At 72.3% G+C, this 56,646-nt stretch carries 48 protein-coding genes and 6 pseudogenes (1 of these 54 only partly in view); 21 read left to right on the top strand and 33 right to left on the bottom strand.

Going from position 1 to position 56,646, the window contains the following annotated elements; all coding sequences use genetic code 11:
• The 4 genes and pseudogenes from EEJ42_RS28535 to EEJ42_RS28520 all read right to left on the bottom strand — a co-directional run.
• Window positions 1-126 carry the start of a carbohydrate ABC transporter permease gene (locus EEJ42_RS28535; protein ID WP_123104386.1) on the bottom strand. It extends 765 nt beyond the left edge of the window, so the window shows 126 of its 891 coding nt (coding positions 1-126); it begins with the start codon at window positions 124-126; the stop codon falls past the left edge of the window.
• 58 nt (window positions 127-184) lie between these two features.
• A complete protein-coding gene (locus EEJ42_RS28530) occupies window positions 185-1,105 on the bottom strand; it encodes a carbohydrate ABC transporter permease (RefSeq protein WP_123104365.1) in 921 nt (306 codons plus the stop codon).
• A gap of 10 nt (window positions 1,106-1,115) precedes the next feature.
• Window positions 1,116-2,420, bottom strand: coding sequence for an extracellular solute-binding protein (locus tag EEJ42_RS28525; RefSeq protein WP_123104363.1), 1,305 nt, complete (start codon window positions 2,418-2,420; stop codon window positions 1,116-1,118).
• 161 nt (window positions 2,421-2,581) lie between these two features.
• Window positions 2,582-2,940 (bottom strand): annotated as a pseudogene (locus tag EEJ42_RS28520) (hypothetical protein); the annotation flags it as partial.
• Between the two features lie 222 nt (window positions 2,941-3,162).
• On the opposite strand from EEJ42_RS28520, the gene EEJ42_RS28515 reads away from it, so the two are divergent.
• Entirely contained in the window at window positions 3,163-3,642 is a 480-nt protein-coding gene (locus EEJ42_RS28515; protein ID WP_123104361.1) for a hypothetical protein, read from the top strand.
• A 4-nt stretch (window positions 3,643-3,646) separates the two neighbouring features.
• Here EEJ42_RS28515 and EEJ42_RS28510 read toward each other — a convergent pair whose 3' ends face one another.
• Window positions 3,647-3,880, bottom strand: coding sequence for a hypothetical protein (locus tag EEJ42_RS28510; RefSeq protein WP_123104359.1), 234 nt, complete (start codon window positions 3,878-3,880; stop codon window positions 3,647-3,649).
• A 158-nt stretch (window positions 3,881-4,038) separates the two neighbouring features.
• Between EEJ42_RS28510 and EEJ42_RS28505 the strand changes: the two are divergent.
• The 4 pseudogenes from EEJ42_RS28505 to EEJ42_RS28490 all read left to right on the top strand — a co-directional run.
• Window positions 4,039-4,736: pseudogene (locus EEJ42_RS28505) on the top strand (GntR family transcriptional regulator).
• A gap of 63 nt (window positions 4,737-4,799) precedes the next feature.
• Window positions 4,800-5,550: pseudogene (locus tag EEJ42_RS28500) on the top strand (PIG-L deacetylase family protein).
• A pseudogene (locus tag EEJ42_RS28495) lies at window positions 5,547-6,092 on the top strand (4-carboxy-4-hydroxy-2-oxoadipate aldolase/oxaloacetate decarboxylase); the annotation flags it as partial. The pseudogenes EEJ42_RS28500 and EEJ42_RS28495, both read left to right, overlap by 4 nt.
• 7 nt (window positions 6,093-6,099) lie before the next feature.
• Window positions 6,100-6,279, top strand: a pseudogene (locus EEJ42_RS28490) (MFS transporter); the annotation flags it as partial.
• Window positions 6,280-6,286: 7 nt separating this feature from the next.
• Here the strand turns inward: EEJ42_RS28490 and EEJ42_RS28485 are convergent.
• Genes EEJ42_RS28485 through EEJ42_RS28455 form a run of 7 tightly spaced genes read right to left on the bottom strand, consistent with a single transcriptional unit; the run spans window position 6,287 to window position 14,507 of the window.
• Window positions 6,287-7,252, bottom strand: coding sequence for an NADP-dependent oxidoreductase (locus tag EEJ42_RS28485; RefSeq protein WP_123104357.1), 966 nt, complete (start codon window positions 7,250-7,252; stop codon window positions 6,287-6,289).
• Window positions 7,253-7,255: 3 nt separating this feature from the next.
• On the bottom strand, window positions 7,256-8,125 hold the full coding sequence (locus EEJ42_RS28480) for an ATP-binding cassette domain-containing protein (RefSeq protein ID WP_123104355.1): 870 nt from the start codon (window positions 8,123-8,125) through the stop codon (window positions 7,256-7,258).
• Complete coding sequence (locus EEJ42_RS28475) at window positions 8,122-9,963, bottom strand: dipeptide/oligopeptide/nickel ABC transporter permease/ATP-binding protein (RefSeq protein ID WP_123104353.1); 1,842 nt, start codon at window positions 9,961-9,963, stop codon at window positions 8,122-8,124. Before EEJ42_RS28475 ends, EEJ42_RS28480 begins: the two co-directional genes overlap by 4 nt.
• Window positions 9,960-10,901: an ABC transporter permease gene (locus tag EEJ42_RS28470; RefSeq protein ID WP_123104351.1), complete on the bottom strand. Its 942-nt coding sequence runs from the start codon at window positions 10,899-10,901 to the stop codon at window positions 9,960-9,962. The genes EEJ42_RS28475 and EEJ42_RS28470 overlap by 4 nt, the downstream gene beginning before the upstream one ends.
• A 28-nt stretch (window positions 10,902-10,929) precedes the next feature.
• A complete protein-coding gene (locus tag EEJ42_RS28465; protein WP_123104349.1) occupies window positions 10,930-12,435 on the bottom strand; it encodes an ABC transporter substrate-binding protein in 1,506 nt (501 codons plus the stop codon).
• Between the two features lie 35 nt (window positions 12,436-12,470).
• On the bottom strand, window positions 12,471-13,358 hold the full coding sequence (locus tag EEJ42_RS28460) for a sugar phosphate isomerase/epimerase family protein (protein WP_123104347.1): 888 nt from the start codon (window positions 13,356-13,358) through the stop codon (window positions 12,471-12,473).
• A gap of 45 nt (window positions 13,359-13,403) precedes the next feature.
• Window positions 13,404-14,507 (bottom strand): Gfo/Idh/MocA family protein, encoded by a 1,104-nt coding sequence (locus tag EEJ42_RS28455; protein ID WP_123104345.1) that lies wholly within the window; start codon window positions 14,505-14,507, stop codon window positions 13,404-13,406.
• A gap of 203 nt (window positions 14,508-14,710) precedes the next feature.
• Between EEJ42_RS28455 and EEJ42_RS28450 the strand changes: the two genes are divergently transcribed.
• On the top strand, window positions 14,711-15,958 hold the full coding sequence (locus tag EEJ42_RS28450; RefSeq protein ID WP_184503316.1) for an ROK family transcriptional regulator: 1,248 nt from the start codon (window positions 14,711-14,713) through the stop codon (window positions 15,956-15,958).
• 27 nt (window positions 15,959-15,985) lie between these two features.
• On the opposite strand, the gene EEJ42_RS28445 is transcribed toward EEJ42_RS28450, so the two are convergent.
• The 7 genes from EEJ42_RS28445 to EEJ42_RS28415 form a co-directional block, all read right to left on the bottom strand.
• Entirely contained in the window at window positions 15,986-16,792 is an 807-nt protein-coding gene (locus EEJ42_RS28445) for an IclR family transcriptional regulator (RefSeq protein WP_184503313.1), read from the bottom strand.
• A gap of 117 nt (window positions 16,793-16,909) precedes the next feature.
• The gene (locus EEJ42_RS28440; RefSeq protein ID WP_123104340.1) at window positions 16,910-17,959 is read right to left on the bottom strand and encodes an LLM class flavin-dependent oxidoreductase; all 1,050 of its coding nucleotides are present in this window, start codon (window positions 17,957-17,959) and stop codon (window positions 16,910-16,912) included.
• Entirely contained in the window at window positions 17,956-18,978 is a 1,023-nt protein-coding gene (dmpG, locus tag EEJ42_RS28435) for a 4-hydroxy-2-oxovalerate aldolase (RefSeq protein ID WP_123104338.1), read from the bottom strand. Before dmpG ends, EEJ42_RS28440 begins: the two co-directional genes overlap by 4 nt.
• Window positions 18,975-19,922: an acetaldehyde dehydrogenase (acetylating) gene (locus tag EEJ42_RS28430; RefSeq protein ID WP_123104336.1), complete on the bottom strand. Its 948-nt coding sequence runs from the start codon at window positions 19,920-19,922 to the stop codon at window positions 18,975-18,977. Before EEJ42_RS28430 ends, dmpG begins: the two co-directional genes overlap by 4 nt.
• A gap of 3 nt (window positions 19,923-19,925) precedes the next feature.
• Window positions 19,926-20,732, bottom strand: coding sequence for a 2-keto-4-pentenoate hydratase (locus EEJ42_RS28425; RefSeq protein WP_123104334.1), 807 nt, complete (start codon window positions 20,730-20,732; stop codon window positions 19,926-19,928).
• Window positions 20,729-21,055 (bottom strand): ferredoxin, encoded by a 327-nt coding sequence (fdxA, locus tag EEJ42_RS28420; RefSeq protein WP_123104332.1) that lies wholly within the window; start codon window positions 21,053-21,055, stop codon window positions 20,729-20,731. The genes EEJ42_RS28425 and fdxA overlap by 4 nt, the downstream gene beginning before the upstream one ends.
• A 1-nt stretch (window position 21,056) precedes the next feature.
• On the bottom strand, window positions 21,057-22,079 hold the full coding sequence (locus EEJ42_RS28415) for an NAD(P)/FAD-dependent oxidoreductase (RefSeq protein WP_123104330.1): 1,023 nt from the start codon (window positions 22,077-22,079) through the stop codon (window positions 21,057-21,059).
• Window positions 22,080-22,217: 138 nt separating this feature from the next.
• On the opposite strand from EEJ42_RS28415, the gene EEJ42_RS28410 reads away from it, so the two are divergent.
• Window positions 22,218-23,195, top strand: coding sequence for an ABC transporter substrate-binding protein (locus EEJ42_RS28410; protein ID WP_123104328.1), 978 nt, complete (start codon window positions 22,218-22,220; stop codon window positions 23,193-23,195).
• Here the strand turns inward: EEJ42_RS28410 and EEJ42_RS28405 are convergent.
• Genes EEJ42_RS28405 through EEJ42_RS28375 form a run of 8 tightly spaced genes read right to left on the bottom strand, consistent with a single transcriptional unit; the run spans window position 23,192 to window position 29,438 of the window.
• Window positions 23,192-23,605 (bottom strand): hotdog family protein, encoded by a 414-nt coding sequence (locus EEJ42_RS28405; RefSeq protein WP_123104326.1) that lies wholly within the window; start codon window positions 23,603-23,605, stop codon window positions 23,192-23,194. The genes EEJ42_RS28410 and EEJ42_RS28405 overlap by 4 nt on opposite strands.
• Window positions 23,602-24,129 (bottom strand): FAS1-like dehydratase domain-containing protein, encoded by a 528-nt coding sequence (locus EEJ42_RS28400; protein WP_123104324.1) that lies wholly within the window; start codon window positions 24,127-24,129, stop codon window positions 23,602-23,604. Before EEJ42_RS28400 ends, EEJ42_RS28405 begins: the two co-directional genes overlap by 4 nt.
• The gene (locus EEJ42_RS28395; RefSeq protein ID WP_123104322.1) at window positions 24,126-24,911 is read right to left on the bottom strand and encodes an IclR family transcriptional regulator; all 786 of its coding nucleotides are present in this window, start codon (window positions 24,909-24,911) and stop codon (window positions 24,126-24,128) included. The genes EEJ42_RS28400 and EEJ42_RS28395 overlap by 4 nt, the downstream gene beginning before the upstream one ends.
• A 13-nt stretch (window positions 24,912-24,924) precedes the next feature.
• Window positions 24,925-25,788: an alpha/beta fold hydrolase gene (locus tag EEJ42_RS28390; RefSeq protein ID WP_123104320.1), complete on the bottom strand. Its 864-nt coding sequence runs from the start codon at window positions 25,786-25,788 to the stop codon at window positions 24,925-24,927.
• Complete coding sequence (locus EEJ42_RS28385) at window positions 25,785-26,747, bottom strand: DODA-type extradiol aromatic ring-opening family dioxygenase (RefSeq protein ID WP_123104318.1); 963 nt, start codon at window positions 26,745-26,747, stop codon at window positions 25,785-25,787. The genes EEJ42_RS28390 and EEJ42_RS28385 overlap by 4 nt, the downstream gene beginning before the upstream one ends.
• Window positions 26,744-28,087 carry a M20 family metallopeptidase gene (locus EEJ42_RS28380; protein WP_123104316.1) on the bottom strand — a complete coding sequence of 448 codons (1,344 nt, stop codon included), beginning with the start codon at window positions 28,085-28,087 and terminating at the stop codon, window positions 26,744-26,746. The genes EEJ42_RS28385 and EEJ42_RS28380 overlap by 4 nt, the downstream gene beginning before the upstream one ends.
• Window positions 28,084-28,206 (bottom strand): hypothetical protein, encoded by a 123-nt coding sequence (locus EEJ42_RS53925; protein ID WP_257232441.1) that lies wholly within the window; start codon window positions 28,204-28,206, stop codon window positions 28,084-28,086. Before EEJ42_RS53925 ends, EEJ42_RS28380 begins: the two co-directional genes overlap by 4 nt.
• Window positions 28,203-29,438, bottom strand: coding sequence for an aromatic ring-hydroxylating oxygenase subunit alpha (locus EEJ42_RS28375; RefSeq protein ID WP_123104314.1), 1,236 nt, complete (start codon window positions 29,436-29,438; stop codon window positions 28,203-28,205). The genes EEJ42_RS53925 and EEJ42_RS28375 overlap by 4 nt, the downstream gene beginning before the upstream one ends.
• A gap of 239 nt (window positions 29,439-29,677) precedes the next feature.
• Between EEJ42_RS28375 and EEJ42_RS28370 the strand changes: the two genes are divergently transcribed.
• The 6 genes from EEJ42_RS28370 (at window position 29,678) to EEJ42_RS28345 (ending at window position 37,221) form a co-directional block, all read left to right on the top strand.
• On the top strand, window positions 29,678-30,550 hold the full coding sequence (locus EEJ42_RS28370; RefSeq protein WP_246097448.1) for an ABC transporter ATP-binding protein: 873 nt from the start codon (window positions 29,678-29,680) through the stop codon (window positions 30,548-30,550).
• Entirely contained in the window at window positions 30,547-31,380 is an 834-nt protein-coding gene (locus tag EEJ42_RS28365; RefSeq protein WP_123104312.1) for an ABC transporter permease, read from the top strand. The genes EEJ42_RS28370 and EEJ42_RS28365 overlap by 4 nt, the downstream gene beginning before the upstream one ends.
• Window positions 31,377-32,330 (top strand): quinone oxidoreductase family protein, encoded by a 954-nt coding sequence (locus EEJ42_RS28360; RefSeq protein ID WP_123104310.1) that lies wholly within the window; start codon window positions 31,377-31,379, stop codon window positions 32,328-32,330. Before EEJ42_RS28365 ends, EEJ42_RS28360 begins: the two co-directional genes overlap by 4 nt.
• Before the next feature lie 86 nt (window positions 32,331-32,416).
• Window positions 32,417-33,283 (top strand): alpha/beta fold hydrolase, encoded by an 867-nt coding sequence (locus EEJ42_RS28355; RefSeq protein ID WP_123104308.1) that lies wholly within the window; start codon window positions 32,417-32,419, stop codon window positions 33,281-33,283.
• Window positions 33,284-33,319: 36 nt separating this feature from the next.
• A complete protein-coding gene (locus EEJ42_RS28350) occupies window positions 33,320-35,665 on the top strand; it encodes a CaiB/BaiF CoA-transferase family protein (RefSeq protein ID WP_123104306.1) in 2,346 nt (781 codons plus the stop codon).
• On the top strand, window positions 35,662-37,221 hold the full coding sequence (locus EEJ42_RS28345) for an AMP-binding protein (RefSeq protein ID WP_246097447.1): 1,560 nt from the start codon (window positions 35,662-35,664) through the stop codon (window positions 37,219-37,221). Before EEJ42_RS28350 ends, EEJ42_RS28345 begins: the two co-directional genes overlap by 4 nt.
• Here EEJ42_RS28345 and EEJ42_RS28340 read toward each other — a convergent pair.
• A complete protein-coding gene (locus tag EEJ42_RS28340) occupies window positions 37,196-37,990 on the bottom strand; it encodes an alpha/beta fold hydrolase (protein WP_123104304.1) in 795 nt (264 codons plus the stop codon). The genes EEJ42_RS28345 and EEJ42_RS28340 overlap by 26 nt on opposite strands.
• A 221-nt stretch (window positions 37,991-38,211) precedes the next feature.
• Between EEJ42_RS28340 and EEJ42_RS28335 the strand changes: the two genes are divergently transcribed.
• Window positions 38,212-41,184: an ATP-binding SpoIIE family protein phosphatase gene (locus tag EEJ42_RS28335; RefSeq protein WP_246097446.1), complete on the top strand. Its 2,973-nt coding sequence runs from the start codon at window positions 38,212-38,214 to the stop codon at window positions 41,182-41,184.
• A gap of 84 nt (window positions 41,185-41,268) precedes the next feature.
• Complete coding sequence (locus tag EEJ42_RS28330; RefSeq protein WP_123104302.1) at window positions 41,269-42,024, top strand: NPP1 family protein; 756 nt, start codon at window positions 41,269-41,271, stop codon at window positions 42,022-42,024.
• A 14-nt stretch (window positions 42,025-42,038) separates the two neighbouring features.
• Here the strand turns inward: EEJ42_RS28330 and EEJ42_RS28325 are convergent, their stop codons facing one another.
• The gene (locus EEJ42_RS28325) at window positions 42,039-43,877 is read right to left on the bottom strand and encodes a glycoside hydrolase family 15 protein (RefSeq protein ID WP_123104300.1); all 1,839 of its coding nucleotides are present in this window, start codon (window positions 43,875-43,877) and stop codon (window positions 42,039-42,041) included.
• Window positions 43,878-43,952: 75 nt separating this feature from the next.
• A complete protein-coding gene (locus EEJ42_RS28320; RefSeq protein WP_123104298.1) occupies window positions 43,953-46,454 on the bottom strand; it encodes an ABC transporter permease in 2,502 nt (833 codons plus the stop codon).
• A 222-nt stretch (window positions 46,455-46,676) separates the two neighbouring features.
• Between EEJ42_RS28320 and EEJ42_RS28315 the strand changes: the two genes are divergently transcribed.
• Window positions 46,677-47,885 carry a sensor histidine kinase gene (locus EEJ42_RS28315; RefSeq protein WP_123104296.1) on the top strand — a complete coding sequence of 403 codons (1,209 nt, stop codon included), beginning with the start codon at window positions 46,677-46,679 and terminating at the stop codon, window positions 47,883-47,885.
• 35 nt (window positions 47,886-47,920) lie between these two features.
• The gene (locus EEJ42_RS28310) at window positions 47,921-48,637 is read left to right on the top strand and encodes a response regulator (RefSeq protein ID WP_425472969.1); all 717 of its coding nucleotides are present in this window, start codon (window positions 47,921-47,923) and stop codon (window positions 48,635-48,637) included.
• Between the two features lie 60 nt (window positions 48,638-48,697).
• Here EEJ42_RS28310 and EEJ42_RS28305 read toward each other — a convergent pair whose 3' ends face one another.
• The 3 genes from EEJ42_RS28305 to EEJ42_RS28295 are packed head-to-tail and all read right to left on the bottom strand — an operon-like array spanning window position 48,698 to window position 52,244.
• Window positions 48,698-51,238: an FtsX-like permease family protein gene (locus EEJ42_RS28305; RefSeq protein WP_123104292.1), complete on the bottom strand. Its 2,541-nt coding sequence runs from the start codon at window positions 51,236-51,238 to the stop codon at window positions 48,698-48,700.
• A gap of 2 nt (window positions 51,239-51,240) precedes the next feature.
• Window positions 51,241-52,005 (bottom strand): ABC transporter ATP-binding protein, encoded by a 765-nt coding sequence (locus EEJ42_RS28300; protein WP_123104290.1) that lies wholly within the window; start codon window positions 52,003-52,005, stop codon window positions 51,241-51,243.
• Complete coding sequence (locus EEJ42_RS28295; RefSeq protein ID WP_123104288.1) at window positions 52,002-52,244, bottom strand: hypothetical protein; 243 nt, start codon at window positions 52,242-52,244, stop codon at window positions 52,002-52,004. Before EEJ42_RS28295 ends, EEJ42_RS28300 begins: the two co-directional genes overlap by 4 nt.
• Before the next feature lie 170 nt (window positions 52,245-52,414).
• On the opposite strand from EEJ42_RS28295, the pseudogene EEJ42_RS28290 reads away from it, so the two are divergent.
• The 4 genes and pseudogenes from EEJ42_RS28290 to EEJ42_RS28275 all read left to right on the top strand — a co-directional run.
• Window positions 52,415-53,770, top strand: a pseudogene (locus EEJ42_RS28290) (sensor histidine kinase).
• Window positions 53,758-54,417: a response regulator gene (locus EEJ42_RS28285; protein ID WP_123104286.1), complete on the top strand. Its 660-nt coding sequence runs from the start codon at window positions 53,758-53,760 to the stop codon at window positions 54,415-54,417. Before EEJ42_RS28290 ends, EEJ42_RS28285 begins: the two are co-directional and overlap by 13 nt.
• Window positions 54,418-54,478: 61 nt before the next feature.
• A complete protein-coding gene (locus EEJ42_RS28280) occupies window positions 54,479-56,185 on the top strand; it encodes an IlvD/Edd family dehydratase (RefSeq protein WP_123104284.1) in 1,707 nt (568 codons plus the stop codon).
• A 93-nt stretch (window positions 56,186-56,278) separates the two neighbouring features.
• A partial coding sequence (locus EEJ42_RS28275; RefSeq protein ID WP_184503312.1) for a triphosphoribosyl-dephospho-CoA synthase occupies window positions 56,279-56,646 on the top strand: 368 nt, incomplete at its 3' end.

The following is a 56,646-nucleotide window of genomic DNA, read 5'->3' as shown; positions in this document are numbered from 1 at the left end:
CCACGCCACCGCCATCAGCGCCAGCGCCAGCAGCGTCAGGACGCGGGGGAGGGGGCCCGTCCCGAGCGTGGGATGCCAGGCCCGGCCGCCACCGTGGCGGCGCCGCCGGGCCACCTCCCGGGGCATGGTCGAACGCGGCTTGTCCTGCGTACGGGGTGGGAGAGTCTCGGGGGCCATGGCGTGATCAGTCCTCCCTGCGCGAGAAGATCTTCAACTGGGCGAGCGAGAGGATGATGATGACTCCGAAGAACACGTACGAGACCGCCGAGGCATAGCCCAGCCGGTAGTTGGTGAAGCCGGTGTCGTAGATGTACTCCAGGATCGGCCGGGTGGTCCCGTCGGGGCCGCCCCTGGTCAGCAGGTAGATCTGGTCGAACACCTTCAGCGACGCCATCACCTGCAACACCGAGATCAGCCCGGTGGTCCGGCGCAGTTGGGGCAGCGTGACCGACCACAGCCGGCGCCACGCCCCGGCGCCGTCGAGCGCGGCCGCCTCGTAGAGGTGGTCGGGGATGGCCTGGAGCGCGGCCAGGTAGAGCAGGAAGTTGAAGCCCACCGTCCACCACAGGGTCACCAGCGCGAGGGACCACATCGCGTACTTCTCGTCCGTCAGCCAGCCGATGCCGTCGATCCCGACCAGGTCCAGCAGGCCGTTGAGCATGCCCCGGTCCGGCTGGTACAGCATGTTCCAGATCTGGTAGACCACCGCGACCGGCAGCAGATGCGAGGCGAAGAAGGACAGCCGCCACAGCCACTGCCCCGGCATTCCCGTGTACACCAGCAGGGCCATCACGAGCGCCAGAGCCACCAGGGGGACGGTGGACAGGACGGTGAACCACACCGTGTTGCCGAGGGTCTGCCACACCTGGCCGTCGCCGAGCGCCTCGGTGAAATTGTCCAGCCCGACGAAGGTGCTGCCACCGGCCCCGGTCAGGCTCGCGTCGGTGAAGCTCATCCACAGGCCGATGCCGAGCGGCACGACGAGGAAGAGCCCGAAGAACACCAGGAAGGGGGTGGCGAAGAGCCACCCGGTGGAGCCCGGAGGCCGTGGCGTCGTGGAGCCCCGTGGCCGTGGCGTCATGACGATGCTCCTTTCCGTTGCCATTCCGTCGCCATCAGGCCGGATTCGGCTGGGCCAGCAGGGTGTTGATCTGGGAGACCATCGTCCGCACCGCCTTCGCCGGGGACGAGCCGCCGATCGCGGGATCGAGCGCCTGGGACATCCGCGTCTGGAAGTCCGAGCCGGAGCCCGCGAACCACACGGGCGGGTCGAGCGCGAGCTGCTTCGCGGCGCCCGCGTACTCGGACTGCGGACGCAAGCGGGAGTACGCCGCGGACGAGACCGCCGGTGTGTACGCCGGGATGTGCCCGGCCGCCGCCCACTGGAGCCCGGACCGGACCAGCTCGGCGACGAACTGGTGGGTGCGCCGCCGCCGTTCGGGATCCGGGTCGTCCTGGTGCGGCAGCACCAGCGCATGGCTGTCGGCCGCGCCCGCCGGACGGTCGTAGAAGGTGGGGATGGGGGCACCGCCCAGCCTGTCCTTCAGGGTCGGCTGGTAGGTGGCCATGTCCCACTCGCCCGAGAAGATCATCGGTGAGCGGCCGCCCGCGAAGGCGGCGATCGCCGTCTGGACGTCCATGGTGCGGCTGTCGCGGGCCAGCTCGGCCATGAAGCGCACCACCTCCACGGCGGTGTCCTCGTCGATCTCGGCCCGCTCGCCCGTGAGGTCGAAGGTGGCGCCGGTCTGGCTGAACAGCGACCAGAACATCCGCCAGCTCATCGCCGGGTCGTTGGAGTGGCCGAAGACCGGCCCGAGCTTGCCACCGTCCTTGCGGAGCTTGTCCATCAGCTCCAGGGCGTGCCGCGGCGATTCGAACGGCACCAGCCGCCCTTCGCCGGTGAGCAGACCCGCCTTGTCCAGGACGTCCCGGTCGAAGAAGACCACGAAGGGGTGGGTGTCCAGCGGGATGGCGTACGGGGTGCCCTGGTACAGGCTGCGCTTGACGAGCGTCTGGTTGAGGTCGTCCTGCCTCAACCCGAACTCGGCCAGCAGGTCCATGTCCCACGGGTCGAGCAGCCCGCCGGGGGCGTAGCCCGCCAGCCGGGCGAGGTGCATGATGGCCACATCCGGTGAGCGGCCGCCTGCCGAGGCCATCGCGAGCTTGGTGTAGTACGGCGGGCCCCACTCCAGCACCGTCGTCCTGACCTTGAGACCCTCTACGCGCCTTTCGACGTCCCGCGTCAGGGACTTCATCAGCTCGCCGTCGGGGCCCGTGAACAGGTTCCAGTAGCGGATCTCGTCCGCGCTCGTCACGCTCCCGGCGATCGAACCGCAGCCGCTGAGCGCGGACGCGGTGGCGGCCGCTCCCGCCCCGTACACCGCCCCTTTCAGCAGGCCGCGCCGCGTGAGGCCGGTCATCGTCCCTCCTCGCCGGACGGGCGCTCGAAGGCGGCGGGGCGCAGCTGGGCGGCACGCACCCGCGCCACGTCCAGCTTGGGGCCGCGGGACACCGCGCGGTCGGGATTGATGAACGGTTCGTCCTTGTCAAGACCCGCCATCTGACGGCGGAACGCCTCCGGGTCCTGCTCGTAGCTGGGCGCGCGCAGATGGACCTCGGGCACCGGCTCCAGCCACACCGTCTGCCAGATGCCGGTGGTGCGGGTGTAGCGGCAGGCGCTGTTGGCGTACGCGGTGGCCTGCTTGCCGCGCGCCTGCGGACCGTGCCGGGCGTCCCGGGCCCGTACGACGATCACCACCTCGGCCTCGCCCCCGGCCGCGCCCACCGCATCGCCGAGGTCGGCATGAACCCGCCGCTGTGCGCGAACTGCCAGGTGCCGTTGAGGTTCAGCCAGTCCTCACGGACGAAACCGGGATGCGGGTATTCGGGTCGTGGAACATTGTTCGGTATATCGGGCAGCGGTGTGTCGGCGCGAGGCATGGTCAACTCCGGGGCGCGGGCGGGTGGTTCAGCGGGCAGGGGTATGCCATCACCCGCTTACATCGTTGTAAAGACCTGATGCACCTCGTGTTTCTTGAGCCGGAAGAGGCGTGCCCGGCGGAGTTCATGGACACTCGGCAGCTGCCGACGCAGACTGGCCCAAGCTTCAGGACCACCCCGCACACCCCCGGGGCTCGCCCCGGCCGACCCGCTGGAGGCGTCGTGGCCGTGCAGATCTGTTCGTTGATCGTCGCCGAGCCGCAGGTGATCCCGCCCGGCGGGTATCGCGTGGTGCGGTTCCCCTTCGGCACCGCCGAGTCCTACGACGCGCTGGGCATGCACCAGGTGGTCCAGCCCGACGGGTACAGGATCAAGAACTGGCGCACCGATGACCGCGCGGGGCTGATCTGGCCCTCGGCCGGCGGATGGGGTGCGCTGACGGCGATGATCCAGTGGGAGGCCGACGGGGGCTACAGCGAATTACGGGACCGCTTCGTACGGGATCCGCTCGGGCTGTCGACGGGCCCGGACTCGACCGCCACCGACCACCGGCCGCCGAGCCGCGGCATGCAGTGCTTCACCAAGCACCACGAGATCTTCGTGCATCCGGAGACGCCGCTGGCGCTGATGGTCTCGCACAACAGCGGCTCTTCGGTGCGGTTGGTGCTCGCCGAGTTCAAGCTGGCCATCCATCAGGTCTGAGGGGTCACACCTCGCCCTTCTTCACCTTGTACAGCTCGATGTCCTCGTTCGCGAACAGATGCACATAGCCACAGTCCCAGCAGATCAGCCCGATCGCGGACTCGTTGGCCCAGGCGAGGTTCATGAGCTCCATTCCGGCGCTGTTCAGCTTCACCCGGCGGTCCCGGAAAAGACCGCCCTGGCAGAACATGCACGTGATCCACGTGTCCCCGAGGGCCGCACGCACGGGCTTGGACATGTCCCCCCTTCCCGCCACCGAAGTGGCCTGCTCTCTCCTGCTGTCGGTGCATGATCAGCATAGTCGGGACGCTCTGTCGGCAATGTAGACAACGAAATTGTTGACAATCTTGTTGGCCTAGATTTACCTTCGACACGCACTCACTCAGGGAGAGCACGATGCCGAAGGAAGCCCGTCCAGGCACCGGAGAACAGGCCAAGCAGCATGCGCTGACCCAGCTGCGGCAGGCGATTCTGGCCGGCGAGATGGCACCGGCCCAGCGGTTGGTGGAGAACGAACTCGCCGAGCAGTTCGGGGTGACCCGGGCCAGCATCCGCGCGGCACTGATCGACCTGGCCTCGGAAGGGCTGGTGGAACGGATCCGCAACCGCGGATCGCGGGTGCGGGTGGTGTCCGTCGAGGAGGCNTCCGCAACCGCGGATCGCGGGTGCGGGTGGTGTCCGTCGAGGAGGCGGTGGCCATCACCGAATGCCGCATGGTCCTCGAAGGGCTGTGCGCGGCCAAGGCGGCCGTCGAGGCCAGTGAGGAGCAGCTGACCGAACTGGCCGACCTGGGCACGGCGATGTCCAAGGCGGTCGCCGACGGCGAACCCATGACGTACTCCCGGCTCAACCACGAGCTGCACGGCCGGATCAGGGAGATCTCCGGCCAGCAGGTGGCCGTGGAGCTGCTGGAGCGGCTCAACGCGCAGCTGGTGCGCCACCGTTTCCAGCTGGCGCTGCGGCCGGGGCGTCCCCAGCAGTCCCTGAGCGAACATCTGGCCATGATCGAAGCGATCAGGGCCCGGGACCCGCAGGCGGCCGAGGCGGCCGTCCGCACCCACCTCGCGGGCGTGATCGACGCATTGCGCGAATGACGCGTTGCGTACGGGGCGCGCTCGAGGTGGGCCACCGCCCCGTCCACCGAGGAGATTTCAGCTATGACGCACGGCACGGCGCCCATCGCCACCCGTTCGACGCTGGTGATCAGCGCCCACGCCGGTGACTTCGTATGGCGGGCCGGCGGCGCCATCGCCCTGGCGGCCTCCCGGGGCGAGCAGGTCACCATCGTGTGCCTGTCCTACGGGGAGCGCGGCGAGTCCGCCAAGGCCTGGCGCGCGGGCAAGCCGCTGGAGGAGATCAAGCGCATACGCCGCGGCGAGGCCGAAGCGGCGGCCGCGGCCCTCGGCGCCGGGATCCGCTTCCTGGACGCGGGCGACTACCCCCTGCTCGCCACGCCGGAGCTGACGGACCAGCTGGTGCGCCATTACCGCGACACCCGGCCCGATGTGGTGCTGACCCACCCCCCTGGCCGACCCGTACAACGGCGACCATCCGGCGGCGGCCCGCATGGCGCTGGACGCGAGAGTGCTGGCCCAGGCGATCGGCTACCCCGCCCCCGGCGAGGTGCTGGGCGCGCCACCGGTGTTCTTCTTCGAACCGCACCAGCCCGAGATGTGCGACTTCACTCCGCAGGTGCTGCTGGACATCACCGAGGTGTTCGACACCAAGCGCGAGGCCATGGAGTGCCTTCCGGCGCAAGCACACCTGTGGGACTACTACACCGACCTCGCCAAGCGGCGCGGGGTGCAGCTGGCGCGCAACGCCGGTCCCAACCTCGGCCTGCCGCAGACGGTGTACGCCGAGGCGTATATGCGCCCGTACCCGCAGGTCACGGGGGAGCTGGCATGAGCGGCGTCATCGTCACCAACCCGCCGCGCGCCCGCGCCGAGGACGTCGGAGCCCTGCACGGCTACGGCGTGGCCACCGTGCACGAGGCGATGGGCCGCACCGGAAGCCTCGGCCCCGGGCTGCGGCCGATCCAGCAGGACGTGCGCATCGCGGGCACCGCGGTGACCGTGCTGTGCTGGCCCGGCGACAACCTCATGATCCATGCGGCGGTCGAGCAGTGTGCCGAGGGCGACATCCTCGTCGTCACCACCACCTCCCCGTCCACGGACGGCATGTTCGGTGAACTGTTCGCCACCGCCCTGCACCACCGCGGGGTGCGCGGCCTGGTCATCGACGCCGGGGTGCGCGACACCGCCGAACTGCGCGCCATGGGCTTTCCCGTGTGGTCGGCGGCCGTGTGCGCGCAGGGCACCGTCAAGGCCACGGCGGGTTCGGTCAATGTGCCGGTCGTGCTGGGCGGGCAGTGCGTCCGCCCCGGCGACGTCGTCCTCGCCGACGACGACGGGGTGTTGTGCGTGCCCCGCGAGCGGACCGGCCAGGCCGTGTTGGGCCACTGCCGTCGGCTGGACCTCCGGCATGGGCCGCTTCGGCGCCGTCTTCGGCCCCTGGCTGGGCGGCCGGCTCGTCGACGGCGACGCGGAGGGCTGGGGCTTCACCGTGTTCGCCGTCACCGCGCTGCTCGCCACTGTCCTGATCGCCCTGACCGGCTTGCACCGGGCAAATGCCTGAGGGGGCGTCAGGCGCGGCGCATCTCCAGCACGACCTTGCCCCAGGCGTGGCCGGACTCCACCTCGCGCAGGGCGGCTTCGGCCTCCTCGAAGGGGAAGACCCGGTGCACGCGCGGGTCCAGTCGGCCCGTCGCCACGCGGCGCGCCAGCTCGGTGAGTGTCCGCGGCGAGCTGTTACGGGTCAGCGGCCGGGCGCCGAACCGGGCCGCCGTCCCGGGGTCGGCCACCGTGAGGATGCGGCAGCCGGGCCGGATGAGCGCCGCGACACCGTCCAGGGCGTCCCCGCCCACCAGGTCCAGAATCGTGTCGGGGCCCTGGGGCAGGGTCGCCTTCAGCTCCTCGGCGACGCGGCCGCTGTCGTAGGGGACCGCGGTGGCGCCCAGTGAGGTGACGAACTCCCGCTTGGCCGCGGCCGCGGTGCCGACGACCGACACCCCGGCCTCGTCCGCGATCTGTGCCGCCGCGACGCCCACGCCGCCCCCGGCGCCCAGGATCAGCAGGGTCTCGCCGGGCGCCGGACCGAGCAGGCCCACCGCGTCGTAGCCGGTGCCCGCCGCGATGGGCAGCGCCGCGGCGTCGGTGAAGGAGACTCCGGCGGGCTTCGGCGCCGTCCGGTCCGCCGTCAGGACGGCGAAGCGTGCGTAGCCGCCGCAGCCCGCCGCGCTGCTGCCGAACACCGGGTCGCCGACGGAGAAGCCGGTGACGCCCTCGCCGACCTCCTCGACCACCCCCGCCGCCTCCCGGCCGAGAACGGCGGGCAGGTCGAGGGGGAGGAAGTCGCGGTGCATCCCGGCCCGGACCTTCCAGTCCACCGGGTTGACCCCTGCCGCGTACACCGCGACCAGCAGCTCACCGGGGCCGGGCACGGGCTTCGGCAGATCGAGGAAGGCTTGCGTCTCCGGTCCGCCGTACCGGGTGAAGCCATAGGCGTCGGGCACGGCGTGTCTCCCCGCGTCGGTGGTTTTCACGGACATGTCCTACGACCCCGCTGCCGCGAGGCCGCGGCGCTGTTCCCGGCGGTCCCGCTGCCGGTCCGGGTCGGGCACGAGGGCCGCGAGCATGAGCCGTTGGGTATAGACGTGCTGGGGCCGGGTCGTCACCGCCCGGGTGTCACCGGACTCCACGATCTCCCCGCGGTACATGACGGCCACCCGGTGGCTGATGCGGCGCACCACGGACAGGTCGTGGGTGATGAACAGATACGCGACACCGGTGCGCTCCTGGATCTCGATGAACAGGTCCAGCACCCGGGCCTGCGTGGACAGGTCCAGCGCGCTGACCGGCTCGTCGCACACGATGAGCCGGGGGTCGCGGCACAGGGCGCGCGCGATGGCGATGCGCTGGCGCTGCCCGCCGGAGAACTCCCGGGGAAGCCGGTGCGCGGCGTCCGCGGGCAGGCTGACCTGGTCGAGCAGTTCGCGGATGCGCTCGCCCGCCGCACCGCGGGACACCCCGGCCACCAGCAGCGGCTCGGTGAGGATGTCGCCCACGGTCATCGCCGGGTTCAGCGAGGTGTAGGGGTCCTGGAAGACCACCTGGATCTCGTCGCTGAGCGCCCGCCGCTCCCGCGCGCCCAGCCGCGAGATGTCCCGGCCCGCGTAGGCGATCCGGCCCTCCGTGACGGGGGCCAGGCCGAGCACCGCGCGCCCGAGCGTGGTCTTCCCGGAGCCGGACTCGCCGACCAGCCCCACGGTCTCGCCCGCCCTGATGTCCAGCGAGACCCCGTGCAGCGCCCGGAACGGCGGGGTGCGCCACCCCTTGGCGGGGTACTCCACCACCACCCGGTCCACTTCCAGGACGCTGCCGTGCGCCGGGGTGTCCGGCCGGGGTGTCGGGTTCGTCGTCATGCCTTCTCCTGCACGGTGGTGCGGGCCGGGGTGCCGTCGTCGAGCGGGGTACGGGTCGGGGCGTCCTCCAGCGTCGACGCCAGCAGCATCCGGGTGTACGCGTGGTGCGGGTTGGCGAAGAGCTGCCCGACGGGCGCCGACTCGACCACCTTCCCGGACCGCATGACCACGACGTGGTCGCAGATGTCGGCGACGACGCCGAAGTTGTGGGTCACCAGGATCATGCCCATCCGGCGCTCCCGCTGGAGCTCCCGCAGCAGGTCGAGCACCTCCGCCTGGACGGTGACGTCCAGCGCGGTGGTCGGCTCGTCGGCGATCAGCAGATCGGGATCGCACGAGACCGCACCGGCGATCAGCACCCGCTGCGCCATGCCACCGGAGATCTGGTGCGGGTACGCGTCGTACACGCGCTCCGGCCGGTCGATGCCGACGCGCTCCAGCAGGGCCAGCGCCCGCTTCCGCGCCTCACCGGCCGAGATCTTCAGGTGCAGCCGCATGGGGTCGGCGAGCTGGCTGCCGATGTGGAACGACGGGTCCAGGTTGGACATCGGCTCCTGCGGTACGTACGCGATCCGCCGCCCCCGCAGGCCGTTCATGGCCTTGCCGCCCAGGCGCCGCAGATCCCTTCCGTCGAAGGAGAGGCCGTCGGCCTCGCGACGCGCCTCGGGAGGGAGCAGACCCAGGACGGAGAAGGCGGTCTGGCTCTTGCCCGACCCCGACTCGCCCACCAGCCCGAGGACTTCGCCGTGCCGGACGCTGAGCGACACCCCGTCCACGACCGTGGCCTCGCCGTCCCGGGTGGGGTACGACACCCTCAGGTTCCGTACGGTGAGCAGCGCGTCGCCGTCGTCGTCGCGCGCCGGGGAGCCGGCGGGCGGGGCGTCGGCAGCCGGGGAATCGGCAGCCGGTGAATCGGGTGCCTTCGTACGCCACGGGCGGCGGGCGGGAGCCGCGTGACCGCCCTCCAGCAGGGTGTCCCGCAGGGCGTTGGCGAGCAGCCCGACCGAGGCGACCGTGACGACGATGGCGACTCCGGGCGCCACCAGCAGCGTGGGCTGGATGTACAGGTTGGCGAACGCCTCGTTGAGCATCGCACCCCAGCTGGCCTCGCTCGCCGAGCCCAGACCGAGGAACTCGATGCCCGCCTGGATGACGACGGCGACCCCGAACATCTGCGCCGCCTGGATGATCGTGGGCGCCTGCACCACCGGCAGGATGTGGCGGCGGACGATCCGCAGGTCGTTCAGGCCCGAGACCCGGGCCGCGTCGACGTACAGCTCCTCGCGCACCGAGGTCACCGAGGCGCGCACGAGGCGGAAGACGCCCGGCGCGAGGATGACACCGAGCACGGTCATGGCCGCGTTGGCGTCGGGGCCGATCGCCGCGATGGCCACCAGCAACACCATGATCGCGGGCGCGGCCATCACGAGGCTGGCCACCCAGCTGAACGCGGCGTCGACCCAGCCCCGGTAGTAGCCGCTGACCAGGCCGGTCGGGACGCCGATCAGCAGCGCCACTGCGACCGCGAGGAACGCGCCCAGCAGGCTCACCCGCCCGCCGTACAGCAGCCGCGCCACGACGTCCCGGCCGACGCTGTCGGCGCCGAACGGATGGGCGGCGCTCGGCGAGGCGAACGTGTCGAGCAGCGAAGGACGGGTGGGGCTGTGGGAGGTGAGCAGCGGGGCGAACACACTGGCCAGGACCAGCAGCGCCAGGACCGTCAGACACACCATCGCCACCGGGTTGCGCAGCAGGCGGCGCCCCACACCGGTGCGGCGGGGGAGGACGCCGGGCGCGTTCGGGGTGGCGGGCGTGGTCTCGCCGGGGGGATTGGTCATCGTACGCGCACCTTCGGGTTGAGCCAGCCGTAGGCGACGTCCACCAGCAGGTTGACCGCCACCACGATGAACACCAGATACACCACGACGCCCATGACCAGCGGAGTGTCGCCGTTGGTCGACGCCGTGACGGCCGCCGAACCGACCCCGGGCAGCCCGAACACCTTCTCGGTGATGACGGCGCCCCCGACCAGGCCGATGAACTGGAGCGACAGCACCGTCAGCGCGGGCGGCGCCGCGTTGCGCAGCACATGCCGGAACAGCACCCGGCGCTCACCGATCCCGCGGCTGCGCAGGGTCCGGACGAAGTCCTGGCGCAGCACGTCGATCACCGAGCCCCGGACCTGCTGGGCCGTCGCCGCGATCACACCGATGGACAGCGAGACGGCGGGCAGGGTGATCGACTGGAACCATCCCGAGGGCGACGCCGCGAACGGCACGTATCCCGTGGCGGGCAGCCAGCGCAGCTTGACCGCGACGATCACGGAGAGCGCCAGCGCCGCCAGGAAGCTGGGGACCGCGTAGCCGAGGATCGCCAGCACCTGGACCACCCGGTCGAGCCAGCCGCGCCGGACGGCGGCGGCGACCCCGAGGACGATGCTGAGGACCGTGGCGAGGACCAGCCCCGCCACCACGACCGACAGGGTCACCGGCACCTTCAGGGCCAGGCTGGTGGCCACCGGGTCGCCGCTGAACCAGGAGACGCCGAAGTCACCGCGGACGGCGTGGCCCAGCCAGCTTCCGTACTGGCTGATCCAGGGGCGGTCGAGGCCCAGCTCATGGGTTTTGGCCGCCACTTGCGCCTGGGTGGCCGTGTTCCCGGAGATGTTGCGCACGGCGTCCGTGCCGGTGAGGCTCATCATCGCGAACGCAGCCGTCGCGAGGACGTACAGGAGCACCAGCCCGGCCGCCACGCGGCGTATGAGGAAAGTCAGCATCGCAGCCCTCTCTTTCTGCCGTCGGTCGTCATGAGGCCGGGGTCATCTGGTAGATCGGGATGGCGGACTCGAACGGCTGCGGTGTCACCTTGATGCTGTTCGAGACGCCGTGGACGGAGTCGAGAACGTCCCAGGGGGCATTGAACGCGTTCGTCTGCACATACCGGTTGATCTGCTTGAACAGCTCGTTCTGGCGGGCGCCGGTGGCCTTGCGGGCCGTGGCGATGAGCTTGGCGAGCTTCGGGTCGAAGTCCTTGGCCGGGTTCCAGGCGCCGTCCGCGGTGAGCTGGGTGGAGATGTAGTCCCAGGGCCGGTACGAGGCGAGCTTGAACCAGGACATCGCGTACTTGCCCCGCTGGAGCGCGGTGAACAGCTCGGTGGACGGCACCTTCTTGGTCTTCACCCTGACGCCGATGTCCTCCAGCGCCTGGGTCATCACCGCCTGCTGGGCCGCCGCCACCGAGGACACGTCGGGCATCGTCACCGTGAAACCGTGCGGATATCCCGCCTCGGCGAGCAGCTTCCTGGCCTTCGCGGGGTCGTAGGGGTACTTGCCCTGGAGCGACTTCTCATAGGCGCTGCTCTCCGGGATGGCCATCTGGGAGGTCGCGGAGGCGTATCCCATGTTGATCTTCTTGGCGATCGCGTCGCGGTCGAAGGCGTAGTTCAGGGCCTGGCGGACCTTCACCTTGCCCAGGGCCGGCACGATCTTCCCGGCGCGGTCCCAGATGTACAGGCCCTCGACGGCGTCCACGTGCGAACTCACCTGGAGGCCACGGCCCTTGACCTGGCTCGCGCTCCGGGGGTCGATCCGCGCCCAGTCCACCTGCTCGCCCAGCAGCGCGTTGAGGCGGGCGGTCGGGTCACTGATCGTCCTGATGACGATCTTTTTGAAGGGGAACGCCTTGGTGTTCCAGTAGTCGCGGTTGCGGGTGAAGGTGTAGACGCTGCCGTTGGTCGTGCCGGACTTGTTCAGCACATACGGCCCCGAGCCGACCGGGCCCTTCTTGCCGTCCAGCGCCTTCGGGCTGGCCACCATGCCGGACGGATCGCCCAGGCTGGTGATGAGCGAGGGATCGGGCGCCGACAGATGGATGGCCACCGTGGAGGGGTTCACGGCGTCGACGGTGCGGATGGCCCTCAGCTTGCCCGCGGCCTCGTTCGTGCCCGCCTTGGTGTGCAGCAGGTTGGCCTTCACCGCGGCGGCGTCCAGGGCGGTGCCGTCGGTGAACTTCACGCCCTTCCTGAGCTTCATCGTCAGCACGGTCCGCGAGGTGTCGTACCGCCACGACGTGGCCAGGTTGGGCGTCGCCTCCGCGTTCTTGTCCAGGCGGACCAACGAGTCGAAGACCGGCTCGTAGTAGTTGATGTAGTCCCCCAGACCGGCCGAGGCCAGATCCCAGGGGGTGGCGGTGACCCCCACCGCGAGGGTCAGTGTCCCGTCGCCGTCCCCCATGCCGGAGACCGCGCCGCCACTGCACGCCGTCGCGGACACGAGGGCGAGAGCGGTCCCTGCCAGCCCCACTCGTCGCATCGCGCACCTCCTCACCTTGTGCCGTCGCGCGTCGTTCAGTGCGTCTGCCGGGCCCACTGGCCGCACAGCCGGATGCTTTCCTCGGTGGTGTCCTGCGCACCCCGGTCGACCTCGATGATCAGCCAGCCGTCGAAGTCGGCGGGCAGCTCCGCGAGGAGCCCCGGGATGTCCACCGAGGCGTGCCCCGGCTCGGCCCACAGGCCCGCGAGGACCGTCGTGCGGTAGTCCAGGTCCTCCGCCTTGCCCCGGGCGGCCACATCGGCGTGGTAGTCCTTGATGTGCATCGCCGCCACCCGGTCCCCGTAGTCGCGGAGGAGGCCGGGGACGTCGGCACCGGCCCAGCCCAGGTGGCCGATGTCCGGGCCGAAGGAGAGGGTGTCCGCGGGCACGGTGTCGAGGATGAAGCGGGTCTCCTCCTCGGTCTCCGCCCAGGTTCCCACGTGCGGGTGGAAGGCCGCGGCCACCCCGTTCGCCCGGGTGGTCTCGCCCATCTTCGCGAACACGTCCCGCACCCGCTCCAGCCGTCCGCGGTCGGACTCCGCGCCCACCGCGGGCCGCTTGACCCTGGGCGCCTCCTTGGACATGCCGGTGGCCACGAAGACCGTGGACAGGCCGAGTTCGGCCTGCTGCTCGCTGATCCGGGCCGTCTTGTCCAGATGCGCCCGCAGGCTCGCGTCGTCCTCCGGCAGCGGGCCGGATATGTAGCCCGGGGCGGGCGCGAGACCGTGGTCGGCGAGCAGTGCCCCGTACGCGGCGGCCGTCATGTCCGCGGGTACGTCGGCGTGGACCGCGCGGAGCCCCGCATCGCTGATGATCTTCAGCCGCTCGGGGAGCGGCGGAGCCAAAGTGGGGTCGATCCAGCCGTCCTCGGTCTGCACGAACTGAAGGGGGTTGATCGCGATCTTCTTCGCGCGGATCGTCATGCGGTCTTCTTCCTCACGTGGTGGGTGGCAGGGAGTGCGGGGGCGTCAGACGGAGAAGCGCGGCGCGGGGCGGTCGCAGGTGCTGTCCAGCGTCACGACACGCGTCTGCGTGGAGGCTTCCTCCACGGCGCACATCGCCTCCAGCACATGGAAGGCGAACGGGCCGGTCGCGCGGTGCGGGGAGCCCTCGACCGCGTCCGCGAGGTCGCGCACCCCGAGGCCGCGGCGGGCCTGCTCCTTGGTGCCGACGGCGCCGAACAGGCCGACCACCGGCTCCAGTACGGACCACTCGGCGTCGCCGTGGCGCTTGAGCCGCACCTCGCCGTCGAAGTGGTTCGGGTTCGCCAGGGACAGCGTGCCGCCGGTGCCGTAGATCTCCATGTACGGCAGGTCGGTGTCCCAGATGTCGAAGCTCATCTGCATCGTTCCGATGGCTCCGGAGGCGAAGGTGAGCACGGCCGCGGCGTGGGTGGGGACCGTGACGTCGATGGAGTCGACGGCCCGGTCGGGCGCGGTCACCGTCCGCCGCTCCGCCCCGATCCGGCTCGACCCGGTGACGGTCCGGATGGGGCCCAGCAGGTTGACGAGGAGGGCGAAGTAGTACGGCCCCATGTCCATCACCGGGCCGCCGCCCTCCTGGAACAGGAAGCGCGGGTCCGGATGCCACGTCTCGGCCTTGCTGTGGCTGATGAACGCCGAGGCGCCGACCGGCGTTCCGATGAGCCCGTCGTCGAGGGCCTTGCGCGCCGTCTGGCTCGCGCTGCCGAGGAACGTGTCCGGCGCCGAGCCCAGAACGCGCCCGCTCCGGGCGGTCGCTTCGAGCACGGCCCGGCCCTCCTCGACCGTCGCGGCCAGGGGCTTCTCCACGTAGACGTGCTTGCCTGCCTCGAGGGCGGCGATGGTGGTGCGCGCATGGTGCACCGGCGGGGTCAGGTTGACGACGATGTCCACCGACGCGTCGGCGTACAGCTCCGTGTCATCGCCCCAGGCCGGTATGGAGTGGTCGGCGGCGGCCTGCTTGGCGCGCGCCACATCGATGTCGGCCACGCGCACGATCTCCAGCTCCGGGTGGCGGGCCAGGCCGGTGACGTACCGGCCGAAGATGTTGCCGCTGCCCAGGATGCCGATCCGATGCGTCTGCTTGGCCATGAACGTAGTTCCTCTCCGGAATGCGACGGGGGGTCATGCGAGCTGTGCCGTCCACACCGTCTGTTAGTTCGCCGGGCCAAGGCAAGATGCCGCTTTTAGTTTTTTCTCTTGACTAAAGCTGGTCCAATGTCCAGCCTGTCGGTCAGGCCGGATCGCGGTCGGAACGCCGGTGGGTGCAAGAGGGAGCGATTAGGTACGTGACAGTGCATAAAAGCGAGCGGCGCGCTACCGATACGGCCCTGCTGCCCGCGGTGCCCTCCGCGTTGCGCAGCGTGCTGGATCTCGTGGTGTCGGGTGAGGCGACCAGCCGTGCGGAGATCGCGCGGCGCAGCGGTCTGGCCCGGTCGACGGTCGGACAGCAGGTCGACCATCTCGTGGGGCGGGGCATCCTCCAGGAGCTGGGGTCGAGCGAGTCGGTGCGGGGCCGGCCGCCGAGGGTGCTGACGCTCAGCCCGCGGGCGGGAACCATCGCCGTGGCGGACGTCGACACGCTGGAATCCCGGGTGGCGATAGCGGACCTCACCGGGCGCGTGATCGCCCAGGAGACCGTGGACATCCGGGTCGACGCGGGCCCTGACGCGGTGCTGGAGACGGTGGCCGGGCGGCTGACGAGCCTGCTCGCGGCGCACGAGCGCGACCCGGACCGGGTCCGCGAAGTGGTGATGGGGCTGCCCGGACCCGTGGACTTCCAGCGCGGCTGCCCGGTGCAGCCGACCGGAATGCCCGGCTGGGACGGCTACCCGGTCGCCGAGTGGCTGACCAGGACCTTCCGCGCGCCCGCCGTCGTGGACAACGACTCCAACCTGATGGCACTCGGCGAGGCCGGTCAGGACGGGATGGACACTCCGCTGCTGTGCATCAAGATCGCGACCGGTATCGGGGCCGGGGTCATCACCACGGACGGCGAGGTGTACCGGGGCGCGGACGGAGCCGCCGGGGACATCGGCCACATCCCCGCCGTCGGCGGCGGCGACGCCCTGTGTTCCTGCGGCAACGTCGGCTGCGTCGGGGCGATCGCCTCCCACCGGAGCATCCTGCGCGGCCTCGGCATCCCCGAGTCGACCGACGACGATCCGCTGCACGGCGTGCACGTCCTGGCCGAACGCGTCGCCGACAACGACCCGCCCGCGGTGCGCGCGCTGCGCCAGGCCGCCACCGAGATCGGCGAGATAGCGGCCATGCTGGTCTACATGTTCAACCCGCGCACGCTGGTGCTCGGCGGCCCGCTGAGCGAACTCCGCGACGACCTCCTCTCCGGAGTCCGCGCCGCCGTCTACCAGCGCGCCCTGCCGCTGGCCACCCGCAAGCTGACCATCACCACGGCCCAGCTCGGCAACGGCTCCGGGGTCCACGGCGGCATAGCCCTCGCCACCCGGGACGTCTTCAGCCCCGAGGGCATCGCCCGGATGCTGGTCGAGGACGCCGCGGAAGCGCCCGCGGGCGGGCGCTGACGGGGCCGGAGCGGGGCGCTGACGGCGTCAGAGCGGGGCGCGGTGCGCCTCGAAGATGGCGAGGCGTGAGGTGATGGCGCGCGACGCCTCGGTCAGCGCGGAGTGGATCCGGGGGACGCTGCTGCCCGCCGTGGGGGCGATGACCGCCAGGGCGGCCAGGTACGCGTGGTCCAGGCCGCGCACCGGCACCGCGACGGCGAGGTAGCCGGTACGGGCCTCCTCGACCTCCACGGCATAGTCCTGCTCCCTGATCCGGGCCAGCTCGGCGGGCAGCCGGGCCGGGGTGAGGGTGCGGGGCGTGGGGCGGTCCATCAGCGGGATCACCCTGGACAGCGGGTACTGCTCGGGGAGCATCGCGAGGGTGAGCTTCCCCGCGGCGCTACAGTGCAGCCGCAGGCGCCGCCCGCCCGCGGTGGACCGGGCCCGGTTGCGGTGCCGTCCGGCGTTCTCGATCACCAGCAGTTCCGAGCCGCTGGGCACGGCCAGGTTCACCGCGTTGTCGAGCTTCTGCGCCAGGTTCTCGATGACCGGCCTGGCGGCCTCGCGCAGGGTGCGCTGGCGGGGCGCGCGCAGGCCGATCTCGTAGAGCTGGAGCCCGAGCCGGTATTTGGCGCCCTCCCGCTCCAGGAGATTTCCGGCGACGAGTTCCTGGCACAACCGGTGGACGGTGGCCTTGGCGACCCCGGTACGGGCCGTCAACTCCGCGAGACTGAGGGCGAAGTCGTTGTCCCGGAAAGCGGACAGAATGAGGCCGACCTTGCCGAGAACCGACTTGGGTGTCTCGCCGAGCTGCCGTGGCTCTTTGTCCTTTTCGGCATACACGTACCCAGTCACTGCGCTTGACCTCCTCACGGCCACCAAAGCCGAGGAAGAGAACGATAGGCGCTTTTCAGGGACGCCGGAAGAGAGCGCGATGTGACCCCGCGGCGGGCCTTTTTGTCAATACCCGTGTCAATAGCCGGAAAGGCCGCCGAGAGCCGGCAGCACCTCCGATCCGACCGCCTCGATGAGCTCGGTGGGCGGGTCGTAGGAGCCCACGTGCTGGAGGAAGACCCCGGACACCCCGGCGTCGTGCAGGGCCGTGAGCCGTTCGGCTATCTGCGCGGCGGTGCCGAACAGACAGAATTCCCGGGCGAACCGCACGGCCGCCTCGTCGCTGACCCAGGCCGAACACACGGTGACGGCCGCGTCCCAGTCCTCGGCGTGCACCAGATCCGGGTAGACCCCCTCCACCGTGGCGGGAACGTCCACCTCTATTCCCGCGAGGGCGAGGAAGGGCGCCCCGCCGTTCTGCGCGATCGACGCGCAGATCGGTTTGATCAGCCGCGCCTCGGCCTCGACGTCGTCGGTCACCGCGCAGAACGCGGACACCGTCAGCGGTACCGCGCCAGGCCCCCGGCCCACGGCCTCGGCGCCTTCGCGCACCCGGGCGGCGGCCCCGGCCAGGGTCCTCGGGGACACCCCGCTGAGCAGGATGGCGCCGTCGGCGATCTCGCCCGCCAGCCGCAGGTTCTTCGGCCCGCTCGCCGCGAGGTGGATCGGGATCCGCGGCCCGGGGTCGCGCAGCCGGGAGTGGACACCGCCGCCGAAGTCCCACTCCCGCCCGTCCAGCAGCGTCCGCAGCATGCCCACGCCTTCGCGCATCGCCGCCGAGGTGGTCTGCCGCAGGTTGACTGGGCCGACCGAGCTGTTGCCCACGCCGAGGCCGAGGGTGAACCGGCCGGGTGCCAGCTCCGCAACGCTGCGCGCGGCCGACGCCACGACGGCCGGATGGCGGGTCGCCACATTGGTGACCGCGGTCCCCAGGCCGATGCGCTCGGTGGCGAGCGCCGCGGCGGTCAGGGTGGTGAACACGTCCCGCCACAGCAGCTGGGAGTCGGGAAACCGCACCTGGTCGAAGCCCAGCTCCTCGGCCCGTCGCACGGTCCGGGCCACCCGGTCCGCCCGGTCGCACGGCGGTACCCGGATCCCGATGCGCGGCCGCGTCGCCGGGGCGCTCATGCCCGCCCCTCGGCCAGGTCCAGCGCCACGTCCGTGATCATGTCTTCCTGGCCGCCGACCATGCCGCGCCGGCCGACCTCGACGAGGATGCTGCGCGTGTCCAGGCCGTAGCGGGCCGCCGCCGTCTCGGCGTGGCGCAGAAAGCTGGAGTACACGCCCGCGTAGCCGAGGCTCAGGGTCTCCCGGTCCACCCGCACCGGCCGGTCCTGGAGCGGCCGTACCAGGTCGTCGGCGGCGTCCATCAGCGGGAACAGATCGCAGCCGTGGGACCACCCCAGCAGATCGGCCACCGCGATGAAGGCCTCCAGCGGGCAGTTTCCGGCGCCCGCGCCCTGCCCGGCCAGCGAGGCGTCGACGCGGGTGACGCCGTTCTCCACGGCGACCACGCTGTTGGCCACGCCGAGCCCCAGATTGTGGTGGGCGTGGATGCCCAGTTCCGTGTCGGGCGAGAGGACGTCGCGGTAGGCGCGGAAGCGGTCGCGCACCCCGTCCATGGTGAGCCGTCCGCCGGAGTCGGTGACGTACACGCAGTGGGCGCCGTAGGACTCCATCAGCTTGGCCTGCCGGGCGAGTTCGGCGGGCTCGGCCATGTGGGACATCATGAGGAAGCCCGCGACGTCCATGCCCAGCTCGCGGGCGGCGGAGATGTGCTGGGCGGAGATGTCGGCCTCGGTGCAGTGGGTCGCGATGCGCACCGAGCGGATGCCCATCGCGTGGGCCCGCATCAGGTCGCGCACGGTGCCGATGCCCGGCAGCAGGAGGGTGGTGGGGACGGCGTGGCGGACGGCGTCGGTGACCGCCTCGATCCACTCCCAGTCGGTGTGCGCGCCGACGCCGTAGTTGACGCTGGACCCGGACAGGCCGTCGCCGTGGGCGATCTCGATGGCGCCGACGCGGGCGGCGTCGAGGGCGGCGGCGATGGAGCGGGCCTGGCCTGTGGTGTAGCGGTGCCGCAGGGCGTGCATGCCGTCCCGCAGGGTGACGTCCTGGATGTACAGGGAGGCCTCTGGCGTGGTCACTTGGCTGCCTCCATGGTCCGGTGTGCGGCCAGGCGCTCCGCGGTGCGCAGCGCGGCCGAGGTCATGATGTCGAGGTTGCCCGCGTAGGCCGGGAGGTAGTGGGCGGCGCCCTCGACCTCCAGGAACACCGACACCTTCGCCGCGCCGCGGCGCGCGCCGACGGGGACGAGAGTGCGCAGCGGGTCGTCGTCGGCGATCCGGTCGAACTGCACCTTCTGCTTGAGGCGGTAGCCCGGGACATAGGTCCGGACGCGCTCCACCATGGCCTCGATCGAGGCGGTGACCGCCGCGTCGTCGCACTCCGAGACCAGACAGTGCACGGTGTCCCGCATGATCAGCGGCGGTTCGGCCGGATTGAGGACGATGATGGCCTTGCCCCGGCCCGCCCCGCCGACCTGCTCGATGGCGGAGGCGGTGGTCTCGGTGAACTCGTCGATGTTGGCCCGGGTGCCCGGACCGGCCGAGCGGGAGGCGATGGAGGCGACGATCTCCCCGTAGTGCACGGGGGTGACGGCCGAGACGGCGGCGACGACCGGGATGGTGGCCTGTCCGCCGCAGGTCACCATGTTGACGTTGGAGCTGTCCAGATGGGCGTCGAGGTTCACCGGCGGCACCACGTACGGGCCGATGGCGGCCGGGGTGAGGTCGACCACCGTACGGCCGAGGGCGCGCAGCACCTCGTCGTGGCGGCGGTGGGCACCCGCCGAGGTGGCGTCGAAGACGATCCGCACATCGGCGAACTCGTCCAGCGCGACCAGCCCGTCCACGCCCTCGTGCGTCGTGGCCACCTTCAGGCGGCGGGCGCGCGCGAGGCCGTCGGAGTCCGGGTCGATGCCCGCCATCGCCGCCATCTCCAGGCTGCCGGACAGCCGCAGCACTTTGATCATGAGATCGGTGCCGATGTTGCCGGAGCCGATGACGGCGACCTTGGTACGGGTGCTCATGCCCTACTCTCCCTCCGTCGCGAACTCGACCGTGACCCGGCCCAGTTGACTGATGTGTGCCTCGAACCGCTCTCCGGGGGCCGCGGCCACCATCGGGCCCAGCGCCCCGGTCAGCAGGATCTCCCCGGCGCGCAGCGGATCGCCCTGGGCGGCGACGGCCGAGGCGAGCCAGGCCGCGGCGTTCAGCGGGCTGCCGAGGCAGTCGGCGCCGGTGCCCTCCGAGACCGTCCGGCCGTCGCGGGTCATCGTCATGCGCACCCCGCGCACATCGAGCCCGCTCAGCGGCACGGGGGTGCCGCCGAGCACGTACAGCCCGCAGGAGGCGTTGTCGGCGACGGTGTCCACGATGCCGATGTTCCACTCGGCGATACGGCTGTCCACGATCTCCAGCGCGGGCAGCGCGAACTCGGTCGCGCGCAGCACGTCGGCCACGGTGCAGTCGCGGTGCGGCAGATCGGCGCCGAGGACGAGCGCCACCTCCGCCTCCACCTTGGGCTGGAGCAGCCGCCCGGCCGCCACCACACCGCCCTCCGGGACCGCCATGTCGGCGAACAGCGTCCCGAAGTCCGGCTGGTCCACGCCCAGTTGGGTCTGGACGGCGGGCGAGGTCAGGCCGATCTTACGGCCCGCGATCCGCCGCCCGGCGGCCACGCCGCGCTCGACGTTCACCCGCTGCACCGCGTACGCGGCCCCGATGTCGCCGTCGGCGAGGTACGTGCGCACCGGCGGGCACACCACACCGGTGCGGGTGGCCTCCAGCAGGGTGTCGGCCGCCTTGGACACCTCCGGGGGAAGTCCCTGTCCGGTCATGAGGCGGCTCCCGCGACGAGCGGGGTGTCGACGCCGACGGGGCCGAGGCCGGTGGCGCCGCCCGGGGTGCCCAGCGGCTCCGTACGGCCGGGCAGCGGCTCGGTGAAGAAGCGGCGGTTGTCCTCGCGGTGCTCGGGCCCCGCCAGCCGGTCCACCGCGATCGCCTGCTCGGGGCAGGCGGTTTCGCAGGCGCCGCAGTCGATGCACTCCACCGGGTTGATGTAGAGCTTGCGTTCGCCCTCGTAGATGCAATCGACCGGGCATTCCTCCATGCAGGAGCGGTCCATGATGTCGACGCAGGCCGGGCCGATGACGTAGGCCATGTCAGTTCTCCTTCTCTGTGGAATGCCCGGGGAACAGCATTGCCTCCGGATCGATCACGGTGGCCGCGTTGTTCACGGCGGTGGCGACCTCGCCGAAGCCCACGGCGATCAGCCGCACCTTGCCGGGGTAGTCGGTGATGTCCCCGGCGGCGAACACCCGCGGCAGGCTGGTGGCCATCCGGGTGTCCACGGCGATCCGCCGGGCCTGAAGCTCCAGTCCCCAGTTCTGGAGCGGTCCCAGATCCGCGGTGAAGCCGAGCGCGGCGACGACGGTCTGCGCCGGGAGGGTCCGGGTGTCCTTGGTGAGGCGATGGCGGATCGTCACCTTTTCGAGGTCATCCGCGCCGTGCAGCCCGGTCACCTCGGTGTCGGTGATGATCTCGATGCCGAGGGATCGCACCTTCTCCACGGTCGCGCCATGGGCCCGGAACCGGTCCCGGCGGTGCACCAGTTTGACGGACCGGGCCAGGGGAGCGAGGGTCGCCGCCCAGTCGAAGGCGCTGTCCCCGCCACCGACGATCACGATGTCGTGACCGGTGTGCACGGACGGATCCGGTACGAAGTACACCTGCCCGCGGCCGAGGTAGTCCTCGCCCGCCGGCAGCGGCCGGGGAGTGAACGTCCCGACCCCTCCGGTGATCACGACGGCTCCGGCCCGGACCGTGGTCCCCGTGTCGCTGCGCACCACGGGGTGGCCGTCCTCGTCGCGGGACAGCTCGACCGCCCGCTGACCGAGGAGATAGACCGGGCCGTACGGCTCCGCCTGGGCCACCAGGCCGTCCACCAGATCGCGGCCGCGCACCGAGGGGAAACCGGCGATGTCGAAGATGGGCTTCTCGGGGTACATCGCGCTGATCTGGCCGCCGCACTGGGGGAGGACGTCCATGACCGCCACGCGCAGCCCGCGGAACCCCGCGTAATACGCGCCGTAGAGTCCCGACGGACCGGCGCCGATGATGAGGATGTCGGTGTCCACCACGTCCGCTGCGGACGTGGTGGCCGGAACATCGGTAAGAACGCTCATGAGCCGGGAGCGTAGGGACCGCCGTGGCCGGGCCCAATGAAACCGTTCCGTCTGGCGGGACACCTCGCTTCGGCGGAGGTGCCCGCCCTGGGAACGTGGCGCCACCACAGGGAAATCCCGCGCGGGAGGTCATGACCCATGAACCCGGACAACAGCAGAGCGGGGCGGCTGCTCGTCGCCTGTACGGCGCTCCTCCTCGTCCCCGCCTGCATGGCGGGGACGATGGACTCCGACGCGGGGGAGGTGAAGGGCGGGCCCACGGTGCGCGTCGCCCTCGGCGTGGACGCCTCGTACGCGCCCTTCTACCTGGCGAAGGAGCGGGGGATGTTCGCCAAGGCGGGCGTGAACGTCGAGCTGATGCGGACCGAGGGCGGCCCCACGGCGGGCCAGGCGGTCACGGCGGGCACCGCACAGCTGGCGGCCAACGCCGACTCCACCGCGCTGTCCCTGATGGCGGGCGATCCGGGCCTGCGGGCGCTCGGTGTCTTCCAGTCCTCCGGCCGCTATCTCAAGGTCGTCATGCGCGATGGCATCACCTCCCCGCGGCAGATCAAGACCATGGCGTCCATCCAGGGCCTCGGCCTGTACGCGACCCACGCGTATCTGCGCCGCCACGGCATCGACCCCGCGTCCGTGAAGATCCATCAGAGTTCCCCGCCCGAGATGCCGGGGCTGCTCCAGCGCGGCTCCATCGACGCCTATGTGCTCTACGAGCCGTGGGCCGCCAAGGGCGCCCAGTCGGGCGGCCACATCGCGGGCCACAGCGGCGACTTCGGGGTGACCTATGTGCAGTGGCTGCTGGCGGAAGACCGCTGGCTGAAGAACAACCAGGAGGTCGCGGCCAAGGTCTTCAAGGTCCTCGCCGAGGCGGACCGGATGGTGACCCGCGATCCCGCCGCCGCGGCGGAGGCCACCCACCAGCAGGTGAAGCTGTCCGCCGCGCAGACGCGGAAGGTGCTCCCGGAGATCACCTTCCGCGTCCGCGGACTGACCGGCGCCGACGTCAAGCAGTCCGCCAAGATCACTGGCTTTCTCACCGGGCAGAAGCTCATCAAGAAGTCGCCCGATCTGGACCGCGCCCTGATGAAGGGCTGGTACGAGCGGTACGCCGGTTAGGGGGTGTCGGGGCGGGTCAGCTCGACCGTGCCCGTCACACACGCGGTGCCGTCGTCCTTGAAGACGGACACGTCCAGCGAGACGCGCTGTCCCCCGGCGGCGGGTTCGACCGCGGCGACCGTCGCGGTCCAGGTGAGCGGTTCACCGGCCACGGCGGTCGCCCGGTTGCGCCAGCTCACCCCCTCCAGCCGGGCGTCCGGCCCCGACCAGTCGAGGGCGTACCGGACAAGCACCTCGCCGTGCAGGGTGGACTGCACGACCACATCGGGAAACCCCTCCGAGGCGGCGAACTCCCCGTCGTAGTGGATGCGGTGGGCATTCCAGGACACGGCGCTGAACCGGAACAGCTGCACCCTGCTGTGGGCGTAGCGGCGTGGCGGGCAGACCTGCCCGGCGGCGGGGGTGTTCACGCGGCGACCTCCCTCGGAGCCGTTTCTCCGTCCAGCACGACGATCGTCTCGTCCACGGCCATCAGCTCCCTCCCGTCCTCCGAGGTGAACCGGGTGGTCACGCCCAGCAGGACGAACGCCCCCGAGCGGCCCCCCTTGCGGTCCGCCGAGGTCACCGCCCGGGACGCGGTGATCCGCGCGCCCGCCACCGGGACCCGGCCGAGCCGCACCGACTGGCCTCCGTGCACCTGACGCACCGGCAGGCCCTGGGTACACGGGGACTCCCTGGCGGCCAGGCCGTCCGGGCGCAGGTCGTCCTCGGCCGGACCGTCCTCCCAGCTCATCATCGCCGCGAGGAACAGCGGGGGAGCCTCGACGGGCTCCCCGGCCGCCTCCCGGGCGCGGGCCCGGGCCACGTACGCGTCATCGCCCACGGCCGCCGCGTACCGGCAGAACTCCTTGACCGTCAGCACACCGCAGTCCTCGGACTCCCACCGGCCGATCAGCGTCCGGGCCCGCGCCACCACCTCCTCCAGCGCCGTCACAGGGCGGCTCGCAGCGCCCGGCTGATCCCCAGACCCGCGGTGCGCAGCGCGCCCATGTGGGTGTTGGCGTCGAAGCGGTACGTGGGCGCGGTGATCGACAGCGCGCCCGCCAGCGAACCCCCGCGGGCGAACACCGGCACGGCCATGCTCAGATAGCCCAGCCGGATCTCCTCCGCCTCCGTCGCGATGCCCTGCTCCCGGACCCGCTCCAGCTGGCACAGCAGCCGCGCGGGCGAGGTGATCGTGTAGCGGGTGAAGGGCTTCAGCCCGTTGCCGATCACCTCACCGGCCAGGGACTTCGGCGAAAAGGCCAGGATCGCCTTGCCGGTGGCGGTGCAGTACAGCGGAAGCCGCCCCGCCACCCGCGACTCCTCGCTCAGCCCGCGATGCGGGAGGATCTTCTCCAGGTACACCACGTCGAGGCCGTCGTGGATCGCGAAGTGGATGGTCTCCCGGGTGGCCAGCAGCAGATCCTCCATGTACGGCTGCGCCACCTCGCGCAGGATCCGCTGCCGGTGCACCCGCTGGCCGATCTCGAACAGGCGCAGGCCCAGCCGGTAGTCGCAGCCCGCCCGTTCCAGGAGCCCCCAGACGACCAGCTCCTGCGCGAGCCGGTGCACGGTGGCTTTCGCCACGCCCGTACGGCGCACCAGATCGGCGAGGGAGAGGGTGTCGTCGTCGGCGGTGAACGCCTCCAGGATCGGACGCACCTTGCCCAGGACGGAGTTCATCGAGTCGGAGGACGGCGGCGCTGCCGCGTGGTCGAGCGGGACGACGGTCATGCCGGGCACCCCCTCATCGCGACGCTTCGTCGAGGAAGTCCAGGCTGAGCGGGTTGTAGAGCTCCGCCTTCTCGTGCTGCGGCCAGTGCCCGCACTCGTTGAAGATCTCCAGGCGGGCCCCGGGGATCGCCTCGGTGATGGCCTCGGCCTCCGGCACGGCCCCGAACGGGTTCTTGTTGCCCCACACCACCAGGGTCGGCGCCTTGATCCTCGCCATCCGGTCAGGCCGCAGCAGATTGCGCTCGCGCCGCTCGACCTCCTGGAGCGCCAGCAGGTTGTCCACGTTGGCCTGGAAGTCGGGGTGGTGGTAGATCTCGTAGCGGACCTGGGTCAGCTCCTCGCCCAGCTCCTCGTCCCAGTTCGCCCACAGCAGCTCCAGCCGCTTCCGGGTGTCGGAGACGTCGTCGTTCAGGACGGCATTGCGGGTCGAGGTCTTCAGCCGCTCCATCACCTCCGGGTTGACCTTGGTGCCGCCCATGCACAGCAGCTGGAGCGAGGCCACCCGGTCCGGGTGCTCGCTCGCCAGCCAGGAGCCCACCCAGCCGCCCAGCGACTCACCGACCAGATGCGCGCGCTGCGCCCCCACCGCGTCGAGGTAGGCGATCAGGTGGTCGACGTAGGCGGGGATCTCCGCGGGGTGGTCCGGCTTGCCGGTGTAGCCGTGGCCGAGCATGTCGATGGCGTGGCAGCGGTAGCCCCGCTCGACGTACGCGGGGATGTTCCGCACGAACGCCTCCAGGTGGCCCGTCGTGCCGTGCAGGAACACCACGTGCTCGCCGTCCTCGGGACCCGCCTGGAGGGCCCGGGTGGTGATGTCGCCGGTCTGCACATAGGCGTGCCGGTAGTCGATGCCCGACAGTTCCGTCCAGATGCTCATGGCTGCCTTTCGCTGGTGTGGTGGTGCGTGGGATCGAGGACGGCGACGCCCATGCCGGTGAGCCATTCCGGCAGGGATTCGTAGGACAGCCGCCGTCCGGGGGCGTGGCCGAGCAGGGCCGCCATGAGCAGCCAGGTGCGCACCTCCTGGGCGCCGTTGCCCGCCACTTTCTCCAGTTCCTCGGTGGTGTACCGGGCCACTTCGTGGGTCCGGCCGTTTTCGACCAGGCTCAGGAACTCCTCGTCGAAGTCCTCGTTGATGGCGGACTCGGCGGCCCGGATGATCTCGCGGCGCCTGACGTCGTAGTCCTTCCAGTGGTCGCGGCCGTTCAGCCACGCGCCCACCATGAACTCCTCGTCGTCGCCGTGCGGATCGCGCCAGTCCGGCCACGGCAACCGGTGCGACAGACCGCCGGAGCCGATCACAGCCACCCGGCGGCCCTCGGGGAACGCCAGCACCGCGTCCCGGATGGCCCGGCCCAGCTGCTCGCAGCGTTCGAGCGTGGGCAGCGGATGGGCGAACACGTTGACCACGAGCGGCACGATCTCCACGTCCAGCCCGTCGAGCAGATACTGGATCGCATGCGACTGGCCGTGGTCGATCTGCAATTTGGCCGAGTACGCCAGGTCGAACCGGCCGCCCTCGACCAGGGTGTTCGCGATGTGCCGGGCGAGCGGCACGTCCACCGGCTGCGGACCCTCGGGGGTGCCGGACTCACCGCTGGCCACGCACTCGCCCACGCCGATGGTGAAGCTGGGGATGAGGTCCAGCCAGAAGCCGCGGAAGTGGTTGGAGCCCACCAGGATCACGGTGTCGGGCCGGGCCGCCGCGATCTCGTCGCGCGCCTCCCGCAGCGCGTCGCGGAACCGCTCGGCGCGGTCCTTGTGGAAGGTCTCCTCCCAGTGGGTGTTCATGAGCGTGCTGTGCGACGCGCCCACGCCCAGGACGATGTCGGTCATGACGGTTCTCCTTCCACCTCGTCGCGGGTGCGGGTGACGGTGTCGACGGCGGTACGGACCAGGTGGCGGGTCAGCCGCTCCATGGCCCGCACGTCGACGGTGTTCATCCCCATGGAGAAGTCGATCTCGAAGGGGGCGTCGGTGACCTTCGGCATGCCGACGCGCACCGTGGGCACGCCCCGGCCGCGCAGGATGTTGGCGTCGGTGGCACCGCTGTTGCCGCGGATCACCTCGTGCGGACGGTCCTCCAGCGCCTCCCAGCCCGCGATCGCGCTGCGGCACACCCAGCTGTCCGGATCGGTCCGGGTCCCGGGGATGGCGAGGATCATCTCGGCGGTGACATCGATCCCGGTGTCCTCCCGGATCGCGTCGACCGCGGCCAGGAACTCCCGCTTCGCCCGCATCGGGGTCGTGTCCGGGCCGATCCGCAGATCCACCCTGAGCGTGCAGGCCGCCGGGGTCGTGGCCGCCATGCGCGGCCAACCGCCGCGCACCGAGGCCACCACGCCCTGCGGTGCCACGGTGCCACCGGTGTGGCGGAGCGCGTACTTCTCGAACCACTCCTCCAGGCGCAGCGCGACCGTGCCCGCGTTCGCGATGGCGTTGTCGTACGGCAGGCGGTGGCGCGACCCCACATAGGTGTGCAGGCCGGGCACGGTGACCTCGAACCACACGAGCCCGACCTCGTCCCAGGACACCGTCCAGCCGGGCTTGGCGATCACCGCGTAGTCGGTCCACACCCCCTGCTCCAGCAGGAACGAACAGCCCACGCCCTGGCCGGTGTTGTACCGGACGCCGCCGGGCCGGGCGTTGGTGGGCATGCCGCCCGCGCCGAACGCCGCGACGAGATCGCCGGTGAGCGGGACACCGGACCGGCGGATGGCCTCGGCGGCCATCATCACGCACGCGGCGTGGCCCTTCGGGTTGGACGCCCCGAGCCCGGTCACCAGGTCGCCGTGGACGGTGGCGCGCGGCCGCATGTCGGGGCGCAGCTCGGGGCCGATCCAGGGGACGTCCTCGCTCTCCTCGCCCACCGTGAGGGTGTCGATGGGCGCGTAGAGCATGAGGTCGGGTCCGGTGCCGTCGCCGGTGAGCCGGGCCCAGGCGTTGGCCTGCCGGTCGTCGACCGGCTGCACCCGGGCGTCGCATCCGGCGGCGCCGAGGGTCTCGGCGATGTGTGCGGCGAGCGGTCCCTCGTCGCCCGTCGGGCTCGGGACGTCGACGAGCCCGATGATCAGCTCGCGCAGCCGGTCGGCGGTGATGTGGCGCCACGCGTCGGTGACCCAGGCGCCGCGTCGCTCGTCCAGCCCGGTCAGGCCCGCCGGTCCGCCGCCGGTCACTGGTTGATCCTGTGGACCTGGGTCATGGTGGTGCGCGCGATGCGCTTCCTGGCCAGCGGGAGGCTCACGGCGATCGCGGCCCCGGCCAGCAGGGTGAGCAGGGTACGGCCCATGGTCATGCCTTCTTGTCGCGGGTGGAGTGGGGTGTTTCGGGGGCGTCGGCGCCGACCGCGGCCAGCTTCTTGCCGTACTCCTCCTCGCTGAGGTTCCGCCAGGAGGTCAGCGAGACATCGGGGCGGTAGAGCTTCTCCGGGGGCGCGTCGGTGACGTCGACCATCCAGGCGTCCTGGCCGGAGAACTGGCCGTGGAACAGCCAGCGGACGGCGCCCAGGTACTTGGCGTAGAAGCCGAGCGTCTTCCATCCCTCGGTGAAGTTGACCATCACGCCCACGTAGCGGTGGTTGTCGTCGTCCACCGGGACGTAGAACTCGTAGTGGATGAACTTCGGGTAGGCGATGCGCAGGACACCCGGCATCGACAGGGACGCGAAGCCGGGGAACTCCTGCGCCTCGATCGTCGGGTTGATCTTGTCGGCCTTGCCGGTGTTGCCGATGTTGAAGGTTTCCTTCGGCGGCTGCATCTTCCACCAGCGCTTGTTGGACCAGTGGCCCACGCCGGGGTAGTCGGCCTCCCAGTGGACCTCGTCCTGCACCCGGAAGATCCAGCGCCCCTTGGGCACGATCCGGGTGATGTTCCAGGTGGGCATGGGCTTGAACAGGCGCCACAGGGCCGTCCGGTGCAGATACTTCGCGTGGCCCTCGTCGAAGCCGTTCTCGCAGGCGAAGCGCCAGTTGCCACCGCGCGGCTCGATCCGGCCCCCCATCACGAAGCCGTTGCCGACGAGTTCCTCGGGCAGCTGCGAGTCGATCGGGTGCGGCTCCTCGTCGGCGATCGGGATGTACACCCACACCATGCCGAGGCGCTCTTCCACCGGGTACGTCCGCACCCCGACCTTGCCGGTCAGCCGGCAGCCGGGCCCGTCGGTGATGACCGCGGACAGCTTGCCGGTGGGCAGATCGAACGTCCACCCGTGGTACGGGCAGCTCACGGTGCCCGGAAACTGCTGGTCACCCTCCGAGAGCGGCACCCCGCGGTGCGGACAGCGATTGTGCAGGGCGTACGCCGTGCCGCCGTCCCGGATCAGCGTGATCTTCTCGCCGCAGAGGGTGAACGGGAGCGGCTTGCCGGTGATGTGGCTGGACCAGGTGACCGGGTACCAGTACCCGCGGAAGCCCGACCCCGCCGCATCGTAATGGGGCCAGGAGGCCCAGTCCTGGCGGCCGGGTTCCCCCGCTGTTCTGCCGCGGCCCCGGCCGGTGTTCTTGGTATCGGGCGAGCCCTCGACCGTCATCGTGCGTGTCCTCCCGCTGCCGTACGAACCATGGCACCGAGAATGCGCGGCCGCGCCGGGTCTGCCTACGGACTCGTCCCGCTCAGCAGAACGCCCGGTGTCGCGGGAGCCGCGCGGCCACCCGGCGAGAGATCCCCCTGAAAGGGCGCCGGACCGCGGCGTCCCGCTCAGCGGAACCCCCTCCATGCGCGGGCGCGCCGCCGCGGTCTACCGTGCGCGCACTCGGCGAAGGGACCACGATGACGAAGACCATCGCAACCCCCCGGCCCCCGGACGGCTCGGCCCCCGGTGGTGGCGGAACTCGCGGTGCGGCCCTGTCCGCCACCGGGGTGGGCATCCGGTTCGGCTCCTTCGAGGCCGTACGGGACATCTCGCTCGACATCGCCGCCGGTGAGTTCCTCTGCCTGCTCGGACCGAGCGGCTGCGGCAAGTCCACCCTGCTGTCCGCCATGGCCGGGTTCGTGCCGGTGGCCGCGGGCGGCCTCACCGTCGACGGCACCCCGATCACCGGCCCCGACCCCGACCTCGGCATGGTCTTCCAGAGCAGCGAGGCCCTGTTCGACTGGATGACCGTGCGCCAGAACGTGGCCTTCGGCCCGCGGATGCGCGGACGGTCCCGGGCGGACCGTGCCGAACTGGCCGACACCTACCTCGGCCTGGTGGGGCTGCGCCACTGCGCCGACCGGTTTCCCGGCCAGCTCTCCGGCGGCATGCGCCAGCGGGTGCAGATCGCCCGGGTGCTGGCGGGCGAGCCGCGCGTGGTGCTGATGGACGAGCCGTTCGGCGCGCTCGACGCCCAGACCCGCCAGGTGATGCAGGACGAGATGGGCCGCATCTGGAAGGCCTCGGGATGCACCGTCGTCTTCGTCACCCATGACATCGACGAGGCGATCCTGCTGGCCGACCGGATCGCGGTGATGACCGCGGGCCCGGCCGCCTCGGTCAAGGCCGTCTACCCGGTCGACCTGCCCCGGCCCCGCGACGAGACGGATCCGGCCGCGGTCGAACTCCGCCGCGCCCTGCGGGAGGACATCGGCGAAGAAGTGCGCAAGGCCCTGCGCGACCAGGGACTCGACCTCGAGGGAGACACGATGACCGAGGAGACGCGATGACCACCGCCACGGCCGACACCTCCGCCACCCCGCGCCCCGGGAGACACCCCGGGGCGCGCCCCGGTCGCGCCACCGCCGGACGGCTGCGCGCGGCCGGGCTGTACACGGTGTCGGTCCTCGCCGGTGTCGCCGTCTGGCAGCTGCTGGCGGTGACGTACGGCTCCGCCCTGGTCGCCTCCCCGAGCGAGACCCTGTCGGCGGCCAGGGAGCTGGCTGCCGACGGCACCCTGTTCAACTCGGTCGTCGCCTCCGGCCGCCGCATCCTGATCGGCTGGGGCCTCGGCCTCGCCGTGGGCGTACCGGTCGGCCTGCTGATCGGGCAGATCCCGCTGGTGCGGCATCTGCTCGACCCCTACATCGAGTTCTTCCGCTTCATCCCTCCGGTCGCGTTCGTGACCCTGGCGGTGGTGTGGCTGGGCATCGGCGAATCGTCGAAGGTGGTCCTCATCTTCTACACGTCGGTCTTCATCGTCACCCTGAACACCAGCGCCGGCGTCATGGCCGTGAACGAGTCGAAACTGCGCGCCGCGGCGAGCCTGGGCGCGAGCCGCCGCCAGATCCTGCGCTGCGTCGTGCTGCCCTCGACCGTGCCCCACATCGTCACCGGGGCGCGGCTGGCGATGGGCAACAGCTTTCTGACCATCGTGTCCGCGGAGATCGTTGCCTCCCAGGTCGGCCTGGGATCGTTGATCTGGACCTCCCGCAACTACGGCCGCATCGACTGGGTCTTCGTCGGGATCATCACCCTGGGCATCCTCGGGTTCGTCTACGACCGCGTACTCCGCGTCGTCGCCTCCCGTGCCCTGAGTCGTTATGGAGTGAAACTGTGAGCAGCCAGATGTCCCGCACCCTCGTCCTGGAGCGCTTCGGCACCCTGCCCCGGCTGGCGGAGCGGCCGGTGCCGGAGCGGCAGCCGGGCCAGACGCTCGTACGGGTGCAGGCCGCGCAGGTGGGCCACCTGGACCTGAACATCGTGGACGGCGCGTTCGGCATCCTGCCCGATCTGCCCACCGTGCCCGGCACCACGGGGTGCGGCGTCGTCCTGGCCTCCGACACCCACTCCGAGGGCGCCCTGGTCAAGATCAACGGCAAGGGCCTGGGGATGCGCCGGGACGGCAGCTGGGCCGAGCACGCCGTGGCGCCCGACGCGGCCGTGTCCCCCGTCCCCGAGGGCACCGACCCCGCCCTGGCGTGCAGCTACTTCTCCCCGGCGGGCTCCGCCTGGGCCGCGGTGCACTCGGTCGCCGGGATACAGCCGGGGGAGCGGGTGCTGGTGACCGGCGCGGCGGGCGCGGTCGGCGCCCTCACCGTGCAGGTCGCCGCGCGGGCCGGGGCGGAGGTCATCGGCGTGGTCGGCCGCCCGGCCAAGCTCGCCCACGTCCCGGCCCCCGGCAAGGCGGTCCTGGCCTCGGACCTGTCGCCCGAGGCCGTGGGCGGGCCGGTCGACGCGCTCATCGACACCGTCGGCGGCCCGGTGCTGCGGGACGCCCTCGGGCTGGTCCGCCCGCGCGGCCGGGCCGTGCTGGTCGGCTACACCGCCGGACGGGAGCTGGCCATCGACATCGCGGACTGGCTGCTGGCCGACGTGGCGCTGCTGCCCGTCAACCTGATGTCGCGGGGCAAGGAGGTCGCCGCCGACACCGACGCGATGCTCGGCGACCTGATGTCCGGGGAGCTGACCCTGCCGATCGAGCGCTACACACCCGACCGGCTGGCCGAGGCGGTGGAGCGACTGCGCACCGGAGCCGCGGTGGGCAAGGTGGCGCTCGACCTGTCCTGACCCGCGTACTGACGGGCCGCCCCGGCGGCCCGCTCAGCGGACCGGATCGCTTGGGCGGACCGCCCCGGCCAGCACACCATCGGTGCATGGACCTCATGGACATCCAGGCGCCCCCGGCGGGCGCCTACGCGGAAGCGGACGGCGACACGTACCACTACATCGAGACGGGGCAGGGCAGCCCCACCGTCTTCCTCCACGGGGGCGGCCCCGGGTGCACCGGCTGGTCGGACTTCGGCCAGGTGTCGCGGCTCTTCGCCGCGGACCGCCGGTGCTTCCTGGTGGACATCCTCCAGTACGGCAAGTCCGCGAAGCCGGTCATCAAGGGCCCCATGTGGGACTACCACGCCGCCAAGACCGTGGCGCTGATGGACACCCTCGGCCTGGAGCGCGCCGACTTCGTGTGCAACTCCTGGGGCGGCACCATCGCGCTCAATCTGGCCGCCGTGTACCCCGAGCGGGTCCGGTCCCTCGTCATCACCGGCAGCATGCCCGTCTTCCACGGCCCGCTCGCCCCGCTGCCGGAAGGCGGCCGCCGCGGGCGCAACGCCCGCGACGTGTACTACGGGGGGACCGGCCCGTCGTGGCAGAAGATGCGCGAGCTGATGGCCCGCCTGGAGTGGTACGACCCGGAGGCCATCCCCGACGCCACGGTGACGATGCGCTACGAACAGAGCCTGGACCCGGAGGAGACCGCGCTCGCCGGGGCCTCCGACAACCCGCGCGGCGACTGGCAGGACCTCACCGGCGCGCTCGGCCGCATCCAGGCGCCGACGCTCTTCATGTGGGGCATGTACGACGCCTTCCTCACCCCGGACTATCCGCTGATGCTGGCCCGCATGATCCCCAAGGGCAATCTCCACGTGATGAACGACGTCTCGCACCACCTCCAGGAAGAACGCCCCCACGACTACTACACCGTCGTCTCCGGCTTCCTGAACCAGCAGCACATCTGACAGCACCGAACACGGCTGACACAGCGCGGAGGAAACGTGACCGAGCCTGCCCTGCGGGTCGTCGAACTCACCAGCCCGTTCGCCCGGTTCGCGGGCCGGCTGCTGGTCGGACTGGGCTACGAGGTGGTGCTGGTCGAACCACCCGAAGGCGACGCCACCCGGCGTGAGGAGGGCGGCGACGCGTTCGCCCACTGGCACGCCGGGAAGCGTGTCGTGACCCTCGATGTGGCCGCGCCCGAGGGCGCGGCGGGGCTGCGCCGCCTGCTGGAGGGCGCCGACATCCTGCTCGACGGAACCCCCGGCGGCGCGGAGGCGAGCGCCGACGGCCTCGGCCACCTGGTGCACGTACGCGTCACCCCCTTCGGCCTGACCGGGCCGCGCAGCGGCTGGCACGGCAGCGACCTCGTGGTGGCGGCGCTGGGCGGGATGCTCGCGCAGGTGGGCGACCCGGACGGACCGCCGCTGCGCATGCCCGAGGGGCAGGCGGAACACCTCGCGGGCGTGGGCGCGGCCATCGCCGCCCTGCTCGGGCTGCGGGCCCGGCGGCACGGCCCGGGCCAGCTCGTCGACGTCTCGGCGCAGGCGTGTGTCGCGGCCGCCCTGGAGGCGGGCACCCTGGCCTACCTCCACGAGGACCGGGTTCCGGGCCGCCCGGGACGGGTGCATCCGCTGGTGCCGCACGGGCTGTTCCGGGCCGCCGACGGCTATCTCGGCGGCGGGCTCGGGGGCAGCCCGCGCATGTGGGACGCGCTGCTGGAGTGGCTGCGCGAGGAGGGCGCGGAGGCCGATCTCGCCGAGCCGCGGTGGCAGGACCCGGTGGAGCGCAAGAAGCACCAGGAGCATGTGTTCTCGGTGGTCCAGGACTTCCTGAGCCGCCGGCCCAAGGCCGAGTTCGCGGAGCAGGCCCAGGCCAGGAAGCTGCCCTGGGCGGCCGTCGACCTGCCGCACGAGCTGCCGGACAATCCGCAGCTCGCCGCGCGCGACTTCTTCACCCGGCTGCGGACACCGCAGGGGGAGCGGACCGATCTCGGCTTCCCCTTCGCGTTCCCCGAGGGTTACCGGCCCGGGAAACTCGACGTGCCCGCCCCCGGCGCCGATCAGGGCCTGCTCGACGAGCGCCGCCCGGCCCGCCCGGTGGCCGCCGCCGAGGAGCCGGTGCGCCCCGCGCTGGACGGCGTCCGGGTCCTGGACCTGACGTGGGTGCTGGCCGGTCCGTACTGCACCAAGGTGCTGGCCGACCACGGCGCCGAGGTCATCAAGGTGGAGTCCGCGGGCCGCCCCGACCCCACCCGGTTCGCCCCCTTCATGCACCTCTCGCGGGGCGACCACACCGACCCGAACACCAACGGCTACTTCAACGAGGTCAACCGCAACAAGCAGAGCATCGCCCTCGACACCCGGACCGAGGACGGCATCGCGGTACTCCGCGAACTCATCGCGTCCTGCGATGTCCTGGTCGAGAACTTCAGCTCCACCGTCATGAAGAAGCTGGGCCTCGGCTACGAGGCGCTGCGCGAGATCAACCCGGGCATCGTGTACGTGAGCATGTCCGGGATGGGCCACACCGGGCCGCGCAACGGCTGGGTGTCGTACGCGGACACCGTGTCCGCGAGCAGCGGGCTGACCGGCCTCACCGGCTGGGGACCGGACGACGTGGTCGGTGTGATCTACGGCCACGGCGACATCGTCGCGGGCCTCCAGGCCGCGCTCGCCACCGTGGCCGCGCTGGAACACCGCGACGAGACCGGGCGCGGACAGCACATCGACCTGTCCCAGCTGGAGGCGATCGCGGCGCACATGGGGACCAGCCTCCTCGCCGCGTCGCGCCCGGGGGCGGACGTGGTCCGGCCGATGGGCAACGCCCATCCGCGGTGGAGCCCGCAGGGTGTCTACCGGTGTCTGGGCGCCGACCGGTGGCTGGCCGTCAGCGTCCGGAGCGACGCCGAGTGGGCGGCCGTGTGCGAGGTGATCGGGCGGCCGGAGCTGGCCACCGACGAACGCACCCGCACCGCCGAGGGCCGCCGCCGCGCCGCCGACCTGGTGGACGCCGCGCTCGGCGGATGGGCGCGCGGCATGCCGGCCGACGCCGCGGCCGAACTGCTCCAGGAACGGGGCGTACCGGCCGGAGCCGTGCAGGACGGCCGGGAACTCGTGGAGCACGACCCGCAGTTGCGGGCCCGTGGCTTCTACGTCCACGCCGAACACCCGGTCGCGGGCGGCTTCCTCCACGAGGGCCTGCCGATCCGCCTCACCCGCACCCCCGGCTCCCTCCGCAGCCCCGCGCCCGTGCTGGGCGCCGACACCGACACGGTGCTCCGCGAGGTGGCCGGACTGACACCCGAACGCATCCGGCGGCTGCGCGACGCGGGGGTCCTGCGGTGACCACACCGGGCGCGGCGATGACGCTTCCCGCCCTCCTCGACGCCGCCGCCGAGACCCACGGCGACCGGGTGTTCCTGCGCGTGGACGGGGTGACGCGCAGCTACCGGCAGTCCCGCGAGGCGGCGGCCACGATGGCGGGAGCGCTCGCCGCGCGCGGCTGCCGCCGGGGCGACCGGATCGCCGTCATGTCCGGCAACCGGGTCGAGTTCATCGATCTCATCCTCGGCTGCGCCTGGCTCGGCGCGGTGCTGGTGCCGCTCAACACCGGCCTGCGCGGCGAGGGCCTGCGGAACGTCCTGCGCCAGGCCGAGCCGTCCTTCCTGTTCGCCGAGGAGGAGTTCACCGGTCGCGTCACGGCGGCCGGTTACCGGGGCCCGGTGTGGACCATCGGCGGCGACGGCGCCCCCGCCCCGGGCGCGACGGGGGCGCTCCCGCCCGCGCCGGTGGGACCCGCGGACACCGCCGCCATCCTGTTCACCTCGGGCACCACGGGGGCCGCGCGCGGTGTGCGCTGCCCCCACGCCCAGTCCGTCTGGTGGGGCCGTAACGTCGCGGACTCGCTGCGCCTCACCTCGGACGACATGCTCCACACCTGTCTGCCGCTGTTCCACACCAACGCCCTCAACACCCTCGCGCACGCGATGACCGTGGGCGCCGCGTGCACCCTCGGGCGGCGGTTCTCCGCCGGTGCGTACTGGGGCGAGGTGGCCGAGGCCGGTGCCACCGCCGTGTATCTCCTCGGCGCCATGGTGCCCATGCTGCTGGCACGCCCGCCCGGCCCCGACGACCGCGCGCACCGGGCCTGGCGCGGCCTGTCCCCGGCCACCCCGGGCCCGGCGTACCAGCCGTTCCTGAACCGTTTCGGCGTCACCCTGGTGGACGGGTTCGGCTCCACGGAGACCAATCTCGTCATCGGGTCGACCCCCGCCCACCACCGGCCCGGCTACATCGGCACCGTGCGCGACGGCTTCTCCGCGCGCGTGGTGGACGAACGCCTCGCCCCCGTCGCGGACGGCACACCGGGTGAACTCGTCGTCCGCAGCCACCGGCCGTTCGCCTTCTCCACCGGCTACCTGGGGGACGACGGGCCCCCGCCGCCCGGCTCCTGGCGCCGCACCGGCGACCGGGTGGTCCGGGAACCCGACGGGTGGTTCCGCTTCGTCGACCGGATCAAGGACGTCATCCGGCGCCGCGGCGAGAACATCTCCTCGGCGGAGGTGGAGTCGGCGGTCCGCTCCCATCCCGCGGTGGCCGGGGCCGCGGCCTTCCCGGTGGCATCGGAGCTGGCCGAGGACGAGGTCATGGTGGCGGTGACGGTCCGGCCGGGCCTGGTGCTGGACCCGCCGGACCTGGTGCGCCACTGCGCGGACGAGCTTCCGCCGTTCGCCGTGCCCCGGTACGTCGACATCGTCCCCGAACTGCCGCTCACCGCGACCGGCAAGATCCGCAAGGCCGTGCTCCGCGAGCGCGGGGTCACCGGGCACACCTGGGACCGGACCGCCGGGTGCGGGGCGGCGGCCCGGTCCGGGGTCAGCCGCCCGTCACCCACTCCGTGATGACCTTGGCGTACTCCTCGGGCAGCTGCTCCGGCGCGGGCACGTGTCCGCCGGGAACGACCCGGGTGTCACAGCCGAGCGCCGCGGCGAACTTCTCCAGGCCGGGCAGCGAGTAGTGGTCCCCGTCCGCGCACACCGCGAGCGTCCGCGCGGTGATGTGCGGCAGCCGCGACTCCATCGCATAGCGGCGGACCGCCACATGGCCCTCCTCCACCCGGTCCAGCACCGTCACCGCGTCGATCACATAGCGGTGCAGCGCGGCCTCCTCGCCTTCCCGGTAGAAGCCGCGCCGCCGGTTCCACAGCTCCAGCAGATGGGAACCGTCGGGCCGGGGGTCGACGTGGTCGACCGGCTTGCGCCGGTCGGCGGTGCGCCGCTTCTCGTCGTCCACGAAGGGCGTGGCGGAGAGCAGCAGGCTGGACACGCGGTCCTGGTAGCGCGCGGCCAGCTCCACCGCGATGACACCGCCCGTGTGGTGCCCCACCAGGTGGAAACGCTCCAGGCCCAGCGCCTCGATGAGGGCCCCGGCCGCGTCGGCGAAGCGCTCGATCGTATGGGGCTCCTCGGGTTTCGCGGAGGCGCCGAACCCCAGGGTGTCCATGGCGATTCCCCGGTGCACGGCTCCGACCAGCGGCAGCACGCCCAGGTACTCGGTCCAGGAACGCGGTGTCTGATGGAGCATCAGCACCGGCTCGCCCGTGCCCGATTCGACGTAGTGCAGCTGCCCGAAGGGGCTGGGTACATAGCCGCGCAGCAAGGAGTCCGTCATGTGTGACCTGCCTGTTCCATCGGACGGAAGGGAGCGGGAGGCGCGCGCCGATGGCGAACACTGTGGCGGCCGACCACGCGCGACACCAGGCGGCCGGTCCGCTCTGTGAACCGATGGCCGGGACGTTCGGCATGGCCGACCGCACGCTAAAAATTCGACAGAGCGCCTCATGGCTCTCGATTACGCCGCGGGCACACCTTAGGGTATATGCCGATATGTCAATGGATCCGGCTGGTCGCGTACGTACCTGGTGCGACGAGCGGCTTCCCTTGCTCTCGGCGGTCGGCGTCCAGCTCACGGACCGCGAGGTGATGGAGTACGCGCTGACACAGGCGGTGTCCGAGCTGAGCGGCATCGCCGGAGCGGTGCACTGGTCATGCGGACCCGCGGGCAGCCATGAACTCCGCCTGGTGCTCGCCGGAGGGCTGCCCCGGTCCGCCCTCCCGGAGTGGGAGGAGATCCGGGAGGACGATCCGGCGCTCGCCCCCGCCCGGGCCGTACAGGACGGCGCGTTCGTCTGGATGCCCGCCGCCGACGGGCGCGTTCCGGAGGCGCGCCACCCGGACGCGGAACGTGGCCGTACGCACACGCACGGGAGGCTGCCCGAGGCGACCATGGTGGCCGCCGTCCCCCTCTTCGCCGAGGACGTCCCCGTCGGCGCGCTGTCCGTGTTCACCGGGCCCGGCGCGCCCACCACGGAGCAGCGCGGCTTCCTGCTGGAGATGGCCCGCTGGGCCTCCGGGCGGCTGTCCGGTCCCTCGCCCGCGGCGGGCCGGGGCCATGCGTGGTGGCAGGAGCAGCCGGCCGTCTCCGGGCTCCGCCAGGCCCTGGTGGCGGCCGAGGTCGGTTCCTGGGAGTGGGACATCCGTACCGGCGAGATGGTCTGGGACGCGGCCGGGCTCAGGCTGCTGGGCATCCCGGAGGACTACGAACGCCGCATCGAGAGCTGGGTCGCCCTGATCCACCCCGAGGACGTGCCGCGGGTCATGGCCGCCACGCAGGAGGCGCTGCACGGGCACGGTGTGTACGAGGCCGAGTACCGGGTGTGCCGCCCGGACGGCACCACCGGCTGGGTCCAGAGCCGCGCCCACCTGGCGGTGGACGGGCACGGCGAACCCGTCCGCATGATCGGCCGGGTGTGGGACACCACCGAGAGCCGCATCGCGCGGGAGTCCGTGGGACAGGCGCTGCGCTTCATGAGCGACGCGTTCTGGGCGGTGAACCGGGAGTGGCGGATCACCTTCCTCAACGTCGAGGCCGAGCGCCTCGTCGGGCCGTCCGTGGACGTGCTGGGCGGGCCGCTCTGGGACGGTCCCGCGGGCCTGGTCCCCGAGCTGGAGGCCCGCTGCCGGCGCGCGGCGCTCGACGGCACACCGACCGGGTTCGACATCCAGTGGCCCACCGACGGCCGCTGGTACCACATACGACTGGTCCCGGTGCCCGACGGGCTGACCGCCTACCTCACCGATGTCACCGACACCCGCAACCGGGCGGCACGGCGTGAGGCGGCCGACCGGTCCGCGGCCGAGCAGGCGGTGCGGATCCGCGAGCTGACGAGCGCGCTCGCCGAGGCGGTCACCACCCATGACGTCGTCGACGTGGCCGCCGCCCACATGCTGGCCCCGTTCGGAGCCTCGGGCCTGCTGGTCCAGGTGCTGGAGGGCGAGCGGCTGCACGTGGTCGGGGCCGTCGGATACCCACAGGCGTTCCTGCGGAAGATCGACGGGATCGCCGCGGCCGACGGCCACCCGCTGCTCCACGACGTGATCGCCTCGCGCCACCCCCGCTTCATCGCCTCGGCCACCGAGTACGTCGAGCTGGCTCCCGCCCTCGCCGACTACCCGGCCCTCACGGAGAAGAACGCCTGGGCCATCCTGCCCCTGATCGCCTCCGGCCACCCCAACGGCGTGTGCGTCATCTCCTTCGCCGAGCCCCGCCACTTCACCGCCGACGACCGCACCCTGCTGACCGCCCTCAGCGGCATGGTCGCCCACGCCCTGGCCCGGGCCCGGCTCTACGACGCCGAGCACGCCCGCGCCCAGGCGCTCCAGCGCGGACTGCTGCCCCAGGACCTGCCCACGCCGTCCGCCGTCACCGCGGCCGTGCGGTACCTGCCCGCCAGCACCGGCACGGAGGTCGGCGGCGACTGGTACGACATCATCCCGCTGTCCGCGGAGCGGGTGGCGCTCGTCATCGGCGATGTGATGGGCCACGGGCTGGCCGAGGCCGCCACCATGGGACGCCTGCGCACCGCCGTGCACACGCTGGCCCATCTGGAGCTGCCACCCGAGGAGGTTCTCGCCCACCTCAACGACATCGTCAGCGACCTCGGCGACGACTCCTTCGCCACCTGCCTGTACGCCGTCTACGACCCGGTCTCCGGGGCCTGCTCCATGGCGCGCGCCGGCCACCCCCCGCCGCTCCTGGTGAGACCCGACGGAACCGTGGAGTGCCTGGACATCGAGCCCGATCCGCCCCTGGGTGCCGCCGAACCCCCGTTCAGCACGGCCGAACTGCGGCTGCCCGGCCACGGGCTGCTGGTGCTGTACACCGACGGCCTGGTCGAGTCCGCCACCCGCGACATCGACGTGGGCATCGCCGAGTGCTCCCGGGTCCTCACCACCGACCTCGGACGGAGCCTCGCAGGCCCCGGTCAACCGCCCCCGGCCTGCGGCCCGGACGAGGACCACCGCGAGGACCGCAAGCGGCTCGACCACCTCTGCGACACCCTCCTCGACGCCATGGTGCCCGCCCAGCAGCTGACCGCGGACGACACCGCCGTGCTCGTCGCCCGGCTGCACCGCACCGCCCCCGGGAACATCGCCGTCTGGCGGCTCCCCGACGAGCCGGTGGCGGCCTCCCTCGCGCGCGACCACGTCCGCGGCCAACTGGAGGAGTGGCATCTGGACGACCTGGTCATGACCACCGAACTCCTCGCCAGTGAGCTGGTCGGCAACGTCGTCCGGCATGCGAGGGGCCCCGTCCATCTGCGCCTGCTCCGCGGCCGGACCCTCATCTGCGAGGTCTCCGACGGCAGCGCCACGACACCCCGGATCCGCCGGGCCGCCGAAATGGACGAGGGCGGACGCGGGCTGCAACTGGTCGCCGCGATCTCCCAGCGCTGGGGAACGCGCTACACCGCCGACGGCAAGTGCATCTGGACGGAGCAGCCCATACCGCCCCAGCGATCCTGAACACGCCCTCTGTGTAGGGCAGTTGACGTAGTCTCCTGGTTGACATTCCCGCCTGTGCGTCACGAGGTCAACCAGGAGGACGCAGTGCAGAGAAGCTCGCGCATCCGCAAGGTCTCGTTCGTCTTCGGCAGCGCCATCGCCCTGGTCGTCGCCTTACCCGGAAGCGCTCTCGCGGACCCGCCGAAGGCCCTGCCCGGCAACGCGGAGGCGCTGGAGCAGACGTTCCAGCCCGCTTACGACTACGACACCGACGGATGCTACCCCACCCCCGCCATCGGCCCCGACGGCACGCTGAACGGTGGCCTCAACCCCTCTGGCGCGCCCAACGGGCAGTGCCGCGACGCCCCGGACCTCGACAACACCAACGGATACGCGCGCTCCACCTGCAACAACGGCTGGTGCGCGGTCATGTACGGCCTCTACTTCGAGAAGGACCAGGCGTCGGTCGGCGGACACCGCCACGACTGGGAGCACGTCGTGGTGTGGGTGCAGAACAACCAGGCCCAGTACGTCTCCACCTCCGCCCACGGCGGGTTCACCACGTACGGCCGCGACCAGATCCGCTGGGACGGAAACCACCCGAAGATCGTCTACCACAAGGACGGGCTGAGCACCCACGCGTTCCGCCCCGCGAACACCAATGACGAACCGCCCGAGAACCACTACGGCACCTGGCAGTTCCCCACCCTGGTCGGCTGGAACGGCTACCCCGCCGGCCTGCGCGACAAGCTGAGCCAGGCCAATTTCGGCAGCGCCACCTTCGGCCTCAAGGACGGCAACTTCGCCGCCCACCTCCAGAAGGCCAAGCCGTCCGGCATCCCCTTCGACCCCAACGCATGACCGACCACCCCAGGTCAGCCCAGGGCACGGTCGAGGTTGAACGCGGCGCTGATGAGCGCGAGATGGGTGAACGCCTGCGGGAAGTTGCCGATCTGCTCACCGGTGCGGCCGATCTCCTCCGCGTACAGCCCGCAGTGGTTGGCGTACGTCAGCATCTTCTCGAACGCGAGCCGCGCCTCGTCCAGCCGTCCGGCCCGGGACAGCGCCTCGACGTACCAGAACGAGCAGATCGAGAAGGTGCCCTCTTCGCCGCGCAGCCCGTCCGGGCTGGCCTGGGGGTCGTAGCGGTAGACCAGCGAGTCGGACACCAGCTCCTCGCCCAGCGCGTCCAGGGTGGACAGCCACTTGGGGTCGGCGGGGGAGATGAACTTGGCCAGCGGCATCATCAGCACGGAGGCGTCGAGCACATCGTCGCCCTCGTGCTGCACGAACGCGTGCCGCTTCGGGGACCAGCCGCGGCGCATGATCCGGCGGTAGATCTGGTCGCGGGTCCGCGACCAGCGGGGCATGTTCGCGGGCAGCCCGCGGTGGGTGGCGATGCGCATCGCCCGCTCGATCGCGACCCAGCACATCAGCCGTGAGTACAGGAAGCACTGGGGTCCTGCACGGGTCTCCCAGACGCTCATGTCCGGCTGGTCCCAGTGCTCACAGACCCAGTCGACGAGTTCGCAGACGGTGTCCCAGTGGTCGCTGGCCAGTGGCTTTCCCCACTTGTCGTACAGATAGAGGGAGTCCACCAGCGCACCGTAGATGTCCAGTTGGAGCTGGTCGACGGCCCCGTTGCCGGACCGGACCGGGGCCGAGCCCAGGTGGCCCTCCAGATGGGACAGTTCCTGCTCGGTGAGTTCGCTGCGGCCGTCGATGCCGTACATGATCTGGAGCGGCCCGCCGGGGCCGTCCCGCAGCCGGATGTCCTCGGACAGGAAGCGCACGAACGCCTCGGCCTCGTCGGTGAATCCGAGCCGCAGCAGCGCGTAGATGCAGAACGCGGCGTCACGGATCCAGACGTACCGGTAGTCCCAGTTGCGTTCCCCGCCGATCTGCTCCGGCAGACTGGCCGTCGGAGCCGCCACGATGGCGCCGGTCGGCGCGTAGGTGAGCAGCTTGAGGGTGAGCGCCGAGCGGTGCACCATCTCCCGCCACCGCCCGCGGTAGCGGGACTGCGAGAGCCAGCGGCGCCAGTACCGCACCGTGGCGTTGAACAGCTCCTCCGCCTCGGCCAGCGGACACGGCCGCGGCCGCACCTCGCCGCCGATCCGGTCGAGCGCGAAGACCGCCGCCTCGCCCTCGATCAGCTTGAACGAGGACACCGCGTCGCGGCCGTCGGTCTCCACCGTGACGCTGGACGTCAGCGCGAGGGACAGATCCGGGGAGTCGAACACCGTGAGGCCGCCCTGCCGGACGCTCACCGTGTGCGTCTGCCGCCCGTAGTCGAAGCGCGGCGCCACCCGCGCGGTGAACGGCAGTGAACCGCGGACGCACAGCACCCGGCGGATCAGCCGGTGCCGGTCGGCCTCGCGGGAGTCGTCCTCGACCGGCATGAAGTCCTGGACCTCGGCGACACCGTCGTCCGCGAAGAAGCGGGTGATGAGGATGTTGGTGTCGGGGAAGTAGAACTGCTTCATCCGTGCGGGCGCGTCCGGGGCCAGCTCGAACGCACCGCCGCGGTCGGCGTCCAGGATCGACGCGAAGACGCTGGGCGCGTCGAAGCGGGTGGGGCAGTACCAGTCGATCGTGCCGTTCGTGCCCACGAGCGCGGCCGTCCGCAGATCGCCGATCAGGCCGTGCTCCGCGATGGGCAGATACCGGGGCGTGTCCGCCTTGCAGGGGCGGAGGCTCTCGGCGACGGTCATCGCAACCTCCCGCGCTCACCGGTCGCGGCACCTCGGTTTCAGGATACTTCCGTGAGCCACCGCCCCGCGCGGGCGCTACGCGGCGTCCGTGCCGATGGCCTTCAGCATCGGTACGCGCGCGGCCTGGCGCCCCGGCCACAGCGAGGCGAGCACACCGATCACGGCGGCCGCGACGAAGAAGAGGGCCGTCCTGTCCCACGGGATGACCAGGGGGACACTCTCCTGGCCGCGGACGGCCACCGCGCCGATGACGCAGCCGACGGCGACACCGAGCGCGGAGCCGAAGAGGGAGATGGTCACCGCTTCGATGCGCAGGACGGAGGCCACGCCCCGGCGGTCCAGCCCGATGGCGCGGAGCATGCCGATCTCCCGGACCCGTTCGAAGACGGCCATGCCCATGGTGTTCACCACTCCGAGGGCGCCGATCAGCACCGTGACGCTCAGCATGGCGTACATGATGTTCAGGAACGGGCCGGTCCGCGCGGTGGCCGCCACCCGCGCGTCGGCGCGGTCCTGGACCAGCAGCGCGGGGTTGTCCAGGGTGCGCCGGATCTCCCGCTGGAGCGCCGCCGTACGGCCGGGAGCGGCCTTGACCAGGACCGATTCGACGGAGAACCGGCGCTCGCCACCGGCCGGGCGCGGCAGGGACCGGTAGGACACGAGGGTGGGCGTCAGGTTCTCCGGCCCGTCGTAGACCGCGACGACGGGCAGGCTGGTCCGCTCATCCGTGCCGGTGAAGGCGCCGCTGACGCGGGAGCCGAGCCGCCAGCCGCGGTCGGCGGCCAGCTCCTCGGTGACGGCGATGCCGTGGTCGAGGCGGTCCAGCGAACCCTCCCGGACGGTGATCGGCGCCAGCCGTTCCACCGTGGCGGGGTTGACGGCGGTGACCGGGACGGTGTCGTCGCCGGACAGGTCGAAGTAGGTCTGCACGAGGGCGGTGACGGCGTCGGCGTCCGCGAGCCGTGCCACCCGCGCGGCGGTGTCATCGCCGACCTCCGCGAAGTCGACGGCCGTGACGCGCAGGTCCGAGGTCATGGAGCGGTCGACCTCCTGCTCCTCCAGGCGATTCACCGAGGCCACGGCCACCGTGACCGCGGTGACCATCGCGAGGCCGACCATGAGGGTGGTCGCGGTGGCCGCCGTACGCCGGGGGTTGCGGCGGGCGTTCTCCACGGCGAGCTTGCCGCGGATGCCCGCCAGCCGGGTCAGGGGGCGGCGCAGCAGCGCGGTGACGCCCAGGGCGAGCAGCGGAGTGAGGACGATCAGGCCGATGAGCAGGACGGGTACGGCGCCGAAGAGGACGTCCGTCTGGCCGACGGCGGCACCCAGCAGCAGCACACCGCACACCGTGACGGCCACGCCGAGGAGGGTGCGGCGGCGCAGCGAGGCGGCCGTGGACGGCTCGACCGTGCGCAGCGCCGCCACCGGTGGCACGCCCGCCGCGCGGCGGGCCGGAAGCCAGGCCGACAGGACGGTGACGCCGATGCCGACCGCGAAGGCCGCGACCAGGGGCGTGACGGACAGCAGCCGCAGCGGGGCGGCCGGTCCTCCGGTGACGCCGAACAGGTCGCCCAGCAGCGTCGCGACGCCGGTGCCCAGCGCGTATCCGGCGATCGAGGCGGCCGTTCCGACCAGGGCGGCTTCCGTCAGCACCCTGCGCATCACATGGCCCCGGCTCGCGCCGACAGCCCGCAGCAGCGCGTGTTCCCGGGCGCGGGCGGCGCTGAGCATGGTGAAGGTGTTGGCGACCAGGAAGGTGGAGACGAACAGGGCGACACCGGCGAAGCTCAGCAGCAGCGTCGTGAGCTTGTCGCCGTCCCCGGAGGCGTCCGTGGGCACGGACTCCAGCTCCGCCCGGGTGGCCGCCTCGACACCGGACGGCAGCACCTTCCGTACCGCGTCCGCGAGTTGTGCGTCCGACGTGCCGTCCGCCGCGGTCAGGGTGATCGCCGAGTAGCTGCCCCGGGCGGGGGCGAAGTACCGCTGGGCGGTGGCGGCGTCGAAGGCGGTGAGCGTGCCTCCCGCTTCCAACCGGCTGTCGTGGGCGGTGAAGGCTCCGACCAGCCGGACGCTTCGGGCCGTACCGCCCACCACGACGCGCGCCCGGCCGCCCACCCGGTACCCGGCCCGCTCGACGGTCCGCCGGTCCATGGCGACTTCCCCGGACGTACGGGGGCCATGGCCCGAGACGAGCGGATAGCGGACGTCCTCGCCACGGTCGCCGGGAACGTAGTTGACGCCCGCGGCCCGGGACAGCTCACCCATCAGGGAACCGTCGGAGCCCGCGACGAAGGAGGGGCCCTCCACCACACCGCGGGCCGTGGCCGCCGAGGGCAGCTGCCGCAGCCGTCGCAGCAGGGTGCCATCGAGCCGGGAGGCGTGGTCGGGGGAGTCCGGTTCGACCTTCACCGACACATCGGGCTGGGAGGTGGTCTGTGCCCGGGCGACGGCCGCCTTCACCGAGTCGCCGTAGAGCAGCGAGCCGGTCACGAACGCCACACCGAGCAGCACGGCGAGGGCGGGCATCGCGAAGCGGAGCCGGTGGGAGCGGAGGGTGCGCAGAGCGGTGCGGAGCATCGGCGGCCTTCGGGATCGGTCGAGCGGATCGGTTGAGCGGATGGGTCGAGCGGATGGGTCGAGCGGATGGGTCGAGCGGATGGGTTGAGCGGTGCGAGCGGGTTCGATGCTTCCGGCGCGGCACGGTCCGGCGGATCCACTGGATGACCGAAACGGGCCGCGGCCCTCCCTCGGCCGAAAGGCTGATGTGGCGCGCGCGGCACGGCCGTACCGTGAATGGCCATGATCACCGAGTTCCGGGCCCGCTCCCGCCTCCGTCGCATCCAGCTGTGCGTGGTCGGCGCCGTGTCCGTCGTCCTCGTGGCCCTGGAGGGGCTGAACGCCCCCTATCCGCTGGTGGCCTTGGCGACGACGGTGTCCGGGACGCTGTGCCTGGCCGCCCTCGCCGTGCCGCACCGCCTCTTCATCCGGTGCACCCTGCTCGCGACGGCCGTCTCCTGCGCGCTGACCCTGGTGGAAACGGGGCTGCCCCGGCGTCCCGAGAACACCCCGGGGCTGGTGGAGCTGAGCGTCCTGCTGTGGCTCATCACCCGCGCCGTGCGGCGCTGTTCCCCGCTGCCGGCCACGCTGCTCCCCGCAGCCCCGGCCTTCGCAGCCGTCCTCCTTCCGCTGCGGATCGCCGAACGGGGCGAAAACCTCGGCAGCGTGGTCGGCATGATCGTGGCCTGTGTGCCGTTCATGGTGGTGCTGGGGCTGTGCCTGCGCCTGTACGACGCGCTGCGGGCCCGGGAGCGCGAGGCCCTCCTCCAGGCCCAACGCCTCGAACACGCACGGGAGTTGCACGACTTCGTGGCGCACCACGTCACCGCGATCGTCGCCCAGACCAAGGCCGCGCGCTTCACCGCCGCGGCCGGTCACACCCAGTCCCCGGAGGACCTGGACCAGATGCTCGCCCACATCGAGCGGGCCGGATCGCAGGCGCTCGGATCGATGCGCGCCATGGTCTCCAGCCTGCGGGACCCCTCCGCCCCCGCCGCCACCAGCCCCACCGGCGGCCTGGCCGGACTGCGGGCCCTCACCCGGGACTTCTCCGCGGCGGGACCCTCCGCCGAACTGACCCTCGACCCGCGGCTCATCGACCGCCCGCTGCCGCCCGAGATCACCACCGCGGTCCACCGGGTGGTGCAGGAGTCCCTGACCAACGTCCGCAAACACGCCGCGGGAGCCGGGCGGGTCGAGGTGCGGGTCACGCTGTGCCCCGGCGACCCGGAGCAGTTGGAGGTGTCGGTGGCCGACGACGGCCGCGGCGCCGCACCCGCCGCCCGCGCGGAGGCGGGCGGCGCGGGGACGGGCGCCGGGTGGAACGGAGGCGGCTACGGCCTGGTCGGGCTGACCGAGCGGATCGAGCGGGCCGGGGGCCGTTTCACCACCGGGCCGCGGGACGGCGGCGGTTGGCACGTCCTGGCCGTCCTGCCGTTGGACGCCTCGTAAGGCTTCTCGGGACGACGGCCCGGGCGCCTGCGATCATGTCGGGTATGACGATCCGGGTGCTCCTCGCCGACGACCAGGAGATGGTCCGCGCCGCGTTCCGCATGATCATCGACTCCCAGCCGGACATGAGGGTCGTGGCCCAGGCGGCGGACGGCACCGAGGCGGTCGATCGGGCCCGCGAGCTGCGCCCCGACGTCTGCCTCCTGGACATCCGCATGCCCCGGCTGGACGGCCTGGAGGCCACCCGGCTGCTCGCCGGACCCGACGTTCCCGACCCGCTGAACGTCCTCATCGCCACTACCTTCGACCTCGACGAATACGTCTACCGCGCGCTGCGCAACGGCGCGTGCGGCTTCCTCCTCAAGGACGGCGCCCCGGGGCTGCTCACCGAGGCGGTGCGGGCCGCCGCGGCGGGCAACTCGCTGATCTCCCCCTCGGTGACCGTCCGCCTCCTCGCACAGATGGCGCCCCACCGCCGCGGCCCCGCCCCCTCCGAGGCCCGGCCGGACCGTACGACAGGGGGCGGGCGCCCGGACGGGCTGATCGAGCCGCTGACCCAGCGCGAACTGGACGTCGTACGCCGGGTGGCCCGGGGCCGCACCAACGAGGAAGTGGCCGCCGACCTGTACGTCACCCTGTCCACGGTCAAGACCCACCTCGGCAATGTGCAGCGCAAGCTCGCCGCCCGCAATCGCGTCGAAATCGCGGCCTGGGCCTGGGAGAACGGGATCTGCCAGGACGACCCGGCCTGACGGCTCCACCGGGCCCCGTCAGGCGAGGGCCGGGCCCCGTCAGGCGCCGGCCGGGCCCCGTCAGGCGCGGGCGAGCGCGTGCGCGGGCGGGACGCGCAGCGCCTGACGGGTGGGCAGCTCGACCGTGAGGAACGCGATGCCCGCCACCACGACCGCGACGACCGGCGCGAGCCACGGCGGACCCGCGGGCCACGGGCGGTGGAGGAAACCGGCGGACAGCAGCACCAGGGGGACGACGGACAGCGCCAGCCCGGTGGTGAGCGCCAGCCCGGAGATCAGCGCCGCCTCGCGCCGCATCATCGCCCGGATCTGGCGCGGGGTGGCGCCGATCAGCCGGAGCGCGGCGAGTTCGGTGCGCCGCTGGGTGGTGGTGGCGATCAGCTTGTTGGCGATCCCGAGCAGAAGGTAGCCGAGCAGCACGGCGAGCACCGCGACGTTGATCCACAGCTCGGGCGCGATGCCGCCCACGCCCCCGGGCCGGGGCCCGGAACGGTCGTCGTCCAGGGCCAGGCCCGGCCGGTCCGCGGCCAGAGCGGCCACCCGGTGCCGGGCCTCCCCGGTGCCGTCGGTACGGATCAGTACGCTCTGGTCGAGGCCCGCCGTGGTGTGTCCGGCGGCCAGGTCCCTGGAGAGCACCACGGGCCCGAAGCCGAGGCCGCGCGCGTACGTGGCCACCACCCGGGCGGTGACCCGGGCGCCGTCGCCGAGCACCAGCTCCACCTCGCCGCCCACGGGCGCGCCGCGCGACCCGGCGGCATCGGTGGAGACGGCGACGGTGGCGCCCGTCAGCCCCGCCAGGCTGCCGTCGCGTACGTCCAGGTCGAGGACGCCCCGCGCCTCCGGGGTCAGCACCAGCGCGGAACTGCTCTCGATCTCGGGTTCCCCCAGCATCCGGTACGGCCACAGCACGGTGGTCGAGGTGACCGGGGCCGCCGCCCGCACGCCGGGGGTGTCCCGCAGCGCGGGAAGCACATCGCCGGGCACGCCCCCGAGTCCGGGCGCGGTCAACCCCAGCTGCGCGCGGGTGGCGTCGCGGAGGTCACCGGACGTGGCTGCCATCACGGTGGTCTGGGTCAGGGTGTAGGTGAGGGTGAACACCACCGCCATCGCGAGGGTACTGATGGCCGCCGCGGAACGCAGCGCGTAGCCATGGCTGTTGGCCACCGCCAGCCAGGTCGGCGCCGAGACCTTCGCCGGAAGCTTCCGCGCCAGCAGTCGGCCGACGCCGCCGACCAGGGCGGGACCGGCCAGCGCGAGGCCGATCGCCGCGATGAGACCGGACACGGCGGTGGCCGCCGCCCCGGCCTGCGACCGCGCCAGCAGCGGGGTGATCGACGCCCCGGTGCCCGCCACGATCAGCGCCAGACCGGCCTGGGCGCGCGCCTTCGACGGCGTGCGGGGTTCGCTGCGCGACTCGGCGACCGCCTCGGTGGCCGGTCGGCGCGACGTACGCCACGCGGCGCACCGGGCCGCCACCCACACCACCGCGACCAGCAGCAGCACGGCCGCGACCGCCGGAAGCAGGCTGACGGTCAGCGGCAGCGCGTCCGGGAGCATCCCGTTCGACACCAGCAACTGCCGGAACCGTTCGGCCAGCGGATAGCCGAGGGCGGCACCGGGCACGGCCGCGCCGACCGCGATGATGGCGGCCTGGGCCCCGGCGAGCTTGCGGATCTGCCGCGGTGTCGCGCCGACGGCGCGCATCAGGGCGAGCTCCCGCCGCTGGGCCGCGATCGACACCGACAGCGCGCCGGCCACGATGAATCCGACGACCAGCAGCGTGACCCCGGCCAGCGAGCCCGCCAGCATGGGCAGCAGGGAGCGGGCGGCGGTCGTGCCGGGTGCCTCGGCGTCACCCCGGGCCGCCCCCGTCGACACGGTCAGTCCGCTGTCCCGCAGGGCGCGGCGGACCTCGGTGGCGACCGAGTCGGCGGCGCCCGGTTCGGCGCGCACCGCGATCAGGTCGACGGAATCCGAGGCGGGACGGGGGCCGTGGCCGGTCAGCCGCGCCGCCGTGGCGTCGGCGAACCACAGACCGCTTCCCGAGGCGTCGACCACGGCGGAGACCCGGTAGCGGGCCGAGCGCCCGGCGGCGGCCACCGTGACGCGGTCGCCGGGTCGTGCGCCCGCGGCCGCGGCGGTACGGCGGTCCAGGGCCACGTCCTGCGGACCGGCCGGGGGCGTGCCGTCGACCCGGGGACGGGGCAGGAGGGTGGTCGAGGACCAGCCGTGTCCGGTGACACCCGGATCGTCCGCCGGTACGGCCTCGCCGTCCCGGGTGATGACGGCGGCGGGGAAGCTCCGGTCGCCGACCGCCTCGGCCACGCCGGGCAGTTCCGCCACCCGGCCGACGACATCGCCCGGCACCCTGGCCCGTTCCGGCAGCGCGATCGGCAGGTCCCCGGCCGGGTGGAAGGTCTGGCTGCCGGACACGACGACGTCGGCGACGGCGAGCCGCATCACCGGCGCGTGCGAGCGCCACCCCGACTCGGCCAGCACGCCGATGCCGGTGACCATCGCCGCGCCCCCCAGCGTCGCGCACGTGACGGCCAGCAGCGCGGCGATCCTGCGGCGCATCATGTGCCACGCGAGGTACAGCATCGTCACTCCGTTTCCAGCGTGGTCACGCACTGGGCCAACTCGGCGGCCGTGGGCGCCTTCAGCGTCTCGACGACCCGCCCGTCGGCCATGACCATCGCGAGGTCCGCCCGCGCGGCGGCGGCCGGGTCGTGGGTGACCATCACCACCGTCTGGCCGAGGCCGTCCACCAGGTCGCGCAGCAGCCCCAGCACCTCACGGGCGGTCCGCAGATCCAGCGCGCCCGTGGGCTCGTCGGCGAACACCACCGCGGGCCGGGACACCAACGCCCGGGCGATCGCGGCGCGTTGCTGCTGGCCGCCGGAGAGTTCGGCCGGGCGGTATGTGAGCCGCCCCGTCATCCCGACCCGCTCGATGAGTCCGCTCACCCACGCCTGGTCGGGTTTCTCACCGGCGAGCCGCAGCGGCAGCAGGATGTTGTCCTCGATGGTGAGCGACGGCACCAGGTTGTAGGACTGGAAGACGAAGCCCACGGAGCGTCTGCGCAGCTCGGTGCGGCGGGCCTCGTCCAGCCCGCCGATCTCCGTACCGTCGATGAAGGCGCGCCCGCCGGTGGGCGAGTCCAGCCCGGCGGCGCAGTGCATCAGGGTGCTCTTGCCGGAGCCCGACGGCCCCATCACGGCGACGAACGTGCCGCGCTCCACGGTCAGCGACACCTCGTCCAGGGCGCGGACGCCACCCGGATACGTCTTGGTGACACCGGCCAGCTCCACCGCCGGTGTGTGACGGGACGTCAGGGCCTCGCGGTCCTGGGCGCGGATGAGCCTCATGAGCGCCGCCCATGCCTGCGGTGGTGGACGACGAGCGCGACGGCACACGCGAGGGTGGCCACGCCGCAGCCGATGCCGACGAACACGCTCAAGCCCCCGATGGACGACGTCACCATGTTGGCGACCGCGAAGACCACCAGCAGCAGCCACAGCACGGGACGGACGAACCCGGTCCCGTCACCCGCGGGCTCCGGCCGTGGTGTCTCCGGGCCCGCGAAACCGCGGTAGGGATCGGTCACGTCAAGCTCCTCGTACGTCGGGGGTTGGGCACGCACCGACGCTACGAGCGGGCGCCGCCACCGGCGATCCGGCCAGCGGGAGCCCCGGGGTACAGCAGGCTGTACCCCGGGGCGGGAAGAGGTGACGGCGTCTTACGGGGTGCCTTATCGTCCCGGCCCAGGAGGTGGGGATGGACACGCACAGGGCCACGCGGGACGACGCCACGCGGGCCGATGCCCCGGGGTCCGACGCCACCCCGGGCGATGCCACGGCGGCCGACGCCACGCGGGCCGACCCGGGGCCCGTCCGCCCGTGGGACGTGTTCGCCCGCGGCCGGACCGTCCTGGACGCCTTCGACCAGCTCGCGGGCGGGCTCGCCACCTCGATCCTGGCCGTGGTGATGCTGGTGTGGCTGGCCGCCGTCGCGGTGGCCTGCCTCGTCGGCGTCGGACTGTTCCTGGTGCCCGCCACCCTGCGCGGGCTGCGTGCCGTGGCCAACCGGGAGCGCGCCCGGCTGTCCCGGTGGGGCCCGGAAGTCCTCGTCCCGGAGCCGGGCCCGCGGCGGCTTCGGGCCGCCGTCGCGGACCCCGTCGTCCGGCGGGAGGCGCGCTGGCTGGTCTGCCACGGCACCGCCGGTCTGCTGCTCGCGCTGACCGGTCTGACGCTGCCGCTCTCCGCGGCCACGGACGCCACGTTCCCGCTGTGGTGGCGGCTGGTGCCACCGGAGTAGGCCGCGCCGTCCCCCGTGCCGCTGTGGATCGTGCACGACTGGCCCGGCGCCTTCGCGGTCTGCCTGCTGGGCCTCGGCTGGATCGCCGTCATCGTGGGCGTGGCACCGGGCATGGCGTGGCTCCAGGCGTGGCCGGGGCGCCGGCTGCTCGCGGCCGCCCCGGGGACCGACCTGGCCCTGCGCGTCGCCCAGCTCACCGCGACCCGGGCCGCCGCGCTGGACGCGCACGCCACCGAGCTGCGGCGGATCGAGCGGTCGCTGCACGACGGGACGCAGAACCGCATGGTCGCCGTCACCGTCCTGCTCGGCGCGGCCCGCCGCGCCGTGGCCCGCGACCCGTCCCGCGCCGACGCCCTCCTCGAACAGGCCCAGAGCGCCGCTGAGCAGGCGCTCGCCGAACTCCGCGGCGTCGTCCGCAGCATCCTGCCGCCGGTGCTGGCCGACCGGAGCCTGACCGACGCGCTCACCGGCCTGGCCGCCGGTTCCCCGGTGCCGTGCCGGATCGACGCCGACGTGCCCGGCCGGTGTGCCGCGTCCGTCGAGGCCACCGCCTACTTCGTGGTGGCCGAGGCGCTCACCAACGTGGCCCGGCACAGCCACGCCCGGAACGTCACCGTCACCGTCACCGTCCGCCGTCACGACGGCCGACTGCGGCTGCGCATCACCGACGACGGCCGCGGGGGAGCGGACGAGCACGGCGGATCCGGGCTCGTCGGCATCCGCCGCCGCACCGAAGCACACGACGGGACGCTCGTCCTGACCAGCCCACCCGGTGGGCCCACGACCCTGGAGGTGGACCTGCCATGCGGATTGTGATCGCCGAGGACGATCCGCTGCTGCGCGAAGGGCTCGCGCTGCTGCTGCGCGCGGAGTCCCTCGATGTCGTGGCCACCACCGGCACCCCCGACGGCTTCCTGGACGCCGTCGGGACCTACGCCCCCGACATCGCCATCGTGGACGTCCGGATGCCCCCGACCCACACCGACGAGGGGATCGCCGCGGCCGTTGAGGCCCGGCGCCGCCGCCCCGACCTGGCCGTCCTCGTGCTGTCCGCCTACGTCGAGCAGGCCTTCGCCACCGACCTGCTCGCCGACGGCAGCGCCCGGCTCGGCTACCTCCTCAAGGAACGGGTCGGCCGCGTCGAGGAGTTCCTGACCGCGCTGCACCGGGTGGCGGACGGCGGCACCGCCATCGACCCCGAGGTCGTCGCGCAGCTCTTCGCCCGCACCCGGCCCGACACCCGTCTCGACCGGCTCAGCCCGCGGGAACGCGACGTCCTGGCGCTGATGGCCGAGGGGCTCGGCAACACCGCCGTCGCCGAGCGGCTCGTGGTCACCGAAGGCGCCGTCCACAAGCACATCCGTAACATCTTCGCCAAGCTCGGACTGGCCCCCACCGACCGCACCGACCGGCGCGTGGCCGCCGTGCTCCACTATCTGGACGACGCCCAGCGCCGGGCCTGAAACCCACCCGGGGTGGGCAGCGTTCCCCCGCACGGATCGTCGAAGAGATCGGAAGGTTCGTATGAGTGGCACGCACCGGTCGCGGCAGTGGTACGAGGGTGACTCCCGCGACGCGTTCATCCACCGTGCCTGGATGCGGCGCGGCCTCCCGGACCACGCCTTCGACGGACGACCGCAGATCGTCATCTGCAACACCTGGTCCGAACTCACCCCCTGCAACAGCCACTTCCGCGAAATCGCCGACCATGTGAAACGGGGCGTGTGGGAGTCCGGCGGGGTGCCGCTGGAGCTGCCCGTGCCGTCGCTGGGGGAGACCCTGCTGCGCCCGACTGCGATGTTCTTCCGCGACCTCGCCGCGATGGTGACCGAGGAACTCATCCGGGCCAACCCCGTCGACGGCGTGATCCTGCTCGGCGGCTGCGACAAGACCGTACCGTCCCTGCTGCTGGGCGCCGCGTCGGTCGACCTGCCCACCCTGATGGTCACCGGCGGCCCCATGCTGAACGGCGCGTGGAAGGGGCGCCCGCTGGGCTGCGGCACCGGGGTGTGGGAGCTGAGCGAGGAGGTGCGGGCGGGCCGGATGGACCGCTCCGAGTTGCGCCGCGCCGAGTCGGCGATGATCCGCAGCCGGGGACACTGCAACACCATGGGCACGGCGTCCACCATGGCCTGTGCCGCCGAAGCGCTGGGCATGACCCTGCCCGGCAACGCGGGGCTCCCGGCCCCCGACAGCCGGCTGCTGGAGCTGTCCCACGCCGCGGGCAACCGCATCGTCGACATGGTGCGCGAGGACCTGCGGCCCAGCGCCGTCCTGACCGCGGAGGCGCTGCGGAACGCGGTGCGCGCGGTGGCCGCCATCGGCGGCTCCACCAACGCGGTCGTCCATCTGCTGGCCCTCGCCCGCCGGGTCGGGGCGGACTTCGGCCTGGACGACATCGACCGCGCGGGCCGCGGCATCCCCCTGCTCGCCGATGTGCAGCCCGCCGGATCCCACCTCATGGAGGACTTCCACCGCGCCGGTGGCCTGGACGCCGTCCTCGGGGAGATCAGGGACCAGCTGGAACCGGCCCTCACCGTCTCCGGCCGCCCCCTCACCGAGCAGCTGTCCGGCCTGGCCGGCACCGACACCACCGTCATCCGTACCGCCGACGAGCCGATCGCCCACCAGGCCGGGCTCGCCGTGCTGCGCGGCAACCTCTGTCCCGACGGAGCCGTCATCAAGCCCGCCGCCGCGACACCGGAGCTGCTGCGCCACCGGGGCCGAGCCGTGGTGTTCGACGGGATCGAGGACTTCCGTACCCGGATCGACGACCCGGACCTGCACGTCGACGCGTCCGATGTGCTGGTCCTGCGCGGCTGCGGACCGCGTGGCTACCCCGGCATGCCCGAGGTGGGAAACATGCCCCTGCCGCCCGCGGTGCTCCGGGCCGGGGTGCGGGACATGGTGCGGATCAGCGACGCGCGGATGAGCGGAACCGCCTTCGGCACCGTCGTCCTGCACATCGCGCCCGAGTCGGCGGCGGGCGGCCCGCTGGGGCTGGTGCGGACCGGCGACTGGATAGAACTGGACGTCGAGCGGCGGCTGCTGGGGCTGGACGTCCCCGACGAGGAACTCGCCGCACGGCAACCGGTGACCGCCGCCGCCCCACCGGCCACCGGCGGATGGGAGCAGATCTACCGCGACCACGTCGAACAGGCCGACCGCGGCGCCGGACTGGACTTCCTCAGCGGCACCCGCGGATCCTTCGTCGCCCGCGAATCACACTGACGTGACGCACACAGCGGCGTCAGACGTGACGCCCACAGCGGGGTCACAGGAACGACCCAGGCCCGGGAAAGGTTCGCCGACTACCCTCCGGGCATGCCCACGACGCGCTCCACGGACGACGCACTGGCGCAGACCGCCGTACGAGCCCTGATCTCCCAGGCGGAGCTGACCCCCAAACCGGGCCTCGCGGACACCCGCGACCTCCAGGCCCGCGCCACCGGCACCGATCTGCTCGCCCTGCGCTGGTCGGCCAAGTCGCTGGCGCCCGGATTCGCGGCCATGGCCGCCGCCGCCCGGCGCCCCGGCGAGCCGACGCGTGCGCTCCGCGAGGAGCTGGGCGCCATCGGCCGCTGCGCCGAGTGGACCATGGCGCGGGCCGGTGGCGGCCCGGTCACCGGCCGTCTGCACCACGGGGCGCTGTGGGTGCTGGGGCTGCTGGTGGCGGCCGCCGCCCTGGAACC

Source organism: Streptomyces botrytidirepellens (assembly GCF_003721215.1).
Taxonomy (GTDB): Bacteria; Actinomycetota; Actinomycetes; order Streptomycetales; family Streptomycetaceae; genus Streptomyces; species Streptomyces himastatinicus.
The sequence above is the reverse complement of the archived record's forward strand: the minus strand, read 5'-3'. Positions and strand labels throughout refer to the sequence as shown.

Bases quoted from the DNA above. Each gene is read 5' to 3' on its own strand.
- EEJ42_RS28460 (WP_123104347.1), bottom strand. From the start codon at position 13,358: ATGACGATCCGCGCGAAGAAGATCGCGATCAACCCCCTTCAGTTCGTG.
- EEJ42_RS28355 (WP_123104308.1), top strand. From the start codon at position 32,417: ATGGACCTCATGGACATCCAGGCGCCCCCGGCGGGCGCCTACGCGGAA.
- EEJ42_RS28475 (WP_123104353.1), bottom strand. From the start codon at position 9,963: ATGACCAATCCCCCCGGCGAGACCACGCCCGCCACCCCGAACGCGCCC.
- EEJ42_RS28280 (WP_123104284.1), top strand. From the start codon at position 54,479: ATGAGTGGCACGCACCGGTCGCGGCAGTGGTACGAGGGTGACTCCCGC.
- EEJ42_RS28365 (WP_123104312.1), top strand. From the start codon at position 30,547: ATGACCACCGCCACGGCCGACACCTCCGCCACCCCGCGCCCCGGGAGA.
- EEJ42_RS28470 (WP_123104351.1), bottom strand. From the start codon at position 10,901: ATGCTGACTTTCCTCATACGCCGCGTGGCGGCCGGGCTGGTGCTCCTG.
- EEJ42_RS53925 (WP_257232441.1), bottom strand. From the start codon at position 28,206: ATGACCATGGGCCGTACCCTGCTCACCCTGCTGGCCGGGGCCGCGATC.
- EEJ42_RS28485 (WP_123104357.1), bottom strand. From the start codon at position 7,252: ATGTCCGTGAAAACCACCGACGCGGGGAGACACGCCGTGCCCGACGCC.
- EEJ42_RS28390 (WP_123104320.1), bottom strand. From the start codon at position 25,788: ATGAGCATCTGGACGGAACTGTCGGGCATCGACTACCGGCACGCCTAT.
- EEJ42_RS28430 (WP_123104336.1), bottom strand. From the start codon at position 19,922: ATGAGCACCCGTACCAAGGTCGCCGTCATCGGCTCCGGCAACATCGGC.
- EEJ42_RS28465 (WP_123104349.1), bottom strand. From the start codon at position 12,435: ATGCGACGAGTGGGGCTGGCAGGGACCGCTCTCGCCCTCGTGTCCGCG.
- EEJ42_RS28375 (WP_123104314.1), bottom strand. From the start codon at position 29,438: ATGACGGTCGAGGGCTCGCCCGATACCAAGAACACCGGCCGGGGCCGC.
- EEJ42_RS28425 (WP_123104334.1), bottom strand. From the start codon at position 20,732: ATGACCGGACAGGGACTTCCCCCGGAGGTGTCCAAGGCGGCCGACACC.
- EEJ42_RS28385 (WP_123104318.1), bottom strand. From the start codon at position 26,747: ATGACCGACATCGTCCTGGGCGTGGGCGCGTCGCACAGCACGCTCATG.
- EEJ42_RS28285 (WP_123104286.1), top strand. From the start codon at position 53,758: ATGCGGATTGTGATCGCCGAGGACGATCCGCTGCTGCGCGAAGGGCTC.
- EEJ42_RS28370 (WP_246097448.1), top strand. From the start codon at position 29,678: ATGACGAAGACCATCGCAACCCCCCGGCCCCCGGACGGCTCGGCCCCC.
- EEJ42_RS28480 (WP_123104355.1), bottom strand. From the start codon at position 8,125: ATGACGACGAACCCGACACCCCGGCCGGACACCCCGGCGCACGGCAGC.
- EEJ42_RS28455 (WP_123104345.1), bottom strand. From the start codon at position 14,507: ATGGCCAAGCAGACGCATCGGATCGGCATCCTGGGCAGCGGCAACATC.
- EEJ42_RS28335 (WP_246097446.1), top strand. From the start codon at position 38,212: ATGGATCCGGCTGGTCGCGTACGTACCTGGTGCGACGAGCGGCTTCCC.
- EEJ42_RS28415 (WP_123104330.1), bottom strand. From the start codon at position 22,079: ATGAGCGTTCTTACCGATGTTCCGGCCACCACGTCCGCAGCGGACGTG.
- EEJ42_RS28300 (WP_123104290.1), bottom strand. From the start codon at position 52,005: ATGAGGCTCATCCGCGCCCAGGACCGCGAGGCCCTGACGTCCCGTCAC.
- EEJ42_RS28315 (WP_123104296.1), top strand. From the start codon at position 46,677: ATGATCACCGAGTTCCGGGCCCGCTCCCGCCTCCGTCGCATCCAGCTG.
- EEJ42_RS28530 (WP_123104365.1), bottom strand. From the start codon at position 1,105: ATGGCAACGGAAAGGAGCATCGTCATGACGCCACGGCCACGGGGCTCC.
- EEJ42_RS28525 (WP_123104363.1), bottom strand. From the start codon at position 2,420: ATGACCGGCCTCACGCGGCGCGGCCTGCTGAAAGGGGCGGTGTACGGG.
- EEJ42_RS28510 (WP_123104359.1), bottom strand. From the start codon at position 3,880: ATGTCCAAGCCCGTGCGTGCGGCCCTCGGGGACACGTGGATCACGTGC.
- EEJ42_RS28410 (WP_123104328.1), top strand. From the start codon at position 22,218: ATGAACCCGGACAACAGCAGAGCGGGGCGGCTGCTCGTCGCCTGTACG.
- EEJ42_RS28395 (WP_123104322.1), bottom strand. From the start codon at position 24,911: ATGACCGTCGTCCCGCTCGACCACGCGGCAGCGCCGCCGTCCTCCGAC.
- EEJ42_RS28325 (WP_123104300.1), bottom strand. From the start codon at position 43,877: ATGACCGTCGCCGAGAGCCTCCGCCCCTGCAAGGCGGACACGCCCCGG.
- EEJ42_RS28440 (WP_123104340.1), bottom strand. From the start codon at position 17,959: ATGAGCGCCCCGGCGACGCGGCCGCGCATCGGGATCCGGGTACCGCCG.
- EEJ42_RS28320 (WP_123104298.1), bottom strand. From the start codon at position 46,454: ATGCTCCGCACCGCTCTGCGCACCCTCCGCTCCCACCGGCTCCGCTTC.
- fdxA (WP_123104332.1), bottom strand. From the start codon at position 21,055: ATGGCCTACGTCATCGGCCCGGCCTGCGTCGACATCATGGACCGCTCC.
- EEJ42_RS28340 (WP_123104304.1), bottom strand. From the start codon at position 37,990: ATGACGGACTCCTTGCTGCGCGGCTATGTACCCAGCCCCTTCGGGCAG.
- EEJ42_RS28305 (WP_123104292.1), bottom strand. From the start codon at position 51,238: ATGCTGTACCTCGCGTGGCACATGATGCGCCGCAGGATCGCCGCGCTG.
- EEJ42_RS28310 (WP_425472969.1), top strand. From the start codon at position 47,921: ATGTCGGGTATGACGATCCGGGTGCTCCTCGCCGACGACCAGGAGATG.